The sequence below is a fragment of the Acidiplasma sp. MBA-1 genome (assembly GCF_000949015.1).
In the GTDB taxonomy this organism is placed as follows: Archaea; Thermoplasmatota; Thermoplasmata; order Thermoplasmatales; family Thermoplasmataceae; genus Acidiplasma; species Acidiplasma aeolicum.
This window is the reverse complement of sequence record NZ_JYHS01000003.1, coordinates 1-57,671: the sequence shown is the minus strand read 5'-3', so window position 1 is coordinate 57,671 and position 57,671 is coordinate 1. Positions and strand designations below refer to the sequence as shown.

Sequence of the window (57,671 nt, the reverse complement as noted above, 5' to 3'; positions counted from 1 at the left end):
AGATTGAATTTCTGTAGATTACTGTTGAAATTGCCCTTATAATTTTATTATTTGAGGATTTTGCCTCAAGTTCCTTCAGATTTTTTTCTATTATCTCCTTTTTATTTCCGATATTTTTTGTAAAAATATCCAGCACATTATCTATATAATCCGAATTTTCACCGGACAGGAAGATTGGAAATATTAAACCATTTTTAGTCTTCCTTGCTATCATCAATTCCGACGGGAACACCCTTTCTCCTCCTTCTTGATGTGCCATATTCTGCAGTTCCTGCAGATATAAGCTCATATAAATAGCTTGATTTACCCTCGGAGGGCCTTAAAATTCTTCCAAGCCTCTGCCTGAACTGTCTGGTACTGCCTGATCCGCTCATTATAATGGCTATGGATGCATCCGGAACGTCAACACCCTCATCCAGGATTCTGGATGTTGCCAGCACGGTAATCTCACCATTTTTAAACATTTCCAGATATTTTTTTCTCTCCCTTCCAGGTGTCATGTATGTCATTGCAGGTACCAGAAATTCCTTTGAAATGGTATATGCCGTTGCAGTGTCCTCTGAAAAAATAATAATTTTTTCTCCGGCATGCTTACTTAATAAATACCTTAAATATTCGATTTTCTTCTCAGCATTAAATGCTATCTCCCTGGCCCTTCTCCATGCAAGCAGGGCCTCGCGTCCCTCCTGGTTCCAGGATGTCATTATAAAGTGTTCAAAGTCCATATTGCCATTTAACTTAATATCCCTTTTTCTTAGATATGAAATAAAGATATCATGATTTTTCTGATATTCTATTTCATCCTCCTCGCTTAATTCAATGGGAATTCGAACAATTTTATAATTTGATATAAAATCATTTAATTCCTCATATCCAAGCTCGAAAACCTTACCACCCATATAAGTTTCAAGGCTCTCATGCATTTTATCCGGCCTTTCATACGTTGCGGTTAATCCAAGCCTGTAGGGTGCGGCATACATCTTTGCTATCTGTATGTAGCTTTCAGATGCCATATGATGCACCTCATCAGCTATAATGAACTTAAATCTATTCCCAAGGGAGTCCGCCATTAAATATGCAGAATCGTATGTTGATACGCTAATATCCTTTACATCCCTCTCGCCACCGCCGACCTGGCCTATGTCAGTTTTTAAAAAATTTTTAAGCTTCTCCCTCCACTGCTGTATAAGCTCAATCGTTGGTGCTATAACAATTGTTGGTACCTTTAGCATTGTTATTGCATATATTCCAACTATGGTTTTCCCTGCAGCTGTGGGAAGCACTATTGTTCCAGAATAATTATTTTTCCCCCAGAGTTCAAGAGATTTTTTTTGGTATGGCCTTAATGATATTTCTGATGATATATCAAGCTTTATGTCCTTAAAAACATTATCATTAATATCTGGATATTTTCTTTTAATTTCAGCATATTTGTATGCAGGCGCCCTGTACATATTTATTCTTTTATCAAATACAAATATCTCAGGGTCGTTAAAATCTGAAATTATTGTACCTGCCTTATAATTAATTTCCATTGCCTATTTATATTAAAATAGATTATAAATTTTATTAAATTTATTCCTTTGATTCTCCAAATATTTTATGCCTTGGCATGGATTCCAAAATAGTTTTTCCATAATCCACAGTTTGATTATATTCCTTCATTTTCAGAAAGTTTTTGAATGAATCTATGTCCTTCCATTCAGTGTATATCATGTATTCCCTTGGGCAGTCAACTTCCTTGTATAATTTTCCATCCAGAAAACCAACATCAGAGCTTTTTAATAATTTAACAACATTGCCAAATGCGTTTTCAAAATCCTTTTCATGGCCCTGCTTAACCTTGTAATAAAGACCGACATTAATCATGTTTCATAATTTTACCTTTATATTTAAATTTTTTAAATATTTGAATAAATAAATATTATATTAAATTGGAATAAAAAAAATATTTTATAAATGGGCGCATTATTAAAAATTATGAATCTTCTAAAGGATAAAATAGTTTTAATAACTGGTGCATCAAAGGGTCTTGGACGTGCCATTGCGGAAAAATTCAGTGCAGAGGGTGCAAGAATAGCCATTAACTATAATCATGATGCCAGATCTGCAGAACTTTTAAGGGAAAAATTACCGGGTTCAGAAATATTTCAGGCGGACGTTTCTAGCCATGACAGCGTAAAAAATATGATAGAGGAAATACATAAAAAAATGGGCACAATAGATATTCTGGTAAACAACGCCGGCATGTGGCATTTACTCTCATGGGATGATTTTGACGACGCAAAGGTTAATGAAATGATTTCTGTTAATCTTATGGGCCAAATATACGCTGCAAAGGAATGCCTTGAGGATATCAAAAAGAATAAGGGCATAATAATAAATATGGCATCAAATGCAGGTGTTGGAACAGCAGCGAGCAATACCACATTTTATTCCATATCAAAGGCGGGCGTCATTATGTTAACAAAGAGGCTTGCATTTGACCTTTCAGGTACCGGTGTCAGGGTAAATGCCATAGCACCAGGATGGATAGAAACAGATATGACGATAGGTGGTAAAACCAGTGAAGAGATAAAAAATCTTGAACATTCTTTCATTTCAAGAACATCATTGAAAATGTTTGGAAAACCCGAATACATAGCAGATGCTGCCTTATTCCTTGCAACCGATGCCTCAAAATATATGAACGGTCAGGTGCTTGTTGTTGATGGTGGCAGAATAGATAATCTTACACACAGCCTATAATTTTAATCGTAAATATTTTTTAATATTAAAAATAATATACTTATATATTAGTTATTTAATTAAAATATTACCATACAATTATTCATTTAATATGACAAAAAAGTCATATTGAAGGATAAAATATGATAAGCGTAACAGCATGGGAATGGATAGGCCTTTTTATAGGGATGTTAATAGGTGGCCTTGCAGAGGCATGGGGCATATCAAACCCTGAGGTCCTCATAAGATTGGGTAAATGGGAAGACCGTCTTTTTGTTGGGTGTATAGCAATTGCAATAGGTGCAGGCGCTCTGGCATTATATGGCCTGGCAGCACTTGGTGTTGGATTCCACTGGGGAATTAAACCGGATTACGTCTGGGGTGTTGCACTGGGCGGCGCAATATTTGGTACAGGTATAGCAATATCCGGATACGTGCCTGGCACAGTATGGATGGCACTTGGCGAGGGAAGAAGGGATGCAATTTTCGCCGTGCTTGGTGGCTTATTGGGTGCTGCAGCATGGACATTAATATACCAGACGTCATTCGGTCACTGGCTTGTAACATATGATAACTTTGGTTTGATATACTTTGGTGGTAAGGTCGATACAAATCTAACAGTGGGCTTTGGCATAGCAGTGGCCTGGGCCATAATAATGTTCTCAATTGCATATTTCCTACCAAGGTACAAGCATGGAAAGAGCTGTGCATACAACTCATTGCACAAAAATACAAAATTAAGCCCGGAGGAGGAGGCACAGTATGTGGAAACTGCCGGCATGCTTCTTGAAGGATCATCAATGCCTCTAGGCAAGAACAATTTACCTGAGAAGGTGAATTATCACTGGACTGTTTCATCAAAATTATTTGGCGTTGTTATGATGTCTGTTGGTATAATCATAGGTTTAACCGTTGTATTGGAAATGTTCCTTCACCAGATATTTGGTGAATCAACCACATATTCATGGATAGTTGCAAAGCTATGGCTACCAGCAGGAACATGGAAGTACAGCACATTGGTTGTTCATACAATAGGCTGGGAACCCTTCAGTGATATAGGCACATTATTTGGTGCATTCCTTGCATCAGTATTCTTCACAAGGAGATTTCAGTCATTTAATAATGTAATTCCACCATCATGGAAGGCCAGATTTGGGAACAGCCAGATTAAAAGGGCAGCAGGTGCATTTTCAGGTGCATTCTTAATGCTTCTTGGTGCAAGAATGGCAGATGGATGTGCATCAGGTCATATATTAAGCGGAGACCTTCAGATGGCAGTAAGCAGTCTGGAATTCTTCATATTTGTCATAATATTCCTTCTGGTTGTTGCACATATAATATACAGGAAGGTGGAGTAAATGGTTGAAAAAGATGAAATAGAGCAAACTGAAATTAAAAGGGAGGGTTCAGAACCTAAATGCAAAAGTGAGTCTGGCATTAAGGCATTCATAATAACAATGGTTGGCATAGTAATAATAACCGCAGCGCTGACATCGGGCACATACAATGGGTATGATCCAAGCTCATACTCTGTTGCAATCACTGGCTTCTTTGTCATAGTCACCATTGTAATGACTGCCATATGGTACAGGACGAAATATAATAATTACAGTTATGAACCCAACAATGAAACAAATAAAAAGGAAAGGAAACAATAATTTTTTATTATTTTTTTAATGTATATTAACAATATTTTTTAATACCAAATAAATATACATTTTATGAGTGAAAAATCAAAGGGCTCGGTTATAGCCCTTATAAAACTTCACCGAACAGACTGCGAGGTTACAAATTTTATAACCAAAAACTTTCATGATGTTGATATAAAAAGGTTGAAAATAGGAGAAAATTATACGCTTCACTGTATATCATTCAATAAGGATGATGATTATTATGATAAAATATCCGAATTAAAAAAAGTTTCAAGGAACTTTATTAATGTGGGAAAAAATAAGATATGGGCAGAGGGTCCTAGCTGCACTGCATGCCATTTTATGGCAACTGCAGATGTTGAAATACTCAGCAATAAATCCCTTGGTTCTGATTATGTTCTTTACAGGATACTTGTATCCAACAGGGCAAAACTTAGGGAGCTTGAGGAAAAAATGGATGAGGCAGGCCTTGACCCTGAAATAATTGATGTTACCTATTCAAACGACCTTGAGCTTACATCCAGGGAAAAGGATATAATTAAAAAGTTATTTGATTATGGTTATTTTGAACTCGACCGGAAAAAATCATTGACAGAGATAGCAGCATCCCTTGGAATATCCACAACAACATTATCAGAAATCATGCGTGTTGCACTTAAAAAGATTGTTAAAACATATATTAATGATAATATTTCATAGGCCCATAAATGCCTTTGATATTATTAAATTCATAATGTTTAATGCACCCTCTGCACCCACAAGGTAGCTGAATATCCCCCTTGCACTTTTCTCAAGGCCAGCCTCTGTGCTGTATGAATATGCACCAAACCACATCATGACATTCTTTACTATATCAAGTGCAATCTGAGGTGCCTTAAACTTGGACATTGCACTGTATATATATAGATCATTTGAATCAGTGTCTGCAAGGTACGCAGCCTTGTATGTTAAAAGCTTTGACATTTCAAGTTCTGTTTTTAATTCAGAAAATTTGAAAGATACACCCTGAAATTCTTCAAGTTTTTTCCCGAATGCACTCCTCTGTTTAATGTAATTCAGCCCCTTCTCAAGGATGGAATCGGATAATCCATTGCAGGCTGCAGCAACAAGAATCCTTGCATGGTTAAAGCCATCCATGGCATAATAGAACCCTTTGTTTACCTTTCCAATAATGTTTTCTTCCGGGATTTCAACATTGTTATACCTTATTATGCATGTTGATATGCCCATCCTGCCCATGTTGTTAATTTTATACATTTCGATGCCCGGGCTGTCAGCAGGCACATAAACCATGGTAATTCCCTTATGCCCACCGTTTTTATCGGTTTTTACCAGTGTTAAATGTCCGCCACCATTATTTTTTGCCTCAATTCCACCGCTTATATAGGCCTTTTCTCCATTTATAATAATTTTTCCATCTTTTATTTCTCCTGATGTTTTAATGGCAGCAACATCACTTCCACCAGATGCCTCTGTTGATGCAATGCCTATAAATTTTTTTCCTATTGCAATATCTGGTAATATTTTTGATTTTATAAAGTTATTTCCATATTTTTGCAATATATAAGCCCATGATGTGTTTAGTAAATAATATACAGAGGTTGCCATGCTTGTATCAACCTTTGCTATTTCCTCCGATATTATTGCAGCATCCATAAATGATAGCTTTGATCCACCATAAAGTGTATCAATAAGCGGTGATATAATGCCATGAGAACCTGCGGCCATTAAAAAACTTTCAGGTATTTTTTCATTGGTATCAATGGAATCTGCAACAGGTTCAAGATATCTTTTCAAAAATTCCGCTGTTGTTTCCCTTATAAGCTGTTCCTCCTCTGAAAATGAAAAATCCATGAGGTTTTATTTTAATATTAATATTAAATATTTCCATGGATTCATAAAAGAACCTTAAAATAATTAAAATCACTAAACTATGGATAATAATGGAATTTAAGGCAGTTTATGTAACATGGCAGGACATTGAAGACTGGTGCTCAGGCATACTCGACATGGTTCTTGAGGACAGATATAACCCAGATGTTATTGTTGGCATAGCAAGGGGTGGCCTTGTTCCGGCAAGAATGATTTCGGATTATCTGATTAAAAAGGAATTAATATCAATAAAAACAGAACACTGGGGATTAACAGCAAATATGGATGGAAAGGCAGTGCTTGCAGGTAAAACAAATTATGACATGTCTGGCAAAAAGGTGCTCCTTGTTGACGACATCACCGATACCGGAGAAAGCATGAAGGTGGCCCTTGATTACATTAAATCATTAAATCCTTCCGTGGTAAAATCAGCATCAATGCTTTATGTCAATGAGGCATCCTTCCGGCCCGATTATTTTGGCATTGGAATTAAAAAAAATGACTGGGCATGGTTCATATTTCCATGGAATGTTTATGAGGATACATACAATCTGCTTAAGAAGTTTTTAAGTGAACCACTGGATCTTGATGCCGCAGAAAAAATATTAAGAGATAATTACGGGCTTGATACATCACGGGTAAATCTTTCAAACATACTGAAAAATCTTTCCAGGTCAGGAATGATAAAAGAAAATAAAGATAAATTTTATATTTAAAATTATTTTTTATCCGTATGTGTAGCTTATACCCTTTTCAGGGAAGGTAAATTCAATTGCTCCAAACGGGCAGGCCACAAGTGCTGCGCCACATTCAAGGCATCTCTCATAGTGTACTGTAAGTATCTCCTTTTCATTTGCCTCGTAGGTACCCGCAGGGCAAACCTTTGTACAGGGCTTATATTTGCACGTTCTGCAAATATCTGTATTCACCTTAATATGCGACTCGTTTCCAGTTTCGTATTTATTTAATGCCAGCCTTTTTAATATATCCATTTTACATCACCCTCATTGCATCACGCAGAATGGATGCAACACTGAGTCCATTCTGATGTGCCTGATCAAAAACAACATTTACAGGCTTTCTCCTATTTTTACCATCCACGTTCATTAACTCAGAAAGAACACCGGTAAAAAAGTCCGGATACTTTGTAAATAGATCCTTATTACCCAGAAGATTAAACATGGGCCATGCAACCTTCATGTCATTCATAATAAATGATTCATCAAGCATTTTCTTATATATTTCTGTGTTTGAATAATCACCAGAATCCAATATAATTTTGGCAGCATTTCCAGCTATCATGCCCGATTCTATGGCAAGGTCCATGCCCCTTATGGTGAAGCCATCATTTATTAAGAAACCTGCAGAATCACCAGCAACAAGTATGTTGTCATAGTTTACAGGTGGCAGATTGCCATATCCATAATAGGGTATCATATGTGCAGAGTATTCAAGCATTTTTCCATCTATGCCCAATTTTTCCCTGACCTGCTCTATTAAATCTGAGGATTTTAGGTTATTTGCATCATCCTGCAATGATTCTATCTTAACGGTGAATCCAACAGATAATGTATCCCTGTTCTCGTAAACAAAGGCACCGCCCTTAAGGTCCCCTGTTAATCCCAGAATTGTCCTTGTTTCTCCATAATCCCTGTCTGTCTTATTTTCAATAACCTCCTTAACGCCCAGCATATTGTATTTTGGCTGCAGCCTCCTACCCTGAAGCCTTGATATAAGTGCGGCTGACCCATCAGCCTCTATTACCAGTGGTGTTTTAATATCCCCCCTGTCTGTTATTACATTGATAAGATTATTTTCCCTTGAAATTCCCTTTACAAGTGTGGAATATGATACTGTACAGCCATTTTCCTCGGCGATCCCTGATAAATACCTGTCAAATTTCGACCTGAGCACTGTGTAGCTGTTTTTCTTATTTTTTTCCTCAAAGGAAAATGATATTTTTCCATCCTTAGCATATATTTCATATGTATCCTTATACACCGGCAGTTCCAGATATTCATCAGAAAACTGGTCTCCCAAAAGTTTCCTTAGTGAATGAACATACATCCTGCCGCCGGTAACATTTTTAGACCCGGAGTAATCGCCGCGTTCAAGAACTATTGCGGATAAATTGTTTTTTGTGGCTGTTATTCCAGCTGAAAGACCTGAAAGGCCGCCACCAACTATGACAACATCAACATCATAATCCATGGCTTGAAATCCCGTTATAATATATGAACATTTATAATGTCATATAAAAATATTTTGTCTGTGGATAGTTTTAAATATTAAAGTATACTTACTAAAAAGTAAATATACTTTAGCAAGGTGATCTATTGCATAAGGACGGTGCTTATTCAAAGAAATACGATTTCTCTGTGGGTCAGCTAAGGAATAATGTACATAAATTTATGGATCTGGCATCCCTTTCAACATCAAGTGTTGCACCTGCGTTCAGCATAGCAGCATCATATGGTGTTATTGCCTTTTACCTTGGCATCTATTCTATTATGGGCGTTATAATTGTATTTCCCGTTTACCTTTTTGCATCCATTATATTCAGAAAGTTTAATAGATTATATCCAAATGCTGGTGCATCATATTTCTGGGGCAGCAAAATAGTGTCAAAATCCTATGGGTCCTTTCAGGCATGGATTATTACACTTGCATACTTTTTTTCAATTCCACCAATAGTTATACCTGCAGGGGAGTACACTGCACAGTTTTTATACTCTCTGGGCATAATAAGTTCCAGCCTTTTAAATAATGCATTTACCATATTCATACTGGGGTCCTTCTGGATTTTAATTACGTTAATTGCAGGTATTTTGGGGGCAAGGCCCACTGCCAAGATAACAGAGCTGTTCCTTGGAGTAGAGCTTTTTGTTATTATAATGTTTTCTTTAATTGCAATATATTACCTTCCGGATCATATGGTAAACCACATATCATTTTCATGGTTCTTTTCATTTAATGAAATAGTAAAAAAACCATACGCATTTGTACTGGCATTTCCTGTTATTGCAACCATTATGGATGGCTGGGAAATAGATTCATATGCCTCTGAAGAATCCTTTAACAGGGAAAAATGGCCTGGTACAACCGGGATTATGGGATTTTTAATAGTCTTTTCAATATACATGATAACCATGACGCTTATGGATGCTGAAACACCCTTAAACCTTCTTTCTGGAAGTATAGACCCGCTTGCTGAATGGGCATCATACATAATACCAAAATATGCGGTTATCATGTATATAGCAGTAATAGCGTCCACAGCCAGTTCATTATGGCTTACAACATATATACTGAGCAGGGCATGGTATGCCATGTCAAGGGATCATTTATTTCCACAAATTTTTGGTTACACTCATAAAAAATATAAAAGCCCATGGTCAAATCTTGTTATAATCGCTGTTACCGCCGAGGCAATAAACGCATTTATGCTGTTTATACCATCCATAGAATCATTTTTCGCCCAGCTTCTTTCAATTTCAGGAATTTTCCTGATGATGGAATTTGCATTTGATGCTTTTTCAGGAATTTATCTATTTAAGGGAAGTAAAAATATATTATACCTGTTAATCTCAATAATAACATTTATAGCATTTATATTCATGATAATTATGGGAATAGCCACAAGCACATTTTATATTGCACTTGCTGTAATCCTTCTAATTCCCGGGATACTAATGTTTTTTATTCAAAGAAATGGAATAAAATTAAGGAAAATATTAAATTGAAAAATAAAGCAAATACAATAAATCTTATAATATTATTAAATTACCTGTACTTGCTGTAAGCATATATTAAATCCAGTAGATTTTTTTCCATATCCTCTGTGATTACACCGTCATTCTTCTTTTTAACTATAAAATCCCTGGCCTCCCTGGTGCCCTGCTTGGACATAATTGAATATATGCCACCACGAAGTGCGCCCCTAACACTCTCCGGGAGATCCCTGACTATGGTGCCAAGCATATAATTAAACTCCTCATTCTTCCTCATATCAAGCTTTTTTACCGATCTTTTCTGATCATTTCTATAATTTCTATAGTTTTTATTTTTATAACTATTCCTATCCATGTCATATTAAATAATGTATATAAATATATAACATTTCTTATCTTAATTAGGGTCATTATTGCATTAATAAATATTTCAGTTAAGAATAAATAATGTGTTGTAATACTTTACAAATGAATAATGCCAATAGTAAATTAATTTTTATCAATCTAATTATACTTCTTTCAGTTACATTCACAATGAGGGCATCCACAAACATGCTTATGACCGTTGTTCCGGTCTTCTCAAAATATGTTCTCCTTGCAAACCTTATTTTTGTTGGATTAACCGCAACACTATACGGCATTGGGGCCCTTATTTCAAATATTTTAATTAATGGGCGTGTAAACATATCAAAAACGCCGAAAATGATAACATTATTTCTATTTATCATGACAGCATCCATTTTTGCATTTATATTTACCAAAAATATCTATGAGGTTCTTGTGCTTTCATTTATAACAGGGTCCTCAATGGGTGTTGTTCAGCCTCTGCTCATGACAGTAACCAATATAATATCACCGCCTGATAAGAGGGACAGATATATAGCTGCCTACACTGCATCATTATCCCTGAGCCTTATATTTGGAGTGCTTTTACAGGGCTATGTAATATCATTTTTAACAATCAGGTATGCTTTTGTTATCTTCTTCTTTATCTCACTGGCATCATCAATATTAATGCTGATTCTATCAGGTAAAATAAAAATAAGCTCAGACAATAAAAAAATAGGCTTCAGGGAAATACTTTCAAAGGCGTCATACTCACTTAAACAGGGGAAGGTACTTTTTGCCATGTTTGGAAACATTTCATATGCATTTCCATTCATTTTGTTATTAACATATGGCAGCATAATGGGCAGGGAATACTATGGAATAAATCCGGATATATTTTTCTATTTCCTGGCAGTCTTCTTTTCAATATCATTTGCATCCAGAATGTTTCTTTCACTGAAAACTGTAAAAAATAGGGACATAATAATGTATGCATCATTTATTTTAAGCATTGCAGGATATGCCATGCTTGGTCTCACCGATTATATTTACGTATTTATAATTGGCCTAATATTTCTGGGAATTCCCCACGGAACCATATACCCTATATCAAGCTATTATATTGCCACAAGCATAGATATAAAATATCTGAACATTGTTTATTCTGTTTTTACATTTATAATGGATGTAATATTCTTCTTTATACCATTTGTATTTGGCCTGATTTCTGATCTGTATTCAGTAAGGATGGCAATTTATGCAACAATATTCCCAATGGCTGCACTTATTATAGCGTCAATAATCTTTAATGTAAAATCCGGAACGCACTCAAAAGGCACTGCAACTAAATTATAATATAAAAAATAATATATACATTTTATTACTAAACTGTTAAAATGACAGGAAAAATATATGAGGATATAGATATCAATAAGCCAGTTACTGAAATTGATAAGGAAATTCTTGATTACTGGAAAAATAATAATATTATAAATGAGGCATTAAATACCAAAAGGGATTTAAAAAAATTCGTGTTTTTGGAGGGTCCACCAACCGCAAATGGAAGACCACATGTCGGTCATTTAATGACCAGAACCATGAAGGATACCGTAATGAGGTATAAATTCATGGATGGCTATGATATATTAAGAAGAACCGGTGGCTGGGATTGCCACGGTTTGCCTGTGGAACTTGAGGCTGAAAAGCATTTTGGATTTAACAGCAAGAAGGAAATAGAGGATTTTGGAATACAGAAATTCAATGAATACTGCCGTGAGAGCGTATTCAGATATATAGACGAATGGCATGAGGTGGACGATCTCATAGGCTTCTGGATAGATCAGAATAAGTCATACATAACCCTTAAAAATGATTATATTGAAAGTGAGTGGTGGGCATTAAAAACATTATATGAATCAAAAATGCTTGTCAAGGACTATAAAATAGTCCCATACTGCCCAAGATGCGGTACATCATTAAGCTCACATGAGGTTGCACAGGGTTATAAAAATGTGGACGACCCATCAGTTTATGTTAAATTCAGGGAAAGGGGATATGAAAATAGATTTTTTATTGCATGGACAACAACACCATGGACGCTTCCATCAAATGAATTTCTTGTTGTAAACCCTGACTTTGATTATTCATTAATATCCAGTCAGGGCGAGGAATATTATCTTCTCTCATCAATGGTCGACACGCTTTTTAAGGATTATAAAATAATTAAAACATTCAAAGGCCGTGATCTTGATGGAATAAGGTATGAGCAGCTCATGCCATTTTTACATGTTCCGGATAATGCACTTCGTGTTGTTACCGGAGATTTTGTGACGGCCGAGGATGGTACCGGTATTGTGCATGCAGCCCCCGCCTTCGGTGCAGATGATTTTGAAATAGCCAAAAGGGAAAATGTTTCCATGGTAAATCCCGTATCACTGGATGGAAAGTTTGTTGATGACCTCCCATGGAAGGATATGTTCTTTGAAAATGCCAATATACCAATAATAGATTACCTTAAAAAGAATAAAATACTTTTTAAAAGCCAGAAGATAAAGCATACATATCCATTCTGCTACCGCTGTGGTACAAGACTGATGTACTATCCCTTAGATGCATGGTTTATAAAAGTTTCTGAAATAAGGAACCTTTTAATGGAAAATAATGAAAAGATAAACTGGTTTCCGGATTATTTAAAGGATGGCCGTTTTGGAAACTTTCTTGCAGAGGCAAAGGATTGGGCACTTAGCAGGGATAGATACTGGGGTACACCACTGCCGGTATGGAAATGTAAAAATGGGCATTATGTAGCTGTTGGAAGCAGGGAGGAACTAAAGGCTCTTGGCGGCAATGTTCCAGAAGATCTTCACAGGCCATTTATAGACGATGTTGTTTTAAAATGCCCGCAATGTTCGGAACCCATGCACAGGGAACCACACGTAATAGATACATGGTTCGATTCTGGCAGTGCACCATATGCAGCACTGCATTATCCGTTCAATAAGGAATTTAATTCTGAAACCAGCATACCTGTGGATTTTATTACAGAGGCAATTGATCAGACAAGGGGCTGGTTCTATACCCAGCATGTAATATCATCGTTATTATTTAAAAAGAATGCATATAAAAATGTTCTATCAATAGCATTCATACTTGACGAGCATGGCCAAAAAATGAGCAAGAGCAAGGGCAATTTCGTTACAGCAAGGCAGTTCATTGATGATTTTGGTGCGGATCCCGCAAGGTTGTTCTTTTTCTCAGGTGCACCATGGAACTCAAAATCAATTGACAGAAAATTAATAGGCGATTTAACAAGAAAATCACTTGGCACCCTTGGCAATATTTATTCTTTCTTTGCATCAAACGCCAATCTTGATAATTTTGTATTTGAAAGGCTTGAAAAATCTGAAAATATACTTGATATGTGGTTGCTTTCCAGACTCAATTCAACAATAAAATCTGTAAGGATTAATATGGACTCATTTAACATGCATATAGCCCTAAAAAATATAATGGATTTAATTGACGATTTTTCAAATTTTTACTTAAGACTGTCAAGGAAAAACTTCTGGGAGGGCGAGCTCTCAGAGGATAAGAAAAGATCCTATGAAACCCTATATTTCACATTATTAAGCATAATAAAAATGCTTGCACCAATGGCCCCATTCTATTCAGAATACCTGTATCAGAAGCTATCTGGAGAAAAAAAGAGCGTTCATTTTGAGGATTATCCTGTCGCAGATACTTCCTATATAAATGAGGATTTGGAAAAGACCTTTAAATATGCAGAGACCGTACTTGAGCTATCAAGAAGGGCCAGACAGGATGCCGGAATAAAGGGAAGGCAAACTGTTAAAGAAATATTAATTTACAGCGATGTTAATCTTCCAGAAGATGTCTTAAATATAATTTCCCCAGAATTAAATGCAGAATCAATAAGATTAATAAATCAGAAGGATAGGCCAGTAAAAGTTGTCATGAAACCTGTATATGCAAGGGTTGCACCAGTTATGAGATCAAAAACATCGGAATTTTCAGATTTTGTGTTAAAGAATTCTGAAAAAATATACAAGGAAATAATGGATAAGGGTTACACTGAATATAACGATTTACAGTTTAAGAAGGAGGATTTTGAAATAAATGAAATCCCGGATGAAAATTATTCATTTGCATCTGCTGATAAACTTGGGCTTAATGTATTTATTAACAGGCATATAGATGAGAAACTTAAACTTATTGGCTATGCAAGGGAGATAATAAGAAGAATCCAGATAATGAGAAAGGATATGAATCTTGAATATTCTGAATTTATAAATACAAGCATTGACTGCACAGGAGACATAAAAGAAGCAGTTGAAGAATATTCAGATTATATTAAAAAGGAAACATTAAGCAGGGATATCAAGTTTGGATCCGGTGATGATTACCGTGTATGGGATATAGACGGCGGGCACATAGGAATTAAAATAGAAACAATTAACTAATTTTTTCAATTATTACAAAATATCTTATAAGTGATCTGTGCTGGTAAACCGGCACACTGTTTATTATCTTAAAAAATTTCTTTGAATATTCCAAAAGCTCCAGATTATTAACTATAATTGAACATTTACCATGACTCTTAAGAAGCTCATTAAATTTTTCAAAGGAGGTCTTGTACAAATTTTGTATGTCATAATCATTTACGGATGAACTCCTGCCATATGGCATATCAGTAACAATGGCGTCCACAGCTTTATTAATATTTAAATCCTTTATATCCAAATTGTATATTTCAATGTATTTTAAATCGAAATATTTTAAATTTAATTTTGTACCCATTACCATGTTCAAAAGGGCATCATTTCCTATTATTCTTCTTCCCATAAGTGCTGCCTCTATAAGTATACCACCTGTTCCACAAAATGGGTCAAGAACGGTATCCCCGGGCCTTGTGTATGAGGTATTTATTAGATATCTCGCATATTTTGGATGAAGCGATACCGGTGAAAAAAACGGTCTTAATGGTGCCCTTCTTGATTCAAAATCTTTTTTATTTCTTGAGTATACAAGTATTCCAAGATACCATATATCAGCCTTAACAGCACGTACAATAAAATCTGGGTTATTAAATGAAATCCTGCCCCTACCACCCAAAATCTTCCCAACAGTGGATTCTACCATTTCAGTATTATACCCGGGAGGCACAGAGGCCCTGACATAAAACTTTCCCTCTGGAATTTTACAATTAAACTCATTATAATCCGGTTTTTCATCTATTATCTGCGATATATAATTGATAAATCCTGAATTCTCTATATCCCTGTAATTCCCCTCTATTATGTATATAAAGTCTGATTTATAAATTATGTCAAAATCCCTAAAAGTTTCTTTTATTGCGTTTATTTCTGATGATACAATATCACGATTTTCCCTTGTATACTCAAGAACATATCTCATTTTTTATTTTTATTGTTTTTTTGATAATTTTTCTTTTTCCTTTAACAGGTCATTGTACATGCTTTCATATATTTTATTCATTTTTCTTATAGTACGCTTTATTGCGGCCTGTGGTTTACCCGTACTAACCTTGATATAAATTTGCGGGTTGTCTATTTCAGGATGCTTTATGTAGTAATGGGCTATTTCTACCTTATCGTCCTTGGTAACCTCTTCCATTAAAGGTCTTAAAAGCGTATTATCATAATTAATTACCTCTAATGTAATAGAATCTTTATTCCTTGAAACAACATTAAATTTTGAATCCATAAAACATCATTATATCTGAATATATATTTATTACTAATTTAATAGCATTAGGCACTGAAAATGTCATTTTAAAAATAGAACATAAAAGTTATTAATATAAAAGTCTCTATGAATCAATATGAACTATTATGCAAAATTCTTCCATGTTAAAATGTATTTTAGAATAAATTATTTATATTCGAATAAGCATAAAAAAAAGATATTTAAATATTAAAGTATTATATGGTAAAAGGAAATAATCCTATTAAAGGTGAAAAAATATGGCACAGGAATTACCACACATAAATTTAGTAGTAATAGGGCATGTAGATCACGGGAAATCTACCCTTGTAGGGAGGTTGTTATACGAGCACGGAGAAATCCCACAGCACATTATAGATGAATACAAAAAGGAATCAGAGGAAAAGGGAAAGGCAACATTTGAATTTGCCTGGGTTATGGATAGATTCAAGGAAGAGAGGGAGAGAGGAGTTACAATTGATCTTACACATAGGAAATTTGAAACAGACAAGTATTACTTTACAATTATAGATGCCCCGGGCCACAGGGATTTTGTCAAAAACATGATTACAGGTACAAGCCAGGCAGATGCAGCCGTCCTTGTTGTTTCAGCAAGGGAAGGAGAGGGCGTCATGGCACAGACAAAGGAGCACGCATTCCTTGCCAGAACACTTGGAGTGCCACAGCTTATATGTGTTGTTAATAAGATGGATGCCACACAGCCGCCGTACAGTGAGGCAAGATTCAACGAGGTTAAGGACCAGATCACAAAGCTTCTCACACCAATTGGATACAGGGACGTTCCAATTATACCTATAAGTGGATACAAGGGTGATAACATACTAAAGGCCAGTCCAAACCTTTCATGGTGGAAGGGCCCAACATTAATGGATGCACTTAATGCATTAAAGGTTCCTCAGAAGCCAACAGACAAACCATTAAGAATACCTGTTGAGGATGTATATTCAATTACCGGTATAGGAACAGTTCCAGTTGGAAGGGTTGAAACAGGTATTATAAAGGTAAACGACAAGGTTATATTCATGCCTGCAAACAAGGCTGGAGAGGTAAAGTCAATAGAGATGCATCACACACCAATGCAGCAGGCTGAGCCAGGAGATAATATAGGTTTCAACGTAAGGGGTATTGCAAAGAACGACCTTAAGAGGGGTGACGTCTGCGGTCCACAGTCAAACCCACCAACAGTTGTCAAATCATTTACAGCCCAGATAGTTGTATTGCAGCACCCAAGCGTTATAGCCGCAGGATACAAGCCTGTATTCCATGTCCATACAGCACAGGTTGCATGCAGAATTGATGAAATCATCAGGACAATAAATCCAAAGGATGGTACAACATTAAAGGACAAGCCAGATTTCATCAAGGCCGGAGATATAGCAGTTGTTAAAGTCGTTCCAGACCGCCCACTTGTACTTGAGAAGGTATCCGAGTTCCCACAGCTCGGAAGGTTCGCAATCAGGGATATGGGCATGACAGTTGCAGCAGGTCAGTGCATAGATCTTGAAAAAGCATCAGCGTGATCATAAATGGCATATAAAGCACGTATTTCACTTAGTGGCACTGAAAATAAAATAGTTGACGTTGTCTGCGACGAAATTAAAACAATTGCCAAAAGAACCGGCGTTGAAATACATGGACCAATACCATTACCAACGAAACGGCTCATGGTACCTGTGAGAAAGAGTCCTGATGGTGAGGGCTCACCCACATGGGACCGCTGGGAGATGAGGGTTCATAAAAGGCTTATAGATGTTGACGCAGACGAAAGAACATTAAGGCAATTAATGAGAATATCTATACCTGATGGTGTTAGAATAGAAATACAGATAAAGAGTTAATTTTTTTAATTTTTATTGTTTGAAAATAGTATTAAATAATAATTTACAATATGGTTTTTTATAAGGTGTTATTATGGGTCGAAAAGAGGATAATATTGCAAAGGCAATGAAATTAATTGAAAATCCTGAAAGAATTAGGAATATAGATATAGCAGCTCATATAGATCATGGTAAAACCACGCTTAGTGATAACCTTATAGCCGGCGCGGGAATGATGAGTGAGGAACTTGCAGGTAAACAGCTTCTTCTGGATTATGATGAGCAGGAACAGGCAAGGGGAATAACAATTAATGCCGCAAATGCATCAATGGTGCATGAGGTTGATGGGAAAGAATATTTAATTAATCTTATAGACACACCAGGTCATGTGGACTTTGGTGGGGACGTTACAAGGGCCATGAGGGCTGTCGATGGCACGGTAATAGTTGTTGATTCAGTTGAGGGTGTCATGCCCCAGACAGAAACAGTTGTGAGGCAGGCATTAAAGGAAAAGGTTAAACCTGTTTTGTTTATTAATAAGGTTGACAGGTTAATAAATGAGTTGAAGTTAAATGCAGAGGAAATGCAGAAGAGATTTATTAAGGTCATTTCCGATGTAAATAGGCTTATATCTAAATATGCACCAGAAGAGTTTAAAAATTCATGGCTTGTAAATGTACAGGCCGGAACCGTAGCCTTTGGTTCTGCATATAATAACTGGGCACTGTCTGTGCCGGCCATGGGCATATTTAAGATAACATTTAAGGAAATTACAGATCTCGTCAGCAGTGGCAGGCAGAGAGAGCTTGCAAAAAAGGCACCGCTGCATAAGGTTGTTCTTGATATGGTAATCAAAAATCTGCCAAATCCGGCAGAGGCACAAAAATACAGAATACCCCAGATATGGCATGGAGACCTTGACTCCGAGGTTGGAAAGGCCATGCTTAAGTGCGATGATAATGGGCCGGTAAGCATGATGATTACAAAGATCCTAATAGACCCGCATGCTGGAGAAATTGCCGTGGGAAGGGTTTTTAGCGGCATAATTAGGAAGGGCAGTGAGCTTTATGTTACCGGTGCCGGCAAATCAAAGGTTCAGCTGCTATCAATGATGGTTGGTCCAGACAGAATAGCAGTAGATGAGATCGCTGCAGGAAACATAGCTGCGGTAATAGGTCTAAAGGGAGCGATTGCCGGTTCCACAGTATCCTCAATACCGGACATGGAGGATTTTGAGCCAATGTCCCATTATTCAGATCCGGTTGTAACACTGGCCATAGAGGCAAAGCATACGGCAGACCTTCCCAAACTTATAGATGTTTTGAGGTCGGTTTCAAAGGCAGACCCATCAATACAGGTTGATATAAATCAGGAAACAGGTGAGCATTTAATATCAGGTATGGGTGAACTTCATCTGGAAATTACACTTTACAGGATAAAGAATGATTATAAGATCGATGTGGTAACATCAGAACCGCTTGTTGTTTACAGGGAGACCGTTGATAAGACTGGCGGGCCATTCGAGGGAAAATCACCAAACAAACATAACAGATTCTATTTCAAGGTTGAGCCACTGCCATCTGGCGTTGTTCAGGCAATACTTGATGGAAAGGTGCCAGAGGGATCAAAGTTTAAGGACAGAAAGGCTGTTATGGCAACACTTGAGGAGGCCGGATTAACGCATGATGAGGCCAGGGGTCTTGTTTCAATACACGGCACAAATGTTATGCTTGATATGACCAAGGGAATACAGTACCTTGATGAGACCATGGAGCTTCTCATAGAGTCATTTAATGAATCTCTTGATAAGGGTCCTCTTGCAAATGAGAAGGTTTATGGTGTTAAGGTAAGCCTTATGGATGCCAAGCTTCATGAGGATAGTATTCATAGGGGCCCGGCACAGGTTATACCTGCTGGAAGGAACTCCATTTATGGTGCAATGTGCCAGGCAGGCAGGGTTTTACTTGAACCAATACAGAAGGTTTACATAAGCGTACCCCAGGAATTGATGGGTCCCGTAACCAGTGAAATGCAGCAGAGGCGTGGTGTCGTTGAGGATATGCAGCAGAATGGGGATGAAATAACCGTTGTTGCAAAGGTTCCGGTGGCAGGTATGATCGGTTTTGCATCTGCCATTAGGAGCGCTACAGGTGGAAAGGCCATCTGGAACTCAGAAAATGCAGGGTATCAGAGGGTACCATATGAACTTCAGGCCGGCATAGTTGCAAAAATTAGGGAGAGAAAGGGACTTAAACCAGAACCCTATGATGAGTCCTATTATGCCTCCCTGTAATTTTAATCAAAACATTTTTTAGATATAAATTAATCATTTTTTATGAAATATTTATGTTTTAATGGTCATGATCGTAAAAATAATGAGTTATTCTGCAATGTTTGTGGATCCCCATTTGAAATAATTGTGGATGAAAAATATCATGACAAAATACTCGATAACTATCCATATATAAAAAAATGGATAAACCTGGGTGAGGTTACCACACCAGTAATCGGTAACGGAGACCTTTATTTTAAACTTGATTATTATTCTCCAACATTCTCATACAAGGACCGTGGTTCAAGGACATTAATATCCTATTTGGCATCCAAATACGATAATCATAATTTAAGCATAAATGAGGATTCATCAGGCAATGCCGGTGCATCCATAGCTGCCTATGGCCATATGGCGGGTTTTAATGTAAATATATTTGTTCCTGAAACAGCAAATGCAATGAAGCTTGGTCAAATAAAGCTTTACGGTGCAAATATAATAAAGGTTAAGGGCAGCAGGGATGAGGTTCAGAATGTGGCAATGAAATACGATGGAATATATGCATCCCATGTGTTAAACCCTGAGTTCAGGGATGGCATACGAACCTTGGCATATGAGATATTTAACCAGTTTGAGCATATGCCTGATAGGGTTTTTATACCGGTTTCAGCCGGAACATTACTTTCAGGGTTATTCTCAGGTTTTAAGCACCTTCTTGATTCTGGGGAGATAAATAAAATACCGGAAATAATTGGTGTCCAGCCTGAGATTATATCACCATTATGCTCTCAAATCAACGGTACATTATTTGATGAGAACAATGATAAGTCATCTGTGGCCGATGCACTTGTATCCAAAAAGCCCGTGTTAATTAAAAAAATGTATGATATTATTAAAAATTATGGAAGATGTGTTACTGTATCTGAAAATGAAATAATTACGGCAAGAGGTGATCTGGCATTATCAGGCATACTTACCGAGTACAGTTCTGCCACGGTATATGCCGCATATAAAAAATTAAGAAAGCATGGTAAAAATCTTTTAATACTTACAGGAAATGGCTTAAAAACAAATTATTAATTTACCTCGTAATCCTTACCATTTATGGTAAAATAATATGATACATTGATACCTGCATTTTTAACAGTTAATGAGACTGAACAGTACTTTGTCATTGATAATTTAATGGCCTTTGCTGCACTTTCCGGATCAACATCTCCCTCAAATATATAATGTATTTTCGCATATTTGAGAAATCTTGGGTGCTCATCCCTTTTTTCTCCCTCAATCTCACATCTATATGATTTTATATCCATCTTCATTTTGTTTAAAATTACAAGAACATCATCACTGGTGCATGCACCCATGGCCATTAATAATAATTCTGTTGGTGAATGATAAATATCCTTTCCAACAATCGAATTCTTAATTTTTACATCATCCTTCCCATCATCTGATATAAACCCTATATCATTATCGAATTTTATCGACACCTTCATGGAAATTGATTTTTATACATTATATAAAGTTTATTCACTGGTAAATTTTGTAATTATTTCATTCACAACGTATTCCGGAACACCTGTTTCCTTTGATGTCCTGGATATATCAAGATTCTCAAGAAATGATCTTATTACCTTTCTGCAGAAATCATCGTATTTATCCGCCGCAGTTTTTAATTTCTCAATAATTTTATCTTTTATTGCCAGTAATTCGGTACGTTTTTTCTCAATATCATTTATGGCATTATTTATATCGTTTAATTTTTTTATAAGAGAGATGTTTAAATCAGGCAGGTCAACTTTATTTTCATATTCTATATCCAGTTTTTTGATTCCCATAAAATTTTTTGAATAATCTATAATTATCGTTGAAAATCCCTGAGATTTATATATTTTTCTAGGTGCACCAAGGGAGGATGGTATAATTCCGCTGGCAGACACAAGCCCTATTTTTTCCAGTATATCAAGCTGCTTGTTAATTGCCTGCTGTGATATTCCCATGGCCTTGCTAAGCTCAAGTGCATATGAATCATAATTTGCCAGCATTTTAAGCAATTCCCTTCTGGTATTATTTTCCAGTATGTTAAGTAACGTCCATAGATCATCCTCCATTGAAATCACCCTAAAATTAAAAAGAATAATTTAATGGTTTTAATCTATTTTCACTGTCTTTCCAGAATTCCTTCCGCCAGTTTTTGATATTGTGACATCGAGGACACCATTTGTGAACTTTGCAGAAACGCTGTTTACATCCACTGGTGTGTTGAACTCTATGTTTTTGTAATATTTTCTTTTGTCAGTGTCAACAGTTAATTCCACATTATACTCATTTACAGTTAATTTTATATCTGATTTATCAACGCCGGGCAGTTCATATGTTATGTATATATTTTTATTATCCTCATTGATATCTGTTAATGGCTCCCTGAAACCCTCTTTTATGTTCTCATTGAATCCAAGCCTCCTTGGTACGTTCCCAAATTCCTGGAATGTTGGCTTGCCGTCAGGGCCTATCTTATATGTAAAGCCATATACATATGGACCCATAACCTTGGCATTACTGTTACCCTTCATTACAGATTCCCAGAATTTGGCTATTTCGTTATTTATCCTCCTCATGTCAAAGCCAAATTCATCGTACAGCTCATCAAATATATCATCCCAGTCATCATATTTTTTATCCACCATATATCTCACCTCAGTTGACAACCTTTAGTTGTCAACTTATATATTAAAAAATAGTATATAAAGTTTTCTACTAAAATGTTATTATATTGCACCATGATTTTTTTAGTCATTATAAAGCAATACATTTTTCATTGCAAACAAATTCCATATTTATATGCAATTAACAGAGCGACACCATATCGGCTTATTATCTTTTTAGTGCTTATTATAAAAAATAATCTTAAAAATTAATCCTCCCCATCCTTATGTATGTAGAAGGTTCCTATGATATTCTCTATATCAGAATCAGGAAGCCTGAACTCCCTTATCTTAATATTGCTTTCAAGAAGCATTAATTTTGCAAGGTCATCAGGGTAACCTTCAGCATATATAATCTCTGTTAATCCTGCATTCATTATCATCTTGGAGCAAACAACGCATGGATGTGTGGTAACATATATTTTGGCTCCCTTAATGCTTACTCCATTTACAGCAGCCTCTATAATTGCATTCTGTTCAGCATGCAATCCCCTGCACAGTTCATGCCTTTCGCCTGATGGTATACCCATCTCATCACGTATGCATCCAACAACGTCACAGTTAACGGTGTGTGTTGGTGGTCCATTATAGCCTGTGGCCAGAACCTGGTTATCCCTAACGATAACAGCACCCACCTTTCTTCTGGTGCAGTTAGATCTGGATGCGGCAAGATAGGCCATCCTCATAAAGTATTCATCCCAGGTTGGCCTCCTATATTCATACTCCATGCTTATTAATTAATAATAATGATATAAATATTATTTAAAATTTATCTTAACATTCACTATATATAAAAATAAAATTTATCCTAAAGTATTAATTATAATGTATTTAATAAGATTATATTTATGTATGTCCATGCATTATGGACTATATGCCGGAAGAATTTGATATAGATTTTTTTAGGGATACAGGTTTTATGAGGAAACAGTGTATATCATGTTCATCATATTTCTGGACCCTTGATTCTGAGAAAAAGACATGCGGTGACCCTGCATGTGAAAGCTATTCCTTTATAGGCAACTCACCAGTATACAGGAAATATACAATAGATGAGATGCGTGAAGAGTTTATAAAATTCTTTCAGAATGACAGTGAATTCAGGCATAAATTTATTCCAGCATATCCCGTGGTTCCCAGATGGCGCGATGATGTGCTTCTTGTAAACGCATCAATTTATGATTTTCAGCCACAGGTTACGTCCGGGCTTGTACCACCTCCGGGTAATCCAATTGTAATGTCACAGCCAAGTATAAGGATGCTTGACCTCGATCTGGTTGGCAAAACCGGGCGGCATTTGACAACATTTGAGATGCTGTGCCATGATGCATTTAACTATGAGGATAAATTTGTATACTGGAAGAATGAAACAATACGATACTCATTTAGATTTTTAACTGAAAGGCTTAAGGTTGATAAAAATTTAATTACGTATAAGGAAAAACCATGGTTTGGTGGGGGGAATGCTGGCAATGCTGTTGAGGTTTTTGTTAGGGGACTGGAGGTTGCAACCCTCGTATTCATGGACTTAAAGGAGGACCCAAACGGCGATGTTGAAATAGAGGGTACAAAATATTCGCACATGCCATTGAGGGTTGTTGATACGGGATATGGGCTGGAACGTCTGGTATGGCTATCCGCGGCAACATCAACAATCTATGATGCAATATATGATAAAACAATTAATTTTTTAATAGAAAATTCTAAGGCTAAAAAAATTAATGATAAAATTATGGCAAAGATCTCAGAAATCTCAGCTGTTATAGACCCATACAGTGAAGAAAAGGTTATGAATGAAGTTAAAAAATTTATGGAATCCAAAAAAATGGAATATAATGAAGATTTCATTAAACAGCTAAAGTTTCTAAGAGAGGTTTATTCACTTGCAGATCACACCAAAACGCTGTTACTTATGTTTTCAGATTATGTTATCCCCTCCAATGTGAAGGTTGGCTATCTGGCCAGAACGTTAATAAGGAGGTCATTTAGATTTATTGATGATATTGGATTTAAATATGATCTTGAAAAACTCCTTGAATTTCAGTATGGTGAGTTTAAAAATATAATTCCAAGGTTCGATGAAAAATTTATTTCCGATATAATAAAGATAGAGAGGGAAAAATATAATGCTGTTAATCAATCATCATTCAACATTGTTAAAAAATTTATAAAGGATGACGATTTACCTCTGGACAGCATTATCCGACTTTATGAGTCCTATGGAATAAATGAGGATCTAATTTCAGATATTTACCACCAAATTACTGGTAAAACATTAATCATTCCGGATAATTTCCATGAACTGATAATTAAAAACAAGGAGATTGGCCGTAAAGAAACAAAAAAGCAGCTTACCTTTCCAGATATAAAAACAAGGCCATTGTACTACGACAACACAAAAATTCTTGAGTTTACCGCAAATGTATTGTATTCATGTGATAAAAAAATTATACTTAACCAAACGGCGTTTTATCCAGAGGGCGGTGGGCAGCCTTATGATCTTGGTTATTTCATATACAACGGAAAACGTATAAACGTCTTAAATGTGCAAAAATATGGTGATTCAATAGTTCATTTTCTTGATTCGGATATACCCGAACATTCTAGGATTAAGGGTGTTGTTGATTATAATAGAAGACATCAGCTTATGATACATCATTCAGCAACACATCTGCTCCTTGGGGTAATGAGGTCATATTTTGGAGACCATGTATGGCAGAGTGGGGTAAAAAAGGATGTTAATGAATCAAGGCTGGATATAACACATTATAAAAAAATCACCGAGGAGGATATAAAAAATATAGAGGATTTATGTTTTAGGGCCATAGAGGATGGTAAAACAATAAGGGTTACAAACGAGAAATGGAATACGGCATTGGATAAATACGGTTTCAGGCTCTTCGAGGGAGGGGTACCTGTATCAAAAACAATAAGGGTTGTAACCATCCAGGATATAGATTCGGAGGGTTGTGGGGGCACGCATTTAGATAACACATCAGAAATACATTTTATTAAAATAATAAAAACTGAAACACTTCAGGAGGGCATTCAAAGGGTTACATTTGCAGCAGGTCCGGCTGCATTAAGATACGTACAGAAATTATACAACATAATAAAGGCGGAACAGGAATATATGCGTGTTGATGAGGATAAAATAGCCGATCAATCAAAGAAATACATTGAGGAATTAATAAGTTTAAGGAAAACTTACGATGATCAGTCCAGGGAGATAACAAAAAATATTATAAATAACCCTGAAAAAATAAATAACATTAATGTGTATAACATTGAAAATTATACGAATATAAAACTGCTTATATCGGCACTTCAAAAGTTTAATCAGGAATCCATAGTAATCAACAGGCTCCAGAATGAGGTTATTATTTATATAATATCCGGGCAGGCATCATCAATTACAGACAGCCTTATAAGCTTAATAAAGAATAATGGTATCGAGCCGGACAGGGTAACAAAATCACATGGTATATGTATAATGAATGTAAACAACATTAAAAATACAGATATACTATTGGATTCTATTAAAAAAGTGAAAAGTTAATTAAGGTGATTTTGGTAAGTATAAAAGTATGGACAATCCAGATAAAATTATAAATTTAACAAAATTTTATTTTGATTTTAAGAAATATGAGATATCAGAAGATTCAATAACATTCGATATAAACTGTAATGGCGATGAAAGGAATTTTTCAGAGTATATAGATCAGCTTAATTTAATTGGATACACAGCATTTACTGATTATTATGATGGCTGCAAATTAATAGTTATAAAATATAGCAAACATGGTGGGCATTCCATTATTAAGATCATTATGGGTATAATAACAATTTCCACAATAATTTACAGTGGATTTATATATGATTTATCATACTCTGGTGGAACTCCTGTTAAAAGCCTGCTGGGAGGTATATTTTTTTTGCAGTCCCATTAATGATTATTATTTTGTTCCGGGAGTTTGGCAGATATATTGCATTTAAAAGAAGCGGCATGCATTATTCCTTTCCAATTATGGTCCCATCCCTTGGTATAGGCACACTGGGTTTTATTAATACATCAAGGGATCAGTATAAAACCGGAAAATCCATGCTTTTTTCAGGATTTTTATCAATACTCTTTGGTTTTATCTCATCAATAATAATTATAATTCTGGGCTTTTTTTATGAGCCTTCAGTATTAATATATCATAACATTGATTACATGCCCGTAAATAGATTGGATTTACCATTAATGTCAACATTTTTTTTAAACAAAATAATCCCTGCTGCAAGCTTAAAGCCTCCAATGGAATTTGCAGGCTATTCAGGATTAATAAGCACTGCCCTAAATGCACTTCCATTAGGATTTCTTGATGGTGGTCTTGTATCCTCGGCAATTTCAGGAAAAAACCAGATATATTTATCCATTGTTTCAATTATTATACTTCTAACTTTAAGTTTTATATTTCCGTTTATACTTATACTTTTAATTATCTCCGTTATAATAGGAATTAGAGGGCCGGCACCGTTAAATAATTTGATAAAAATTCCAAAAAAGGCAATGATTACCGCAGCCACCATTGTTACTTCCATACTCATATTTACCATGGTTCCTGCAGGGATTCAGGTCAATCATAATGGCGGAATAACTGTAAATATGCCATCATATGTAATTGTCAATAAAAACTGGCATGAAAATGCAACGCTTAAGGTGAGCATTGTAAACCACGGTGCTGGGAGAATAACCCCACAGTTCTATATAGATAACCTGAGCATGGTGGTTAACAATGGTCCCATGTATATAAATCCTGGTGGTTCAGGAACTTATAATATAAGCATTATGACGTATAATACAAACCTGAGCGGTTATAAAGACTATAAAATGTTGATATATACCGGTATGCAGACTTACAATGGCACGCTTAAGGTATATTATATTAAATCCACGCCAACAATGGTATCAGGAAATTACAGTAATACAAGTTCCGGAACAGTAGTGATTGGTGCAATGGTTGGAAGCAATATAACACTTAAAATATCAAACAATCTAAATTATACAATGAATTTACAGGCGGTATCGATATCCAACGGTATGGATATATTCAAGCTGACAAACTCTCATATATGGGAAAATATAACAGCGTCATCAAACATATTTGGCAACGGTATTATGCTTCCGCCGGACCACTCAATAAATATTACATTTAGGGCCCTAACACCAGGAACATGGATAATATTATTCTATTCTAATAATACATCCACACTTGTTATAATAAATGTGCATGCAGTTCATAAAAGATTTACATTTTCATTCTTTTTATTATTTCATCAGCAAATTCAGAACATTTTACAGGCTCAATATGCTCACGATCTGCAAGGTCCTTGGGGAGCTTATTCTCAATAAAGGTCTGGTGAACCGCATTTTCAATTATCTCAGATGATTTTTCCCATCCAAGGTACTTAAGCATCATTGATCCAGACATTATAAATGAGATTGGGTCAGCCACATCATACCCCGCATCCTGTGGTGCAGATCCCTGTATTGCCTCGAAAAAAGCAATACCATCACCAAAACTTCCACCATATTCTATATTAACCGAATTAACCAAAAATGATAATATAATCCTGTTTGAATAATTATCAAGTAAAACCATATCAAAATTTTCCGGATGATCAATTATCTGGCCGATAAATTCAGTTAATTCCATAATTTCAACATCCGGACTTGGGTTTAATTTTAATATTTCCTCCCGGCACCACTCAGGAAACTCTGGGTTTATCCTGCTATATACAATTGTTATTCTGTTCTTTCTATTATAATTATAATACTCGGCTGCAAGTTTTGCCATTTTTTTTGCCCTGAATCTGCTCTGGCTGATTATCATCAGGGCTGAATCCTGGCTTATATTTATATCATAATTTTCTGACATAAAATTAATTAAGTCCCTTGTTTTTTCAGAGGAATAATTAAAAGTGATTTCATTGTTCACCGAATCCCTGATTACTGTAATATACAGCCTTTCAAAATTTTTTATCATAACCGATATGCCCGGTAAATATCTTATTACCCTGACATTGGCATATAATCCAAGTTTTTGCCTTAAAAGTACATTTATGTTGCTTCTGTCCGGAAGGAAATTAAGTGTGGACTTCATTATTACCCTTATCTTTTTAATTTCCTCAAGTGAAATATCAGGTATGTATCTACCATACCTCTCATATGCCTCCCTGCCAATTATTATCTTATGCCATTCTATTGATTTTTCTCCTGAATAGGCTAGTTCAACAGCACTGTTCACGACCTTAATCATTGATGCTGTAATTTCAGGCCCGATGCCATCACCCTCAATGTATCCAACTGTGGTATGATTTGGTACATTCAGTTTATTATCATCGGAAACTGTTATGTTCATACACCACTTTATGCTTTATTTTATTTAATTTTATTGTTTGTTTTTTATTTCAATTAAAAGTTTTTTATACAAATTAATAATAATTGATTATGAGAACAGAACATGATGTTATCGGCGATGTATCCATAGAGGATAATGTTTATTATGGTGTAAATACATACAGGGCCAAAAATAATTTTCAAATCTCAGGAATAACTGCTGATTCTGATCATATAAAATCCATGGCACTTGTTAAAAAGGCTGCGGCATATGCCAATTATAAATCAGGCAAATTGGGGGAGGACCTGTACAGGGAAATATCCAGGGCATGTGATAGATTAATCAACGGAGAATTTAGGGACCAGTTTGTTGTTGATGTGTTTCAGGCCGGTGCTGGCACATCATTTAACATGAACACAAATGAGGTAATAGCAAATATCGTGCTGGAATCAATGGGCCATAAAAAAGGCGAATACAAATACGTGCATCCAAACGACATTATAAATATGAGCCAGTCAACAAATGATGTGTATCCAACAATGATGCGTGTTAATATAATGATTAAATCACAGAAATTCATCGAAAATGCTGAGCATCTTTTGGAATCATTAAAATCCAAGGCCATTGAATTTAAGGATATATATAAAACCGGGAGGACACATCTTCAGGATGCGGTCAGGGTAACCCTGGGTGATGAATTCAATGCATATTACTATGGATTATCAAAGAGCCTTGGTGAATATAAAAACGCACTTGAGTACATCCTTGAATTAAATATAGGTGGTACTGCAGTGGGCAATGGTGCAAATACACCGGAAAATTATAAAAAATATGCTGTTGAGGCGCTTTCCACGGAAACTGGCTTTAATTTCAGGGAAAGCCCTAATACCATGGGCATAATGCAATTTATGACCGATTTTTCAAGGGTTATGAATGCACTCGCTAACATATCCCTTGATATAAGCAAAATAGCCGATGATCTGAGGCTCCTTTATTCCGGCCCAGGATCGGGCATACATGAAATAGTTCTGCCGGCTGTTCAGCAGGGATCATCCATAATGCCCGGGAAAATTAATCCATCAATAGCCGAGGCCATGAATATGATATGCAATTCCATACTTGGATCACAGATGGCGGTTAATTATTCCGTTAAGGCGGGACAGCTTGAATTAAATGTAATGATGCCACATATGGATTACGAAATATCAAAGTCCATAGACAGGCTCTCAAATGGAATTAAAATGCTTGATGAAAAGGCAATATCAGGAATTAAACCCGATTTAAATAAAATCAGGGAAAACATGGAAAGAAGCTTTGGTTCAGCGGCACTTTTAAACCCCTATCTTGGCTATGATACAGTGGCAAAAATAGTTGAGGAGGCCCTTGAAACAGGAAAAAGCATTAAAGAACTTGCACTTAAAACAGGAAAAATAGACGAAAAAAAATACAATGAAATATTTAGCTTTCTGAAATAATTTTTATATACCAACCCATGGGTCTTTTTTAAATGCCTTTGAAACTATCATTGTATCGTATTTTATAACTCCCGGTTTTGTTGCAAGCTTATCCTCAAACTCCTGTATTGCCTCAAGATTCAAAAATAATCCCTGAAGAAGCAGCTGATTCTGCCCCCTCCTTCTGTAAAGGGAAAGCACATCAGGTTCATTTGCTATATCCTCTGCAATTTCATCAAGTTTTTCTGCCTCTGTATCTATTCTTATACATACCTTTATGCTATTTTCTATGGAATGCAGGTCAACAAGTGCAGAGAAACCGGTAATAATTTTTTTTCTTACAAGCTCATTAATCCTGCGTCTTACAGTAGCCTCACTGGTATTAAGCATTTTGGCTATTTCAGCATTTGACATTCTTGCATTATATCTCAAAAAACACATAATTTCCTTATCCAGCTCGTCAAAAGGCAGTATTGATGCGTCAATTTTGCTCCATCTTATGGATAAATCACACTCATAATTTTTACCGTCATTTTTATCTATATTTTTTTCTTCTGTCATATTTTTGTATTTTAATTCGATATATAACTTTTTTTATTTTTTTATGAACTAATTTTACTTTTTATTATCGAAAAATAATGTTAAACTATACTAATATATCACCATATTGCTTTATATAGTAGAAAAAAATTTTTATTTGTTAATGTAAATTCATAAAAATCATTATTAATTAATTTGCCATATATGACCATTATGAAAATATATTTTGAATCATATGGATGCACTCTTGAAAAATCCGAATCATCATTATATTTAAATAAGCTGCTTATGGATAAAAATAACACACTGGTTTCTGATCCGAATAAGGCTGATCTTAGCATAATAGGCACCTGTGTTGTAATAAAGCACACAGAGGATAAGATGATCAGGAGAATAGCCGATCTATCCTCAAAATCCAAAAGAGTGAAGGTTCTTGGATGCCTTAGCACAGTTAACGGAAACACTCTTGAGGGAGAGAATATTGAGGTCATTAAACCCCATGAGTTCAGGGATTTCTACCGTGGGTCTCTGGATGATATTGTAATAAATTCCGGGGTTTATGATGGTATACCAATAAACCAGGGGTGTACAGGAAGCTGTAATTTCTGTATTTCTCATATAGCCCGTGGAAAATTGCTATCAAGACCTCCAGAAAAGATTGTACGCCAAATAGAAATGGAACTGGATCGCGGTATACAGGAAATAAGAATATCATCTCTTGATACCGCGGCATATGGGAAGGATCTTGGCATTGATCTTGCCGACCTTATAAACAGTATAGTTTCCATAAACCGTAAATTTAAACTGCGTGTGGGAATGATGGAGCCAAGAAACACACATGACATACTTGAAAAATTAATAAAATCATATCAAAATGATAAGGTATTTAAATTCCTTCACCTGCCAGTTCAGAGTGCTGACAATAATGTTCTTTCAGCCATGAACCGTGAGTATACCATTGAGGAGGCCTCCAGGGTTTTCAACGAATTTAAAAAATCTTTTCCGGATATGGTGTTATCAACAGATATAATACTTGGATATTATAAGGATTCTGAAGAAAGCTTTGAAAGAACATATAAATTCATACAGGATCTTAAACCTGATATAATAAACGTTACAAGGTTCTCCCCAAGACCATACACAAAAGATTTTGATAAGCAGCCATTAAATTCAAATACACTTAAATCATGGTCAAACCAGTTAATAAAGCTCCATGAGGACATAATATCAAAAAAATTTGAAAGATTCATTGGCCGTGAGGAGAATGTCCTTATAACCGAGACAGGGAAAAATGGCACATCCATAGGCAGGGATCTAAACTACCGTCCTGTGGTGCTAAGTGGAAGCTACAGAAAGTATGAAAACGTAAAATGCAAAATAGTTTCATTTGGAAATAACTATCTTATTGGAGATGCAGAATAGATTATTATGCATTAATGCCTTTAGTTTCAGTATTTTTATTTTCCTCCTGTTTATCCACAGAGACTATTTCGTCCATCACATACCTTTTACTTTTTTTAAATCCAAAAATTAAATCAAATTCAGTGGGCGTAAGCACAGGCATTTTAAACTTTTCCTCATCGTCTATTGGCACCCTTGGGCATCCTGTGAAAATAATGGCATCACACATGAAATTTTCAAAATCGGCAGGATTAATATTATCTGCGCTTGTCATTATAACATTTTTATTAAGCGCCTTTAATTTTTCATAAATTTCATTTGCAATTTTCATTCTGTACTGTCCAATCTTGGTATCGACAACAACACAGAATCTCTTGGCATTCAATGCCCTTTCCATTCTTGCATAACGTTTTTTAAGAAAAATATCAGTATCATGCCTTATATTATGTATCTTTTTATCATTTAAATCAAGGATATAAACATCCCTGTCATCTGAAGATAACTGCACACCTATGCCATGGAAAAGTCCGGTGCTTATTAGGAGAAATGCATCAACATATAGAGATACAGAATGTGCAGTGCTAAAATTGCATCCAAGAACCTGCCCAGGATATTTTAGCCTCCCATCGTTTTTCCCAACGTAAACACTGAATCCGTTTCTTTCCAATCTATCCTTTATATAAAGCATTTCATTGTAGTACTGAACAGATGATAAAAGACCAATTTTATTTATGCCATCAGATTTAAGAACATCAAAGGTGGAATCATCTATTTCAATGGTATTGTAATAATATTCTATGAAAATAACAGGCAGTGGATAATTTATATTTGGTATCTCTGTGTGGCCTAGCTGAACAATGCAGTCAACACCTTCATAAATCTCCCTATTCCCAATATCACATGCACCGTAAAATGATGATGAGCTTACTATTACATTAAAATCTGAAGCAAAATAATTAAAAATGTCAAATGCCTGTGGTTTAAGGCCGTCTGGAATCTGTAATAAAATTTTTTTCGCATTCATCCGCTTTAACTGTTTAAATGCCTCCTCCTTATCCATAAAAACACCAATCATGGTATATGCCTTATTTATAAATCAAGTTATCTGTATAACTTTGAAACAAATAAAATATAATAAATAATGCATTGAATTAAATTTTTATAAGTTAAGGCTTGAGCTGTGCCCACCAAAGATTGATGCCTCAGGGTTAAGATACTTCTTTATTATATTAATGGCCATGTATGCATCCCCGCCCTCAACTGCAATCAATGGGTGTATTGGCTCCCCGGCTATGGAGGCAACGTCACCAACAGCATATATTCCTGGAATATTTGTTTCAAATCTATTATTCACCATAATGTTTCTTTTATTTGGGCTTGTCTCAAGATTTATTGATTTAAATAGGTTTGCCTTGCCCACATGGCCTATCGCTATGACCAGCCTGTCCAGTTTTAATATTTTGTCTGTATTATCATTTACATTATGCAGTGTAACATTTTCAAGCACGGAATTCCCCGAAATCTTTGAAACGCTGGTATTCATTATGAATTCAATTTTCTGGTTTTTTCTTGCATTTTCAAGGGTCTTCTCTGCAGCCCTGAATTTTTCACTATGATGTATTACATAAACCCTGGAAGCCACCTCCGCAAGTTCGTTTGCATAATCAATGGCAGCATCACCACCTCCCACCACTCCAACAACGGTATCCTTAAATTTTTCTATGTCCTTAACAGTATAACTTAAGCCTTTGTTAAGATAATCATCCTCTCCCGGGCACCCTATTTTCCTTGGTGTGAAATCTCCCATGCCGGTACATATTAATACAGCACGTGATGAATACAATTTTTCACCATTAACCTCCACATTGAACCCATTATCAGTTTTTATTATATCTGTAACCTTGGAATTAAATAAAATCTCATTGCCAAACATTCTTGCCTGTTCCTCCATCTTATCCCTTAATTCCATTGCGTTTATTCTTGGTATTCCCTGAACATCATAAACTGTTTTCTCTGGGTAAAGCTCTGGTATCTGTCCGCCACTGTAATCAAGCGCTTCAAGTGTAAGGCTCTTTATATCCCTCAGGCCGGCCAGGAATGTTGAGTAAAGACCAATAGGACCGGCACCAATTATTATCAACTCATAGTTTTGCATATGACTACATTAGGTTTTACTACAAAAATTTTAGTATTAAAATGTATAAATAGAGCTACCATTTTCCTGAGATGCACACTCTATTGTTCTATATTTTTTTCCACGGTTGCCTAGATATGACTTGGCATATGATAGGGCTATATCTGGTGTATTATTATTCTCACTAAGATGTGTAAGTATTATATGTGTATTTTCTGAGGCTGATTCGAACAGGGCATCGGCACTCTGTTCATTGGATAAATGGCCGTACTCACTTAAAATTCTTCTTTTTAATGGCTCCGAATACTTACCGTTGATTAACATATTGTAATCATAATTTGATTCAAGGGCAAGTATATCAGAATTTTTTATGCAGTATAATAAATCATCTGAAACCCTGCCAAGGTCAGATACAACAGCCATTTTAATGTTTCTATTTTTAATTATATAAACCACAGGGTCAATGGCATCATGGCTTACACTTACAGGTATTACTGAAAAATTTCCAATTGCAGTTTCATCATTTATTTTAAAGCCGGATATATTCAATCTTTCAAGTGTTCCAGGCCTGGAATATATATCTGCACCTATATTTTTAGAAATGGTTTTGGCCCCTGAGGCATGGTCGGAATGCTCATGGCTGATAAATATAGATTTTTCCAGATCATCAAAATTAAATGATGCAGTTTTGGTCCTGAATTTTCTCAGGCTAATACCCGCATCAATTATTATTAAATCATCCTCATCCCATATTAATGTTGAATTGCCCCTGCTTCCTGAGGCAATCATAAGGAAATTTATCATGGTTCATAATATTATTATTGTATTATAGATTTTTTATTTAAAAATAAAATAATATTGCTTTATAATAATGTTTATATATTTACCTTAAATATATCCCCCTGATAATCATGGATGATCTATCACCTAATGCACAGAAAGTTTATGATGCCATGAAAAAAATTGGCGCGGTTTCAGAAAGCAAATTAAAGACAGCAGACGATATTATGAAGGCTGCAGGTCTGGGCAAATCAATGATAACTGCATCATTGCAGGAATTAATGGATAAAAAATATGTAAAAAGGGTTGCAAGGCAAAAAAGTGCCGGGTATTTTATAACAAAATAAATTTTTGTATTTTATTTTTATAAATAAATATTTAAATAGTTTTATCTCTTTATTAATATGCACCTATGAAGACATTAATTTTAAACATCGACCGGGATAACGATTACGGTATGAAGGCCGGTATTACCGGACCGATTATTGGATATAATAACTGTTACAGGGCAGCCACTGCCCTGATAACAAAGGACCCCGAAGATTCTGATTCAAACGCACTTTTTGGTGCACTAAAACATTACCAGGAATTAAAGGATAAGGGAGAAAATGTGGAAATAGCACTAATCACCGGTGATAGTGACGTTGGGGAAAAATCAGATGAGATTCTGAGCCTTCAGCTTGATGAGGTATTAAACATGGAACATTATGATGATTTAATCCTCATTTCTGACGGTGCCGAGGATGATTATATAACACCAATAATAGCATCACGAATTAAGATAAGGTATGTTAAGCATATTATAGTAAGGCATAATGAAAATATTGAATCCACATATTATTATATTGTTAAAGCCTTTAAGGATAAAAAAGTTTCAAGGAAGTTCACCGTGCCTGTTGGTCTGCTTTTACTCAGCTATGGTATTGCACTGCTAATATTTACTGTATATTCCATGATAATAAGCAGGTCATATGTTATTATACCATCAAGCGGTGCAATTATGCTTGTTACAATAGTTATAGGTTCCTATTTTATTTTAAAGGATGCGGATATAAGGCCAAAAATTGTAACAGTATTAAGCGCTTTAAAGGAATATTCAGAAGAAACAAAGATATCCATGCTATCATATGTGGTGTCCTTCTTTATAATAATTATAGGCATTGCATATACATATGAGCAGACACTTAAAACAGTACCATTGTTAAATAAAATTCTGGTTTTTCTGGCAATAATTTCATGGTGGGTTTACGGGTCTTACCTATCAAGATCATTATTTGAGGCCTTTGATATATCATTTATTAGCAAGGCTGGAAGGCTCTCAAAAATATGGTACGGCGTATCATTTTCAATAGCCCTAGAGTTAATTACCTACGGAATGATAAATTATATAAGATATGTTGTGGGCTTTATAAAATTTTCATCTTTTATGATCTACTTTGTCTATCTGATAGCCGGGATTATTATGGCCCTCGTCACAGCAGTAATACATAAGTACCGTTCAACAATAAAATCAAAGCAAAAATCATTATTTGGTGTAAAATGAATTTAATACAATGGTTAAAAATATATGAGGATATAACAGACTCATTGGGGATAAACCGCAATGAAGATTTAATATCATCATTTATTCTTTCAAATTATATTAACAGCAATGAAAATTTTTTAAAAAAATACCATGGTAAAAATTTCTTTATAGTAGGAAATGGAAAAAACATGCCTGATGGATTAAATTCAATATCTGGCGGTGTGGTTATTGTTGCCGATTCAGCAGTAACAAGATTCCATGAATATGCATCAATTAAGCCCGATATAATTGTTACAGACCTGGATGGTGACATTAATTTAATTCATAATTATTATAAAAATGGTACTGATTTAATAATACATGCTCATGGGGATAATATTAATAAAATACTCAAGTATTCATCGAAATTCCCAAGGGCAATGGGAACCACACAGAACATACCCATAAAAAACATAAAAAATTATTTTGGATTTACTGATGGGGACAGGTCAGCATTTCTTGCAAAGTATCTTAATGCTTCCAGTATAATATTGATTGGATTCTGTTTCAAAGAGGTTACCATAAAGCCATACTATGACGAAAATTCCATAGCATTTAAGAAAAAAAAGTTATTTTGGGCAAGGAAACTTCTTGAAATACTTGCCAGCGAAAGGCATAAAAAATTCATTGAATCAAGTGTGATTGAGATTTAGTTTTTTGTAATTATTTTGCCATCCCTGTATATAACAGGATAATTATACATATCAACCTTTATTGAATAGTCTATATCATGACCCGCACCCATAATCTTTAATCTTTTTGCTCCATGACTGTTTATAATTTTATTTATATAATCATCAATATTTACCTCATTTCCCTCAAGCCTGCTTTTAAGCATTTCTGCATAAATATAATCCTCATCAGATTTACCATCCGGTCTGTTAGATACCACAAGGGAAATATTTTCATTATCTTTAATGGCATTATAGGTTGCCGTTAAATTTATAAATGAAGAAATATATATATCTCCAGGATATTTGATAAGCTTGAATAGCACCTTAATACCGTTTGTTGATGTAAATAAGACTATTTTTCCAGAAAGGTCAGCATTCATAATGGAGTATGGTGAATTTTCAAAATTAAACCCGGGTATTTTTAATCCAAATCTTTCCCCACTGGTAATATAATCCTGATTCTTATTTTTTAATTTTCTTGTCTCTGTTATGGTTCTTACCGGAATTACATATTTTGCACCACGGTATAAAATTAATGGAATTGTCGTTGTAGATCTAAAAATATCTATCAGAACTTTTGTTGAACCGTCAAAAATTTTTTCTTTTCGCCCATCAACTATATTTACATTCATCTGTATTGTATAATATATAAATATAAGTTATTTTTTATAGGAGCATAAATTTTCAAAAACTATTATGTAATTTTTATAATTGTTAAACATTTTAAAAAAGAAAAATATTAAAAATATGTTTATAATATGGTATAATCAAAAGGTGTAACATATGGTTGCTGTTAAAACAATGGTTGAGGGAGGTAAAGCCACAACTGGCCCGCCTCTTGGTCCGGCCCTTGGACCTCTTGGGCTCAATCTCGGACAGGTTGTTAAGGATATAAACGAGAAGACAAAATCCTTCGCGGGGATGCAGGTGCCTGTAACCGTAAATGTTATAGACCCCACCACAAAAAAATATGAGATAATAGTGGGTGTGCCCCCAACATCCGCCCTCCTAAAGAAGGAGGTCGGAATAGAAAAGGGATCAGGAAATGTAAAGGAAAAAATAGCTGGCAATGCGACACTTGAACAGATAAAAAATGTTGCAAAGGCCAAGAAACCATCATTACTTTCATACAATATGAAAGGAGCTGTTCTGGAGGTTTTGGGAACTGCTGTTTCCCTTGGAATAACAGTGGAGGGGCAGAGCCCAAAAGAGATACAGAAAAAAATAAAGAACGGCGAAATAGAAATAGGTGAATAATAATGGCCGGTGGAGTAATTAAAAGCATACAGGAAGCAAAACAGGGAAAGGAAAGAAAATTTAAGGAAAGCCTTGAGCTTGCCTTTAATCTAAAGGATGTTGATATGTCGGACCCCAAAAACAGAATCAATGAGGAAATAATACTTCCCGGGGGTCGTGGCAAGGATATTAAGGTTGCGCTCATAGCCAGTGATGAAATGAGGCTAAAGGCACAAAATGCCGATTATAAATACAGTCTTGAGGATTTAAATAATTTTATAGACGATAAAAAGGCATTTAAAAAGCTTGTAAATAAAATAGACTTCTTTGTGGCTGAATCTACAATGATGGGGTCTATTGGTAAAAGTCTTGGTATAATACTGGGACCCAGGGGTAAGATGCCAAAACCCGTGCCTCCAGGCCAGGACCCAACACAGTTGATAGAAAATCTTAAAAAAAGTGTAAGGGCGCGCAGCAGGGACAAAAGGACTTTCCATGTTCCCATAGGCGTTAAGGATATGCCAGACGATGTGATTTCCCAGAATTTGAATGCAGTTGTTAAAAGGGTTATATCACATCTTGAGAAGGGAAAAAGCAATCTTGCGTCTGTGTACATAAAATCTACCATGGGCAAGGCTGTAAACATAGATTTGGGTGATATAGAATGAGCGAGCCAGCAAAATGGAAGGTTGAATTGGTAGATTCGATTACCAACGAAATAAACAACAGCCCGGTTGCAGCTGTTGTTAGCATAAAGGGCTTAAGAAACAAGGAATTCCAGAAGATCAGAAACGATCTGAGGTCAGATGCACATATTAAGGTCATGCGTGCAAGGCTCCTGCAGAGGGCCTTTAAAAATAGCAATAAAAAAAGCATAGGGAACATGGCAGAATTTGCCAACGGACAGGTTGCACTTTTAACAACAAAGGAAACACCAAAATCAATATATGACATACTAGAATCAAAAAGAACAAAGGCAGCAGCCAGAGGCGGTGAAATAGCAGAGGATGATATAATAATAGAGCCAAAGGAAACAAATTTTCCACCAGGCCCAATGATAACTGTATTTCAGAAGGCAGGTATACCAGCAGGTATTGAAAAGGGTAAGATTGTAATAAAAAGTGAGGTAAAACTCGTAAAGAAGGGAGAGGTCATAACAAAGGATAAGGCACAGATACTTGAAAAACTTGAAATACTCCCTGTTACAGTTGGACTTGACCTTCTCTCTGCATATGAGGATGGCATTATATTCACAAGGGATGTGCTATCAATTACCGTTGAGAGCATAATGGCAGATCTTTCAAAGGCATTCTTCGGTGCAAAAAATATTGCAATGGAAATTAAATATCTCGTACCGGAAACTGTTAAAGAATTTATTTCAAAGGCATATCTGGAGGCACAGGAACTTGCATTAACCACAAACTTTGTGGACGAAAAGAACATTGAAATCTTTATAAGGAAGGCTGCAATAAATGCTGGCGCAATTAATGCGTTAACAAATAAAGATTTAAATAATGAAAACATAGAGGATAAAAAGGAAGAAAAGAAAGAAGAAAGCAAGGAGGAAAAATCTGAAGATGATGCAGCTTCAGGACTCGGAGCTTTATTTGGATAAGGAGGTAGTTTGAATGGAATATATATATGGAGCATTGTTACTCCACACAGCTGGAAAAGAAATAGATGAGGAGAACTTGAAGAAGGTACTCGAAGGCGCAGGAGTTACTGCTGATGAGGCAAGATTAAAATCTCTTCTTGAAAGCATGAAAAATGTGAATATAGATGAGGTTCTTAAAAATGCAGCAGCAGCTCCAGTAGCCGCAGCAGCACCTGCACCGGCAGCATCTGAGAAGAAGGAAGAGAAGAAAGAGGAGAAAAAGAAGGAAGAAAAGAAAGAGGAAGCAGAATCAGATGCAATGGCTGGACTAAGCTCTCTGTTTGGATAAATATATAAATGAATTAATATGAATTTAAATAATTTTTTTTGGTTATTAATAAAATATATTATACCACTTGCAATTTTAATTTACTCTCTTATAAGGTTTAACTCATTTTTACTGCTTATATCAATAATATGGCTGATTTCCTCCATTGGGGTAACAATAATGGATGCTGATATAAAAAATAATTTTATTTCCGATTAAATATAACAAATATAAAAATTATATTAGATTCAATTCTTTGAGTTTATCATAAACCTCTTTTGCATGGTCCTTTGGTGTAACCTTTGGAAATACATATACTATTTTTCCCTTATTTATTATATAGGTCACACGCTTTGCGGTTGACAGCCCAAGAACTCCGTAATCCTTAACTATTTTCTTTTCCTTATCTGAAACAAGTGTAAAATTTAATCCTTGCTTTTCCTGAAACCTTTTATGCGATTCTGGTGAATCGACGCTGACACCAAGAACCGTCACGCCATTTTCATTAAAAAGGTCTATATTATCTCTGAAATTCTTTGCCTCCACGGTGCATCCTGGGGTGTTATCCTTTGGATAAAAATAAAGAACCACCGTCTTATCGGCAAAATCGCTCAATTTTACCCTGTTCCCATCCTGATCTGTGGCCTCAAAATCCGGTGCAGTATCGCCAACATTTAATAATTCCATGATTATATATAATTAATAAATTAATAATATTTTTGTATTTTTTTAAAATAATTTCATGATCTGATCATTCATATAATGTATTATTTTAACAGCCTCTCCCTTTTTATTCCTCATTATATTTTCACCATCATCCATTGCAATTCCCAGTGCAATATAATAACCCTTACTGCTTTTTATATAAACTGTATCCCCTTTTTTAATATTAATATCCATATCTATAATGCCGGGTGCGAATAGGTTTGAACCATTATTTATATGGGGTTCTGCCCCTGAATCTATAACCACCACCCTGTCCTTTGGCTTAATGTAATTAATAAGGTATATTGTTGGCATATCATTGACTATCACAGGTCTGCCCATATAATAATATATTTTATCCTTCTTTTTTTCCTCAACCTCAATATTTTCAAGTCCTGATATGTCCATGCCCTTTGCTGCCATCTTGTCCCTTAATTCTTTATAATCTTTTTTTGATATTACATGTTTAGACATAATTAATCAATTATGGCTTTTAATTTATTTAACTCTTTGTTAATCTCAGTGCCATTTATTATGTTCTTCATATATGGGTATATTAGCTCTCCAAGTTTTTCCTCACTGTCAGAGAAACGCCACCCCTCATTCTTTCCAAGAACAGAAAGAAATGCAGAGTATATCCCCTTTTTTATTGGGCTATCCACTGATCCCCTCTGGCCATACACTATCCCCGCCTCCTCACCGTGGCTAAAATATTCTGTAATCAGCCCTATTAAAAATCCAGAATTTTCAGACCAGGGCTTTACTATTTTATTTGCCACATTTTTCCTGTTTTTAATATCTGCAGCCATATTCATTATCTCAAGTGGACCACCTTTTAGTTTTTTTATTTCATCATCATTTAAACCATACATCAGTTTAATTATTTCATTTTTATATCGGGGAAATAGAAATTCAAATATTTTCCTCTGGTTAGCGTTTTCCAGATAAAATCCTGTTTTTGATTCCCTTAATTTATCCTTGATAAAATCTGAAATTTTTGGGTCAAAATTTAATATTTTTACAAAATCCTCAACACCATAATTTTTATTATCTATTACAAAGAGTGCATTATTTTTTACATAATTAATCTTGAATTTTTTTATTTTTGAAAAGAACGTTCTGCCATCTATGTTATTATTTATATACTCAAAAACTGTACCTTTATCATCATCGATGAATTCAAGAAAATCAGTTTTAATATCAAGATTGTAATCGTACATTGCAATGTGTTTAAATAATAAATATGGTATGTTCTGCTGAAAATCCTCATAAATAATAATTTTTATGTTAAACAAATTAAACTCCATTTTATTTCCGGAGGTCCCAAATATAACATCACCATTTTCTATTTTATATTGAAGTTTTTCATCATTTAATATATCCTTAAGGGTTTCTATATTAATCATGTTTTTACATGTTGCCTGAAAAAAATTGGAGGAGGAATAAATGTTTAATTTTTTGTTTTTTATAACATTTTTAAATGCAAGCAGCCTGTAAACAGTATTGTTGTAATTTTGAACCCCTGATAATATATACTCATCGGAATTTCCCCTTTTGCAGAATGATACAGACCCATAATTCGTTTTTATTATTCCGGTTAATGGAACCCTCTCATTTTCCAGTATTTTATAGGATTCTGATATGGCACTGAGCAGCTGGTCTGCGGAATTAAAATATTTTCCAAAATTTTTGTTCTGCATCATGGCCTCAATCTTTTTTTTATAAGATTTTACCGGGCAGAACATGCAGCTATCGGTGCATTCAGGAAGTATAACAAGTGGGTCTTCAAAAAATTTTTTTATATTATCAATAAATTTTCTTTCACTATCTGCTGAATTACTTTTAATTTTCATGCCTTATCAAGATTTCTAATGGCCTCAGCCTTTACCGTTACCGGTATTGGTACCATGGATTCTATTAACTGGACTGTTACCTCCTCCCTGGCGGCATCTATTGATGTTATCTTTGCCCTTTCGCCCTTGAATGGCCCCTCAACAATCTCCACAAGGGCCCCCATTTCAAGGCCCGTAACCGCTGGCTTTGGTGTAAGGTATTTTTCTATCTCTGATATATCTATTTCACCGGAAACCAGACCCTTAAATCCCCTTATCTGCCTTGCCAGAAGCTCAACGCGGTCCACATGCATGGTTTCGATAAAGAAGTATCCCTTTATTTCATATGGAGACATTATTGCCATTATTTCATTTTCAGCATTTGGGTTGCTCTTTTTTCTATCGTCCCTGTCCTTCTCCCCATGATTTGAAAGGTCTATGGCAATATCAAGTTCCTTGCCTATTGTACATTTTGCTATTATTATTACCGGTCTTAAAATTACCTTAAATATTTTATTATACTTATTTATGCCATCCTCTGAATTTATTGTTAGATTTACTGTGAGTGAGTCATTCATATACCCCCCTCTTGGGGTATCTATCTCTAAATTCAGGTCGCGGCTTTTATTTCCCTCTATATCAAAATCCTCATTTATTTCTTTATTATCCTTTGGGGACAAATTATAATCATTTTTTAATTTAATCTTCCATTCTATTAATGGATCTTTCTGATTGAAGCTGCATTTTATATTTACATTAAACTTTCTTTTTACATTCTGAATGTTTTTAACAGTTAAATTTAATGGTATTAAACTGCTATCAGTATCCTTTTCCTCCCTCTTCTTAATTTTCTTATTGCATCCCGCATTTATTTCATCACCAATATTTGATTCCAGCCATTCAAATTCCTGTTCCATTAAAACTCACCTAAAACACTATCTGCATTATATAATATATAATAAAACCTATTAATCCTAAAAGAATAATTCCAACACCTGCTATAAGGGATATTTTAGTGTATTCCTCACCTGTTGGTTTTTTGGCCATTTTTAAAATCCTTGAATATTTTCCCTTGCCTATTCCCTGAAATCTTCTCTCTATTTTCTCCTGCTGCTCGATTAGCCTGTCCTCAACGGTCTTTTTGTCCTGGGTAGTTTTATCCATCATATTGATAAGACAAACATAAAATAAAATCTTTTCTAAATTGTATTAAAATTCTTTATAAAAACATTAAAGCATAACAAAAATTAAAAAATAAAAAAAGTAGTGTAAGGCAAAGCTGCCTTTTCATGGAGGTGATCCATCCGCAGGTTCCCCTACGGATACCTTGTTACGACTTAACCCTCCTCACCGACATCAGATTTGACTTAACCCTCTCGAATTAAGCCTCATCCAACACCAACTCGGATGGTTTGACGGGCGGTGTGTGCAAGGAGCAGGGGCATGTTCACCGCGGGTTGTTGACCCGCGATTACTACGGAATCCAGATTCATGAGGGCGAGTTACAGCCCTCAATCCTAACTATGGACGGGTTTCGCGATTAGCTTCCCCTTTCGAGGTTGCAACGCATTGTCCCGTTCTTTGTAATGCGCGTGTAGCCCGGGAAATTCGGGGCGTACTGACCTGCCGTCGACCGCTCCTTCCTCCATCTTAGCGATGGCGGTCTCTCTAAAGTGCATGTATATTCGCATATACATTAGCAATTAGAGATGTGGGTCTCGCTCGTTATCACACTTAAGTGAACGCCCTACGGTACGAGCTGACGACGGCCATGCACCACCTCTCCTGCTATCGAGTAAACTCGTCAGGTTGACTCTCATCCACAGGTCGTTCCCGGTGAGTTTTCCGGCGTTGAATCCAATTAAACCGCACATTCCTCCCGTTGCGGTGCTCCCCCGCCAATTCCTTTAAGTTTCAGTCTTGCGACCATACTTCCCAAGCGGCCCACTTAACACCTTCGCTCCGACACTGCCTTCCCTCAACGGAAAAGCAACATCAAGTGGGCAGTGTTTACAGCTAGGACTACCCGGGTATCTAATCCGGTTTGCTACCCTAGCCTTCGTTCCTCACCGTCAGATTCGTTCTAGTTAAACGCCTTCGCCACCGGTCGTCCTTCCAGGATTACAGGATTTTACCCCTACCCTGAAAGTACGTTTAACCTCACCCGATCTCAAGTTTTGCAGTCTCTTCAGGCCTTCTGAAGTTAGGCTTCAGGATTTACCTGAAGATTTACAAAACCGGCTACGAACGCTTTAGGCTCAATAAAAGTGACCACCACTTGTGCTGCGGGTGTTACCGCGGCGGCTGGCACCCGTCTTACCCAGCACTTATTCCTTATACTTTTTAGGTATAAGAAAAGTCTTGGCTATGCCAAGACACTCAAGCTCCCCGTGTCGCGCTTTCGCGCATTGCACAGTTTTCGCGCCTGCTGCGCCCCGTAGGGCCTGGACTTATGTCTCAGAGTCCATCTCCGGGCTACCCCTCCCAGGGCCCGTACCCGTCTAAGGCTAGGTGGTCCGTTACACCACCTACTACCTGATAGGCCGCAGACTTATCCTTGGGCGTCGAAACTTTCATTGCCTAAACCTTCCAGTTTTAAGCAACTATAAGGTATTAGCCTCAGTTTTCCGAGGTTATCCCTTTCCCAAGGGTAAATTATCCACGTGTTACTGAGCAGTATGCCGGCATCTTACGATACCTTGACTCGCATGGCTTAGTCGGAACTTGATAGCAGTGGCCGCCGGCAGGATCAACCGGAGTTAATCCTACCTCCACTTTTATTGTTAAAGAAATTAGCGGCTTTGCCTTACATATCGGAACCCATTATTCAAATGGGAACTTCATCTCTGCCAACCCTGGAAAATAGATTTCATCCAAATGCATTTTCATGCATATTATCCATCTATCCGTTTGAGATTGGTTTTGTGCTACTATTAGTAATTACATATCTGTATATAATATTTTTCAATTTTAGAGATTTTATAAATTAATAAAAAATTTTAAAATAATTATATTAGCTACAATATAAATTATTACAATACTGTAATTTAAAACATTCTCAATTAAATTTATAAAAAATTTATTTTTAATTTTCCGGATATTAAACTTAATTAAGATTTTTTTATGACTATATTTCAGTATTAAATCGTATATCAGCGCCAAGTTTTTTCAGGTCATTTAGGAATGAGGGGTAACTCTTATTTATGGCCTCGATATCGCCATATCTTGTTTTTGACCCTGCAATTATTCCGGCTATTATGGCACTCATTACCATTCTATGGTCACTGTAAATTAATGTGTCAGGATTCTTAATACCACCGGGGTGAATGAACATAAAATCATCTTTAATTTCAGCAATCCCGCCAAATTTTTCAACCATGTCCAGAATATTAAGATAACGGTTAGATTCCTTAATTTCCAGCCTCTGATAATTTTTAATGATAACCCCATTTTTTGAAAATATGCCTATTACAGATGCAACTGGTGCAAAATCAGGAGTTGCTGATACATCAACAACAACTGTTTTTATTTCATATGCCTTATTTATTTTTATATAATCATCAAAAATTTCTATGCATCCGGCTGCATCATTGAGTATTTTAATTATTCCACTATCAGGCTGCAGGCTGTTTTTTTTGAGATTTTTTATTAATATATTTCCTGTAAAGATGCCAAGAACCATAAAATATGACGCTGATGAGTAATCACCCTCTATATGAATGTCATTTTTTGATTTCAGATATCCATCTATGATAAATTTGTTATTCTCACGCTTAATATTAATACCAAAATCTTCCAGTGTTTTTACTGTTATATCCATATATTTTTCTGAAACCATGGAATCTATGCCAAAACATGCACTTTTAAAAAATGAGTAATAAAAAAGCATGGCGCTTGCAAACTGTGAACTTTTTGATGCATTTAAAGTGCAGTAAACATTACCTGAATTTGTTGCATCTATTTTATAAAACCCCTCACTGTTTTTATAAAAAATTGATCCAGTATTTTCAAGGCATGAAATAAGGTCTTCAACTGGTCTTTTGGCAAGGGCAGGTTTTCCAGATATCTCCGTGGTGCACTTCCTTCCTGCCAGCAATCCCAGTGAAAGCCTGTACGATGTTCCAGATTCACCAACATAGATTTTTTTTGGGCATTTAAAATCAGGAGTTATTTTTACATCCCTCCTTTGATATTCAATATGGGCATTGCAGCTTTTTGCTATATCTATTGCAATAAGCTCATCATCACAGTATGATATATTCCTTAATGTTACTGGTTTTCCAGAAAATGCAGAGTAAAGGACATACCTCTGTGTAAAACTCTTTGATGATGGGGCCTCCACGATGCCACCAATTTCTCCAGGCTTCACTTCAATAATCATTGATATATTATATTAATTCCATCATTATTAATTCTGCTTTTGATTATATTATAATTCTTGTAACTAAATTTTGAGGCTGCATTATCACGATCCTCATTATCCTCATATATGGCAAATACAGCAGGACCCTTACCACTTATTCCGGAAAAAATTGCCCCAGATCCAAGAAAATAATTTATTATTTCAGGGTCATAGCCGAAAAGGGAGCCAAAAAGGTATCCATTAAGAACCATGGTTTCATAAACATATTTACTGTTTAAGAGCAATTCCAGTTTCTGTATATATTTTTTATATTTTTTAAAATCAATATCTTTCATATCATATGTACTTCTATGATAAAATTTGGGATATGCTATTATCACCGGTGTATTCTCTATTTTTATCCTTCTTATAAGTCTAAAATCAAAGTTATCTGTAACTGTTAATCCTCCATAATAACACATTGAAATATCATCAAGTGCACCGGTTATTGATGTTTTATTTTTAAGTGATATTTCGGCTGCCGATCTTAATAATTCATCCTCCTTTAAATATATACGATTTAGCCTTAATATTGCGTACAGTAATGATAATGTCATTGCACTGCTGCTTTTTAATCCCACTGACTGAGGTATCTGGCTCTTTATTTCAACAGAATATTTTTTATTTATACTGTATTTATTCCTGATTATCTCCAATGTTTCTAATATCTTTTGATCACCTATTTTATCTGAATCAGATTCTATTACAGTTGTGTACATTGGCAAATCCAGTGAAATTGCTGACCCAATACCATCCACAAATGCTGAAATTACAGAAAGCCCTCCATTGGTTTTAACAATCATTCAATAGAAATAATATTAAGTTACTTAATTATTTTTTCATTAAATAACAATTTAAATTCCTGATAGTCAATAGATAAATTATAAAGTTTTTTTAATGTTTCAAGACCTTGGCCAATGAATAAATCTACACCATTGACGGTGCTGCATCCCTTATTTTCAGCAAGGGCTAAGAATTTAGTTTTCTGTGGATTGTATATCATATCAATGGCTGTGGATTTATGCATAATCTTGGATCCATCAATTGGGGACTTAATGTCAGGAAATGTTCCAACAGGCGTGCAGTTTATTATAATATCATATTCTGGCATCAGCTCATCATATGCTATTAGGTTATCAAAAAAATTTTTATTCTTTTTATTTTCTAAATTTCTTGTGGCGTTAAAGACAGTGCATTTGTAATTACTTTTAAGCGCATAATAAACCATTCTGGCCGTTCCACCTGTGCCCAGTATTAATATTTTTTTGCCATTGGGGTCAACTTTATTATGCTTAAGAGAAAATAAAAAACCGTTATAATCGGCATTGTATCCATATAATTTTCCTGAACAGTTCTTAACGAGGTTTACAGCACCTATGCCTGATGCGGTATCATCTATAACATCAAGGTATTTTAAAATAACTTCCTTATACGGGGCTGTTACATTGAATCCTAACAGGTTCTCACGTGCAAATCTTATAAAAACTGGTATATTTTCCATATCAAGGTCTATACTAAGGTAAATAGAATTAATGTTATTTTTTTTGAATATTTTATTATATATGTACTGTCCGGCAGAATGTGTTACTGGTTTTCCTATAAGTGCGGATGCATTCATTTTTTTACCTCAAGAAATTCAGAAAAATACCTTTTGATTTCTGATACTTCAACAGCCTCTGTATGTGATTTTCCAATCCTGTCAAGAACAATAAGATTAATTTTGCCAGATTCCATTTTCTTATCATTTAAAATATATTTTATTATAATATCCGGATCAAAATTTTTAAAATTTAATAATGGGATTCTATAATTTTCCAGAATTGTAATTATTTCATCATAAAAATTTTCAGATAGGCCCATTTTATATGCTATATAATTCTCGGCAAGCATACCATTTGCAATTGCGGTTCCATGGGAAACATCATTACTGGTAAATGATTCTATTGCGTGTCCTACTGTATGGCCGAAATTTAAAAGATATCTGATCTTATTTTTATCAAAAAAGTCTCTTGAAACAATGTTAAGTTTTATCTTATTGCTTTTATATATTATATTCTCCAGATCATTCTGGTTAAAAATTGTGTCTATGTTATTATTTCTAAGATAATTATAGAAATTTTCATCATTGATGATCGCCATTTTAATAATCTCTGCCATGCCATCATTTAAAAGCGATTTATCGGAATTTAATAAAAAATCTGTATCATTGAATATATATTTTGGATTATAAAATGTTCCAATAACATTTTTAATGCCGCTAAAATTTATGGTGTTCTTGCCACCTATGGAAGAATCAACCTGTGCCAGAAGTGTTGTTGGAACCGCAACAAGATTTATTCCCCTTTTATATACCGATGATGCAAATCCGGTTAAATCACCAACAGTTCCACCACCAATATATGATACTGTATCTGATCTTTCAATATTTAAATCTATCAGTTTTTTAACTATAAATCTTAGATATCTTAAATCCTTTATTGATTCTCCATCATGCATGTAAATCTTTATAGATTTAATTTTTTTTAATTTGTTACGGTATCCGGACAGGGATTTTGAAACAAAGCTAACATTCCTTCCATATATGTTATTGTTTATATAATCTTCAAGACCTGAACCTATATAAATGTTAATTTTACCTCCATTTATGTCCGCGCTTATTTGTTTCATTTTAATACGACTATAATTTTTCTTTATTTAAATCTATTTTTATTTTAATAATTAATATCCGTATTAAAAATATAAATATACGCTTCAAATAGACATACACAATGGAAATTTATGGGCGTCTTAAAAAGATCGAAGATGTTTATTCTGAAAATTATATAAAAATAGAGAATCATGGAGTAATTTTTAATAATAAAACCGCTGCACTGGTTGGCATGGATGGTACCATTGACTGGGCATGCCTGCCAAATTTTGATTCAGAACCACTCTTCGATTCAATACTTGATGCAGACCGTGGTGGGTATTTTTCCATCAGACCGAATCGTTCTGGATTGATGGTGAATCAGTATTATGAGGAGCTCACAAATATATTGGTAACAGAATTTTATGATGAAAATGGAATAATAGTAAGAATAACTGATTTTCTTCCCGCATCAGAGTATGCAACAATAAACATGCCGGAAATACACAGATTTATTGAACCATTTGAGGATAATATTAAAATCACGATTAAAATTAAACCCAGTTTTAATTACGGTAAAATTAAACCATCGGTGGAGCATAATAAAAACGGATATATATTTAGATCATTAAATAAGACAGTTGGGGTGTCAAGCAATTTTAATTTTAGGCAGGATGGGGATATAATATACGGAACCTTCCAGATGAAAAGAACTGGCTATAACTGGATTGTTGTTTCCACAGGCATAACGCATATAAATAATATTTTAGAATACAAATCAATAGAACGGTTAAACGAAACAAGAAAGTACTGGAAAGCATGGTCAAATAAGTTAAATTATGAGGGAATATATGGCAAATATGTCTTAAGATCGGCACTCACACTAAAGGGTCTATTTTATGACCCAACAGGCATGATGGTGGCAGCACCAACAACAAGCCTGCCCGAATCAATTGGTGGTGACCGAAACTGGGATTACAGATTTACCTGGATTAGGGATACTGCCTATGTTATAGAGGCCCTATCCTTAATTGGTTTAAACGGTGAGGCCACAAAATTTATCTATGATATCATGTATAAAATAAATAAGCAGAAGGCAATTAAAACAATTTATGAAATTAATGACGAATCCATATTAAAGGAAAAAGTACTTGATTATTCTGGCTACAGAAACTCAAGGCCTGTAAGGATAGGCAATAAGGCATCTGGCCAGTTTCAGCTGGATCAGTATGGCTCAATAATAAATGCTATTTACCACTTTTCACTTGCAGACGGAGTAATAACCACACAGTTATGGGACTTTGTTCTTGGCATTCTTGAAAAGCTTGAGGTAATATGGAAGTACCCTGATTCAAGCATATGGGAATTTAGAACAGAACCCAAACATTATGTTTATTCCAAATTAATCTCATGGTCTGCATTTCACAGGGCAATTTTAATGGGCAAAAAACTCGGATACTCTGCACCATATGAAACATGGAGAAAGGTGGAGAAAGAAATAAAGGAGGATATATTAAAAAATGGTTATAACAATGAAATGGAGTGCTTTGTCCAGTCCTATGGCTCCAAAAATATTGATGCATCACTTCTAAGACTTCCTTTAATGGATTTCCTTAATATAAAGGATAAACGTGTTATAAATACAATAAGGTGCATAGAATCAAATTTAATGACCCCAAACTACCTGTTTTTAAGATATAATAAGGACGATGGTTTAAAATCAATGGATAATCCATTTTTATTGCTAAGCTTCTGGTATGTGGAAGATCTTATTTTAATGGGCAGGACCGAGCATGCAAAAAAAGTTCTTGAAACGCTTTTATCAAAATCAAACCATCTTTACTTATTTTCTGAAGAGATAAATCCCGAAACCGGCAGCCTGCTTGGCAATTTCCCACAGGCAATTACACACCTGGGTGTGATTAGGGCCATTGCACGCCTTAATTCAGCACTTAAAGACTGATAAATATAACCATGCTTCATTATTAAATATCACATTTTTTTAATAATTAAATTAGCATTAAATATAAAAAAAATATATACTAATCTATGACAGGAAATATAAAAATCAATGAGCCGCCCCCAAGACCACAGATAGGCCCACCGGGAAAATCCCTTAAGTATAACGTTAAGCATACCATACTTGTTATGAGCGGTAAGGGGGGTGTTGGCAAATCAACTTTTTCCACAAACCTTGCCGTGACCCTCGCATCTCAGGGTTTAAAGGTTGGATTGCTTGATGCCGACATAAGCGGACCTGATGATGCAAAAATACTTGGCATTGAAAATGAAAAGATCTATGGAGATGAAAACGGGAAAATACTTCCGGTTGAGACGAAATATGGTGTAAATGTGATATCAATGGCAATGACCCTTCCAACATTTGATACACCTGTTATATGGAGGGGCTCCATAAGGCACAAGGCACTGCAGCAGTTCCTTGAGGACGTTAAATGGGATGGAAGGGATCTCCTTGTAATAGACCTGCCTCCAGGAACAGGTGATGAACCTTTAAGCATATGCCAGATGATACCAAACGCAGATGGCATAATAATAGTGATTACACCACAGGATGTTGCGTTACTGGATGCAAAAAAGGCCATAAATTTCGCAAGGAAGGTTAACATACCAATACTTGGAATAGTTGAAAATATGAGTGGATTTATATGCCCACACTGTGGTTACGAAACTGACATATTTAAGAAGGGTGGGGCTGAAAAAATAGCACAGGAATATAATATCCCATATCTTGGAAATATACCATTGATGCCCGAAATAGTTGAGGATTCCGATGCAGGAATTCCCGCAGTATCAAAAAATGAAAAATTAATGGAGTTTTTTAAAAAGGTATCAGAAAATCTTCTGAAAAATCTAAAGAATGATTAAATGATAAAAAATTAAATTATTTTTTATAAAAAAATATAATTACGTTCATTATATTATGTGCTCATGCTAATATTTGATGATTATAAGGAAATAATACTAAAAAGGTTAAGGGAATTATATCCAGATATATCACAGAACGATGTTGAACTTGGCAGGGATTATGGTGATTTTACACTTAAAATATTCAAATTAAAGGAAGACCCGAAAATTATATTAAAAAAAATAAAGGAAAATCTTTCTGAGGATTTTATCGAAAGAATAGATTTACAGGGGAATTACATAAATTTTTTTATAAGGCCTGAAAATATGCTTGGTATAATATATAATTCCATTAAAGACTTTGGATATTTTCCAAATACATTTCAGGATACGTCCAAGGTTTTAATAGAGCATACAAGTGCCAATCCAACCGGTCCAATACATGTCGGTAGGATTAGAAACTCAATTATTGGTGACTCCATATATAAAATTCTTGAGAGGTACGGCTACAGGTCATGCACACAGTATTTTGTTAACGATTCTGGAAAGCAGGTAATATCTCTTTATCTTGGGCATGTAAAGTATCATAAAAATGAGAAACCGGATCTGCAGAACCTTCTTGATGGATACCAGAGAATTTACCGCGAAATGGAGACCAATAAATCTATAGAAAATGAAATAGAGGCACTTGCGGAAAGATACGAAAAGGGGGATAAGGAATTAATAGATAATATACAGCACGTCGCATCAATTGTTCTGGATTCTGTAAAATCATCACTTAAAAAGATAGGTATTGAAATATCAACATATGTATGGGAATCAAACTTTATATTATACGGTGACGTTAATAAAATGCTTGAATCAATATCTGAAAATCTAAAAAGTGAGGGGAGTGCAAAATACATTGAGATTGGTGATAAAAAAATATTCCTTACAAGGGCTGACGGTACATCATTATATTTTTCCCGCGATATTGTTTATCATCTATTTAAGCAGGAAAATTTTGACTGGCTTGTTGATGTTCTTGGCGAGGACCACAAGGATCATGCTAAAAATCTTGAATATGTTTTAAAAACATTTTTTGATTTTCAGTCTAAAATAGACTTTGTTTTTTATGGATTCGTATCACTTGAAAATGGGAAGATGTCAACAAGAAAGGGAAGAATAGTCACACTTGACGATCTTTATGAAAAAACCATTGAGGAATCTGTAAAAATTATAAAGGAAAAGAGGCCGGATTATGATGAAAATTTAATAAAAAATGTGAGTGAGGCCATAGCCGCATCATCAATAAGATTTAATATTGTACGTGTAAATGCCAACAAGCCAATAGTATTTAAATGGTCTGAGGCATTAAATTTTGAGGGGGATTCAGCACCTTATATAATGTATTCATATGCAAGGGCGTGCAGTGTTCTTAGAAAATCATCAAAATCAGGGGGAGAGCTGGGTAACGATTATAATAAATATGAGAAGGATTTAATCAGGGTAATGTATTCATATCCATATTCATTAAAAAGCGCTGTCGAATTCTTAAGGCCCGATATAATCGCCAATTATCTTTTGAATTTATCAAAGGCATTTAATGAATTTTACTTAAACTGTCCTGTTATAAACACCCCTGAAGAGTCAAAAAGAATTCTGCTTATAATGGTGTACAAAAACATTATGGAGGATGCCTCAAAGCTTATAGGCATAAAGCTTCTTGATGAAATTTAAAATTATAAATTAAATTATAAAGATCAAACCTTTTTAATTGTATAATCTGTTTCACCCAATTTTTTCCTGGTTATTAAATAATAAAATACTGGAATGGCAACAAAGAAGGTTAGGGGAATCTGCAACAAAAGTGTATAAATTTTTAAAAGTTTACAACTGTGCTGGAAGGCACCATAGAATGAAATTAAAACTCCCATAATTAATTCATAGGTTAAAATAATCAACATTATTAATGGAAAATGGAATTTAAAATAAAAATCAAAAAACCATAAAATAATACCGACAAATGGCACCCACATAAAATCATAAAGATATGAGAATAATATAACAGCGGTCGGATTCATATTAAATATACCTTTACGGCTTACAAAAAAATGGTGGATCCACCGTCCTCTCTGTGCATAAAAATCCTTTAAATTTAATGCAGGGGCTATATATATTTTACCGGGTATATATCCATATTTATATCCCTCAAAATGTATCCTTTGGCCCATTAAAAGGTCCTCAGCTGCTATTGGTCCAAAGTCCCACCCCAATTTTGCCTCTATATCGGCCCTTATTGTTAAACCTTCTCCTCCTACTGAAAGTGGTTTGAACTTTTTGTTTGCATAAATAAGCAATGCATCTGTAAACGTAACTCTCTGAAAATCTGCTATGGTCGAAATAATACAGTTTTTATATTCACGCAATCTTATTGTTCCTTGGCCAGCATCAAATGGCATTGCCATGACATTTTTAATATACAATTCATCAGGAATATTATCATCATCTATATGAAGTGTATATGTATTTGATCCTATATTATTTTTTAATAGCCATTCAGAATAATACTGTAATGCTCTTTGTTTGTTTTTACTACCATTCTTTGTTTTATAGTCGGCAGGTACCCTTAGAATCTCAGCATCGTATCTATATAAATCATAGTATTCAGTTAATACTATAATTCTCGTGTTTATTGAATATGATTTTAATGTTTTTATAATGTTAGCCACGACTTCCTGTGCCTCACCCTTTGTGGTTATTAATATAATTACATTCCTTCCATTCACAGGATTACCGAGGCTGTGATTCCAGGAATTGTAGTTTTTTATTAATAAGTATGGCAAAATAATTGCAGAAGGAAACATTAAAGCGCAAATAAAAGCATTTAATATAAACAAAATCAGAAAAATCATTTAAACCACCTTTTAAAATCATCTTTCCTGTTTACCATATATTAGTAATATATTACAAATCAATATACCAGAAAGAAAGCCACTGAGTTTATTATGAATTTCTGGAATTTAAATACAAATATTCAATAAATAATATTTTTTGAAACATTTTTAGAACTAAATATTATATTAGATACACATATACATAAATATGGGGTTTGTAAATATAATAATTCATGATGAAACAAGAGAAAAATTAAACAAATTAAAAAATAACCCGAGGGAAAGCTATAATGATGTTATAATGAAATTAATAAATAAATATGATGGAAGCAAAGAAGAATAAAATAAAAGATTCGTTGAATAAAACTAAAGAAAGAAGAAAATCTCAATCAGCAGTAATTATAAAAGCAAAGATCGACAGTGATAAGCTAAATACCAGCACATTAAGGATATTAAGGAGAATATTTTTGGAGGTTAAATGGTTATACAATTATATTATAAATAAGGAATTTAACAATGATATTTTTAATATGGATTACAAGGTAAATAAAGTACCAGTGTATGTAAAGGACCATTATGAAATAAGGGATTTAAAATATTTATCATCACAGATCAAGGAAGAAATTATTGATAGAACCATGGATAATATTAAAGGATTATCAAAATTAAAGGAAAATGGATATAAAACAGGGAAATTAAAATTTAAAAAATATATAACATCAATACCATTGAAACAGTATAACAATGCATATAAAATAATAAACAACAATTCTATTAAAATACAGGGAATAAAGCAGAAATTAAAGGTAAATGGATTATATAATTTAAATATATTGGAACCGGCAAATGCATTGTTAATAAATAAAAACAATGATTATTATATTTACATAACAGCATATAAAAATAAGTACATTTTAGACAAACCTATAAATAAACAAAAAATAGTATTAGTTGATTTGGGAATTAAAAATCAATTAACATTGTCCAATGGTTTAATAATAAATTATGGCATACCAAAATCCAAAAGAGAAAAAAGAATTCAGAAAAGATTATCTAAAAAGGTTAAAAACTCTAATAACTATTATAAGCTGAAGAATAGACTCAATATAGAGCAGACAAAAAACGCTAATAAAAGAAAGGATACAGTAAATAAAATAGTCCATTATCTATCATCAAACTATGATATAGTAATAACACAGGATGATAATATTAATTCATGGAAGCATCTCTTTGGCAAGAGAACAGAATCCACCAATATGGGTGGAATTAAGGAGGCACTTAAACATAAGGCCTCAACATTTATATTACTGGATAGGTTCCTGCCAACAACCAAGGAATGCTCCAAATGCCATAATAAATACAATATAAATTTAAATGATAGAATATATAAATGCCCTAATTG

General features: G+C 34.9%; 58 protein-coding genes and 1 rRNA gene (1 of these 59 running past the window's edge). 29 read left to right on the top strand and 30 right to left on the bottom strand.

Going from position 1 to position 57,671, the window contains the following annotated elements; translation table 11 throughout:
• The 3 genes in view from TZ01_RS06000 to TZ01_RS05990 are tightly spaced (at most 40 nt apart) and all read right to left on the bottom strand, a layout consistent with a single transcriptional unit that may run on beyond the window.
• Positions 1–259 carry the beginning of a DUF790 family protein gene (locus TZ01_RS06000; protein WP_162216762.1) on the bottom strand. 1,076 nt of this gene lie to the left of the window's left edge, so only the first 259 of its 1,335 coding nucleotides appear in the window; the start codon lies at positions 257–259; the stop codon falls past the left edge of the window.
• Complete coding sequence (locus tag TZ01_RS05995; RefSeq protein ID WP_052656805.1) at positions 195–1,535, bottom strand: DEAD/DEAH box helicase family protein; 1,341 nt, start codon at positions 1,533–1,535, stop codon at positions 195–197. The genes TZ01_RS06000 and TZ01_RS05995 overlap by 65 nt, the downstream gene beginning before the upstream one ends.
• 40 nt (positions 1,536–1,575) lie before the next feature.
• A complete protein-coding gene (locus TZ01_RS05990) occupies positions 1,576–1,869 on the bottom strand; it encodes an antibiotic biosynthesis monooxygenase (RefSeq protein WP_048101910.1) in 294 nt (97 codons plus the stop codon).
• A gap of 111 nt (positions 1,870–1,980) precedes the next feature.
• On the opposite strand from TZ01_RS05990, the gene TZ01_RS05985 reads away from it, so the two are divergent.
• The 4 genes from TZ01_RS05985 to TZ01_RS05970 all read left to right on the top strand — a co-directional run bounded on the left by TZ01_RS05985 (position 1,981) and on the right by TZ01_RS05970 (position 5,078).
• On the top strand, positions 1,981–2,748 hold the full coding sequence (locus tag TZ01_RS05985) for an SDR family oxidoreductase (protein ID WP_048102164.1): 768 nt from the start codon (positions 1,981–1,983) through the stop codon (positions 2,746–2,748).
• Between the two features lie 122 nt (positions 2,749–2,870).
• A complete protein-coding gene (locus TZ01_RS05980; RefSeq protein ID WP_048101909.1) occupies positions 2,871–4,085 on the top strand; it encodes a YeeE/YedE thiosulfate transporter family protein in 1,215 nt (404 codons plus the stop codon).
• Positions 4,086–4,385, top strand: coding sequence for a hypothetical protein (locus TZ01_RS05975; protein ID WP_048101908.1), 300 nt, complete (start codon positions 4,086–4,088; stop codon positions 4,383–4,385).
• Positions 4,386–4,448: 63 nt separating this feature from the next.
• Positions 4,449–5,078 carry a helix-turn-helix domain-containing protein gene (locus TZ01_RS05970; RefSeq protein WP_048101907.1) on the top strand — a complete coding sequence of 210 codons (630 nt, stop codon included), beginning with the start codon at positions 4,449–4,451 and terminating at the stop codon, positions 5,076–5,078.
• Here the strand turns inward: TZ01_RS05970 and TZ01_RS05965 are convergent.
• Positions 5,073–6,233 carry an acyl-CoA dehydrogenase family protein gene (locus TZ01_RS05965; protein WP_048101906.1) on the bottom strand — a complete coding sequence of 387 codons (1,161 nt, stop codon included), beginning with the start codon at positions 6,231–6,233 and terminating at the stop codon, positions 5,073–5,075. The two genes, TZ01_RS05970 and TZ01_RS05965, sit on opposite strands and share 6 nt — an antisense overlap.
• Before the next feature lie 89 nt (positions 6,234–6,322).
• Between TZ01_RS05965 and TZ01_RS05960 the strand changes: the two genes are divergently transcribed.
• The gene (locus TZ01_RS05960) at positions 6,323–6,967 is read left to right on the top strand and encodes a phosphoribosyltransferase (protein ID WP_048101905.1); all 645 of its coding nucleotides are present in this window, start codon (positions 6,323–6,325) and stop codon (positions 6,965–6,967) included.
• A 9-nt stretch (positions 6,968–6,976) separates the two neighbouring features.
• Here TZ01_RS05960 and TZ01_RS05955 read toward each other — a convergent pair whose 3' ends face one another.
• Together TZ01_RS05955 and TZ01_RS05950 are read right to left on the bottom strand one after the other, a co-directional pair.
• On the bottom strand, positions 6,977–7,243 hold the full coding sequence (locus TZ01_RS05955) for a ferredoxin family protein (protein WP_048101904.1): 267 nt from the start codon (positions 7,241–7,243) through the stop codon (positions 6,977–6,979).
• A 1-nt stretch (position 7,244) separates the two neighbouring features.
• Positions 7,245–8,462 carry an FAD-dependent oxidoreductase gene (locus TZ01_RS05950; RefSeq protein ID WP_048101903.1) on the bottom strand — a complete coding sequence of 406 codons (1,218 nt, stop codon included), beginning with the start codon at positions 8,460–8,462 and terminating at the stop codon, positions 7,245–7,247.
• A 125-nt stretch (positions 8,463–8,587) separates the two neighbouring features.
• Here TZ01_RS05950 and TZ01_RS05945 point away from each other — a divergent pair, with 125 nt between their 5' ends.
• A complete protein-coding gene (locus TZ01_RS05945; RefSeq protein WP_231563431.1) occupies positions 8,588–9,994 on the top strand; it encodes an APC family permease in 1,407 nt (468 codons plus the stop codon).
• A gap of 40 nt (positions 9,995–10,034) precedes the next feature.
• On the opposite strand, the gene TZ01_RS05940 is transcribed toward TZ01_RS05945, so the two are convergent.
• On the bottom strand, positions 10,035–10,337 hold the full coding sequence (locus TZ01_RS05940) for a hypothetical protein (protein ID WP_048101902.1): 303 nt from the start codon (positions 10,335–10,337) through the stop codon (positions 10,035–10,037).
• Between the two features lie 113 nt (positions 10,338–10,450).
• Here TZ01_RS05940 and TZ01_RS05935 point away from each other — a divergent pair, with 113 nt between their 5' ends.
• Together TZ01_RS05935 and ileS are read left to right on the top strand one after the other, a co-directional pair.
• On the top strand, positions 10,451–11,665 hold the full coding sequence (locus tag TZ01_RS05935) for an MFS transporter (protein ID WP_048101901.1): 1,215 nt from the start codon (positions 10,451–10,453) through the stop codon (positions 11,663–11,665).
• 41 nt (positions 11,666–11,706) lie between these two features.
• A complete protein-coding gene (ileS, locus tag TZ01_RS05930; protein ID WP_048101900.1) occupies positions 11,707–14,790 on the top strand; it encodes an isoleucine--tRNA ligase in 3,084 nt (1,027 codons plus the stop codon).
• Here the strand turns inward: ileS and TZ01_RS05925 are convergent.
• Complete coding sequence (locus tag TZ01_RS05925; protein WP_048101899.1) at positions 14,783–15,745, bottom strand: DNA methyltransferase; 963 nt, start codon at positions 15,743–15,745, stop codon at positions 14,783–14,785. The two genes, ileS and TZ01_RS05925, sit on opposite strands and share 8 nt — an antisense overlap.
• Positions 15,746–15,754: 9 nt before the next feature.
• Positions 15,755–16,054 (bottom strand): DNA-directed RNA polymerase subunit L, encoded by a 300-nt coding sequence (locus TZ01_RS05920; RefSeq protein ID WP_048101898.1) that lies wholly within the window; start codon positions 16,052–16,054, stop codon positions 15,755–15,757.
• A 260-nt stretch (positions 16,055–16,314) separates the two neighbouring features.
• On the opposite strand from TZ01_RS05920, the gene tuf reads away from it, so the two are divergent.
• The 4 genes from tuf (at position 16,315) to TZ01_RS05900 (ending at position 21,244) form a co-directional block, all read left to right on the top strand.
• Positions 16,315–17,595, top strand: coding sequence for a translation elongation factor EF-1 subunit alpha (gene tuf, locus TZ01_RS05915; RefSeq protein WP_048101897.1), 1,281 nt, complete (start codon positions 16,315–16,317; stop codon positions 17,593–17,595).
• A gap of 6 nt (positions 17,596–17,601) precedes the next feature.
• A complete protein-coding gene (gene rpsJ / locus TZ01_RS05910; RefSeq protein ID WP_048101896.1) occupies positions 17,602–17,913 on the top strand; it encodes a 30S ribosomal protein S10 in 312 nt (103 codons plus the stop codon).
• Between the two features lie 73 nt (positions 17,914–17,986).
• Positions 17,987–20,185 (top strand): elongation factor EF-2, encoded by a 2,199-nt coding sequence (locus TZ01_RS05905; RefSeq protein ID WP_048101895.1) that lies wholly within the window; start codon positions 17,987–17,989, stop codon positions 20,183–20,185.
• 42 nt (positions 20,186–20,227) lie between these two features.
• Positions 20,228–21,244: a pyridoxal-phosphate dependent enzyme gene (locus TZ01_RS05900; RefSeq protein ID WP_048101894.1), complete on the top strand. Its 1,017-nt coding sequence runs from the start codon at positions 20,228–20,230 to the stop codon at positions 21,242–21,244.
• Here TZ01_RS05900 and TZ01_RS05895 read toward each other — a convergent pair.
• From TZ01_RS05895 to TZ01_RS05880, 4 genes are all read right to left on the bottom strand, one after another.
• Positions 21,241–21,663 (bottom strand): OsmC family protein, encoded by a 423-nt coding sequence (locus tag TZ01_RS05895; RefSeq protein WP_048101893.1) that lies wholly within the window; start codon positions 21,661–21,663, stop codon positions 21,241–21,243. The two genes, TZ01_RS05900 and TZ01_RS05895, sit on opposite strands and share 4 nt — an antisense overlap.
• Before the next feature lie 30 nt (positions 21,664–21,693).
• Positions 21,694–22,278: an ArsR family transcriptional regulator gene (locus TZ01_RS05890; protein ID WP_048101892.1), complete on the bottom strand. Its 585-nt coding sequence runs from the start codon at positions 22,276–22,278 to the stop codon at positions 21,694–21,696.
• A gap of 39 nt (positions 22,279–22,317) precedes the next feature.
• On the bottom strand, positions 22,318–22,854 hold the full coding sequence (gene hsp20 / locus TZ01_RS05885; protein WP_048102162.1) for an archaeal heat shock protein Hsp20: 537 nt from the start codon (positions 22,852–22,854) through the stop codon (positions 22,318–22,320).
• Positions 22,855–23,081: 227 nt separating this feature from the next.
• Positions 23,082–23,600 (bottom strand): cytidine/deoxycytidylate deaminase family protein, encoded by a 519-nt coding sequence (locus TZ01_RS05880; RefSeq protein WP_048101891.1) that lies wholly within the window; start codon positions 23,598–23,600, stop codon positions 23,082–23,084.
• Positions 23,601–23,746: 146 nt separating this feature from the next.
• Here TZ01_RS05880 and alaS point away from each other — a divergent pair, with 146 nt between their 5' ends.
• Genes alaS through TZ01_RS05865 form a run of 3 tightly spaced genes read left to right on the top strand, consistent with a single transcriptional unit; the run spans position 23,747 to position 28,270 of the window.
• Positions 23,747–26,431: an alanine--tRNA ligase gene (alaS, locus tag TZ01_RS05875; protein ID WP_048102161.1), complete on the top strand. Its 2,685-nt coding sequence runs from the start codon at positions 23,747–23,749 to the stop codon at positions 26,429–26,431.
• A 28-nt stretch (positions 26,432–26,459) separates the two neighbouring features.
• Complete coding sequence (locus TZ01_RS05870) at positions 26,460–26,822, top strand: hypothetical protein (protein ID WP_048101890.1); 363 nt, start codon at positions 26,460–26,462, stop codon at positions 26,820–26,822.
• Positions 26,822–28,270 (top strand): hypothetical protein, encoded by a 1,449-nt coding sequence (locus TZ01_RS05865; RefSeq protein WP_048101889.1) that lies wholly within the window; start codon positions 26,822–26,824, stop codon positions 28,268–28,270. Before TZ01_RS05870 ends, TZ01_RS05865 begins: the two co-directional genes overlap by 1 nt.
• Here the strand turns inward: TZ01_RS05865 and TZ01_RS05860 are convergent.
• Positions 28,167–29,279: an isocitrate/isopropylmalate family dehydrogenase gene (locus tag TZ01_RS05860; RefSeq protein ID WP_048101888.1), complete on the bottom strand. Its 1,113-nt coding sequence runs from the start codon at positions 29,277–29,279 to the stop codon at positions 28,167–28,169. The two genes, TZ01_RS05865 and TZ01_RS05860, sit on opposite strands and share 104 nt — an antisense overlap.
• Before the next feature lie 89 nt (positions 29,280–29,368).
• On the opposite strand from TZ01_RS05860, the gene TZ01_RS05855 reads away from it, so the two are divergent.
• A complete protein-coding gene (locus TZ01_RS05855) occupies positions 29,369–30,733 on the top strand; it encodes an aspartate ammonia-lyase (protein WP_048101887.1) in 1,365 nt (454 codons plus the stop codon).
• Between the two features lie 3 nt (positions 30,734–30,736).
• On the opposite strand, the gene TZ01_RS05850 is transcribed toward TZ01_RS05855, so the two are convergent.
• Positions 30,737–31,273, bottom strand: coding sequence for an Lrp/AsnC family transcriptional regulator (locus TZ01_RS05850; RefSeq protein WP_048101886.1), 537 nt, complete (start codon positions 31,271–31,273; stop codon positions 30,737–30,739).
• Between the two features lie 192 nt (positions 31,274–31,465).
• Here TZ01_RS05850 and TZ01_RS05845 point away from each other — a divergent pair, with 192 nt between their 5' ends.
• Entirely contained in the window at positions 31,466–32,674 is a 1,209-nt protein-coding gene (locus TZ01_RS05845; RefSeq protein ID WP_048101885.1) for a tRNA (N(6)-L-threonylcarbamoyladenosine(37)-C(2))-methylthiotransferase, read from the top strand.
• A gap of 4 nt (positions 32,675–32,678) precedes the next feature.
• Here the strand turns inward: TZ01_RS05845 and dph2 are convergent, their stop codons facing one another.
• The 3 genes from dph2 to TZ01_RS05830 form a co-directional block, all read right to left on the bottom strand.
• Entirely contained in the window at positions 32,679–33,713 is a 1,035-nt protein-coding gene (dph2, locus tag TZ01_RS05840) for a diphthamide biosynthesis enzyme Dph2 (protein ID WP_048102160.1), read from the bottom strand.
• A gap of 99 nt (positions 33,714–33,812) precedes the next feature.
• Positions 33,813–34,808 (bottom strand): NAD(P)/FAD-dependent oxidoreductase, encoded by a 996-nt coding sequence (locus TZ01_RS05835; protein WP_048101884.1) that lies wholly within the window; start codon positions 34,806–34,808, stop codon positions 33,813–33,815.
• Positions 34,809–34,844: 36 nt separating this feature from the next.
• Entirely contained in the window at positions 34,845–35,591 is a 747-nt protein-coding gene (locus TZ01_RS05830) for an MBL fold metallo-hydrolase (protein ID WP_048101883.1), read from the bottom strand.
• A 107-nt stretch (positions 35,592–35,698) separates the two neighbouring features.
• Here TZ01_RS05830 and TZ01_RS05825 point away from each other — a divergent pair, with 107 nt between their 5' ends.
• The 3 genes from TZ01_RS05825 (at position 35,699) to TZ01_RS05815 (ending at position 37,784) form a co-directional block, all read left to right on the top strand.
• Positions 35,699–35,914 carry a helix-turn-helix domain-containing protein gene (locus TZ01_RS05825; RefSeq protein WP_231563430.1) on the top strand — a complete coding sequence of 72 codons (216 nt, stop codon included), beginning with the start codon at positions 35,699–35,701 and terminating at the stop codon, positions 35,912–35,914.
• 65 nt (positions 35,915–35,979) lie between these two features.
• Positions 35,980–37,110 (top strand): DUF373 family protein, encoded by a 1,131-nt coding sequence (locus TZ01_RS05820; protein WP_048101881.1) that lies wholly within the window; start codon positions 35,980–35,982, stop codon positions 37,108–37,110.
• Positions 37,107–37,784 (top strand): 6-hydroxymethylpterin diphosphokinase MptE-like protein, encoded by a 678-nt coding sequence (locus tag TZ01_RS05815; RefSeq protein ID WP_048101880.1) that lies wholly within the window; start codon positions 37,107–37,109, stop codon positions 37,782–37,784. Before TZ01_RS05820 ends, TZ01_RS05815 begins: the two co-directional genes overlap by 4 nt.
• Here TZ01_RS05815 and TZ01_RS05810 read toward each other — a convergent pair.
• On the bottom strand, positions 37,781–38,437 hold the full coding sequence (locus TZ01_RS05810) for a 2-phosphosulfolactate phosphatase (RefSeq protein WP_048101879.1): 657 nt from the start codon (positions 38,435–38,437) through the stop codon (positions 37,781–37,783). The genes TZ01_RS05815 and TZ01_RS05810 overlap by 4 nt on opposite strands.
• 151 nt (positions 38,438–38,588) lie before the next feature.
• Here TZ01_RS05810 and TZ01_RS05805 point away from each other — a divergent pair, with 151 nt between their 5' ends.
• The 4 genes from TZ01_RS05805 to rpl12p are packed head-to-tail and all read left to right on the top strand — an operon-like array spanning position 38,589 to position 40,984.
• Positions 38,589–39,062 (top strand): 50S ribosomal protein L11, encoded by a 474-nt coding sequence (locus tag TZ01_RS05805; RefSeq protein WP_048101878.1) that lies wholly within the window; start codon positions 38,589–38,591, stop codon positions 39,060–39,062.
• A 2-nt stretch (positions 39,063–39,064) separates the two neighbouring features.
• Positions 39,065–39,709: a 50S ribosomal protein L1 gene (locus TZ01_RS05800; protein ID WP_048101877.1), complete on the top strand. Its 645-nt coding sequence runs from the start codon at positions 39,065–39,067 to the stop codon at positions 39,707–39,709.
• The gene (locus tag TZ01_RS05795; RefSeq protein ID WP_048101876.1) at positions 39,706–40,656 is read left to right on the top strand and encodes a 50S ribosomal protein L10; all 951 of its coding nucleotides are present in this window, start codon (positions 39,706–39,708) and stop codon (positions 40,654–40,656) included. Before TZ01_RS05800 ends, TZ01_RS05795 begins: the two co-directional genes overlap by 4 nt.
• 13 nt (positions 40,657–40,669) lie before the next feature.
• Entirely contained in the window at positions 40,670–40,984 is a 315-nt protein-coding gene (gene rpl12p, locus TZ01_RS05790; protein ID WP_048101875.1) for a 50S ribosomal protein P1, read from the top strand.
• A gap of 216 nt (positions 40,985–41,200) precedes the next feature.
• On the opposite strand, the gene TZ01_RS05780 is transcribed toward rpl12p, so the two are convergent.
• From TZ01_RS05780 to aroB, 10 genes are all read right to left on the bottom strand, one after another.
• A complete protein-coding gene (locus TZ01_RS05780) occupies positions 41,201–41,650 on the bottom strand; it encodes a peroxiredoxin (RefSeq protein ID WP_048101873.1) in 450 nt (149 codons plus the stop codon).
• 42 nt (positions 41,651–41,692) lie between these two features.
• Complete coding sequence (locus TZ01_RS05775; RefSeq protein WP_052656804.1) at positions 41,693–42,142, bottom strand: DUF1947 domain-containing protein; 450 nt, start codon at positions 42,140–42,142, stop codon at positions 41,693–41,695.
• 2 nt (positions 42,143–42,144) lie between these two features.
• Complete coding sequence (locus TZ01_RS05770; protein WP_048101871.1) at positions 42,145–43,521, bottom strand: hypothetical protein; 1,377 nt, start codon at positions 43,519–43,521, stop codon at positions 42,145–42,147.
• Entirely contained in the window at positions 43,518–44,417 is a 900-nt protein-coding gene (locus TZ01_RS05765; RefSeq protein WP_052656802.1) for a transcription elongation factor Spt5, read from the bottom strand. Before TZ01_RS05765 ends, TZ01_RS05770 begins: the two co-directional genes overlap by 4 nt.
• 10 nt (positions 44,418–44,427) lie before the next feature.
• Positions 44,428–44,664, bottom strand: coding sequence for a protein translocase SEC61 complex subunit gamma (locus TZ01_RS05760; protein ID WP_052656800.1), 237 nt, complete (start codon positions 44,662–44,664; stop codon positions 44,428–44,430).
• A gap of 126 nt (positions 44,665–44,790) precedes the next feature.
• Positions 44,791–46,260: ribosomal RNA gene (locus tag TZ01_RS05755) — 16S ribosomal RNA — on the bottom strand.
• A 367-nt stretch (positions 46,261–46,627) separates the two neighbouring features.
• Positions 46,628–47,881: a 3-phosphoshikimate 1-carboxyvinyltransferase gene (locus tag TZ01_RS05750; RefSeq protein WP_048101869.1), complete on the bottom strand. Its 1,254-nt coding sequence runs from the start codon at positions 47,879–47,881 to the stop codon at positions 46,628–46,630.
• Positions 47,878–48,705 (bottom strand): shikimate kinase, encoded by an 828-nt coding sequence (locus tag TZ01_RS05745; RefSeq protein WP_048101868.1) that lies wholly within the window; start codon positions 48,703–48,705, stop codon positions 47,878–47,880. Before TZ01_RS05745 ends, TZ01_RS05750 begins: the two co-directional genes overlap by 4 nt.
• A gap of 20 nt (positions 48,706–48,725) precedes the next feature.
• The gene (locus TZ01_RS05740) at positions 48,726–49,520 is read right to left on the bottom strand and encodes a shikimate dehydrogenase (protein ID WP_052656798.1); all 795 of its coding nucleotides are present in this window, start codon (positions 49,518–49,520) and stop codon (positions 48,726–48,728) included.
• Positions 49,517–50,569, bottom strand: a complete 1,053-nt coding sequence (gene aroB, locus TZ01_RS05735) for a 3-dehydroquinate synthase (protein WP_052656795.1) — start codon at positions 50,567–50,569, stop codon at positions 49,517–49,519. Before aroB ends, TZ01_RS05740 begins: the two co-directional genes overlap by 4 nt.
• A 101-nt stretch (positions 50,570–50,670) precedes the next feature.
• Here aroB and TZ01_RS05730 point away from each other — a divergent pair, with 101 nt between their 5' ends.
• From TZ01_RS05730 to argS, 3 genes are all read left to right on the top strand, one after another.
• Complete coding sequence (locus tag TZ01_RS05730) at positions 50,671–52,491, top strand: glycoside hydrolase family 15 protein (protein WP_048101867.1); 1,821 nt, start codon at positions 50,671–50,673, stop codon at positions 52,489–52,491.
• An 86-nt stretch (positions 52,492–52,577) separates the two neighbouring features.
• Positions 52,578–53,414 carry an Mrp/NBP35 family ATP-binding protein gene (locus TZ01_RS05725; protein WP_048101866.1) on the top strand — a complete coding sequence of 279 codons (837 nt, stop codon included), beginning with the start codon at positions 52,578–52,580 and terminating at the stop codon, positions 53,412–53,414.
• A 63-nt stretch (positions 53,415–53,477) separates the two neighbouring features.
• Positions 53,478–55,112 carry an arginine--tRNA ligase gene (argS, locus tag TZ01_RS05720; protein ID WP_048101865.1) on the top strand — a complete coding sequence of 545 codons (1,635 nt, stop codon included), beginning with the start codon at positions 53,478–53,480 and terminating at the stop codon, positions 55,110–55,112.
• Positions 55,113–55,135: 23 nt separating this feature from the next.
• Here argS and TZ01_RS05715 read toward each other — a convergent pair whose 3' ends face one another.
• Entirely contained in the window at positions 55,136–56,161 is a 1,026-nt protein-coding gene (locus TZ01_RS05715) for a glycosyltransferase family 2 protein (RefSeq protein ID WP_169749841.1), read from the bottom strand.
• A gap of 316 nt (positions 56,162–56,477) precedes the next feature.
• On the opposite strand from TZ01_RS05715, the gene TZ01_RS09600 reads away from it, so the two are divergent.
• Both TZ01_RS09600 and TZ01_RS05710 read left to right on the top strand, forming a co-directional pair.
• A complete protein-coding gene (locus TZ01_RS09600) occupies positions 56,478–56,612 on the top strand; it encodes an antitoxin VapB family protein (protein WP_156150328.1) in 135 nt (44 codons plus the stop codon).
• The coding region (locus TZ01_RS05710) for a transposase (protein ID WP_231563429.1) at positions 56,593–57,671 on the top strand (1,079 nt) is incomplete at its 3' end. The genes TZ01_RS09600 and TZ01_RS05710, both read left to right, overlap by 20 nt.

What these genes read in the sequence shown, in the direction of transcription:
- argS (WP_048101865.1), top strand. Translation starts at nt 53,478, where the DNA reads ATGCTAATATTTGATGATTATAAGGAAATAATACTAAAAAGGTTAAGG.
- TZ01_RS05900 (WP_048101894.1), top strand. Translation starts at nt 20,228, where the DNA reads ATGAAATATTTATGTTTTAATGGTCATGATCGTAAAAATAATGAGTTA.
- TZ01_RS05855 (WP_048101887.1), top strand. Translation starts at nt 29,369, where the DNA reads ATGAGAACAGAACATGATGTTATCGGCGATGTATCCATAGAGGATAAT.
- TZ01_RS05775 (WP_052656804.1), bottom strand. Translation starts at nt 42,142, where the DNA reads ATGTCTAAACATGTAATATCAAAAAAAGATTATAAAGAATTAAGGGAC.
- TZ01_RS05740 (WP_052656798.1), bottom strand. Translation starts at nt 49,520, where the DNA reads ATGAATGCATCCGCACTTATAGGAAAACCAGTAACACATTCTGCCGGA.
- TZ01_RS05805 (WP_048101878.1), top strand. Translation starts at nt 38,589, where the DNA reads ATGGTTGCTGTTAAAACAATGGTTGAGGGAGGTAAAGCCACAACTGGC.
- TZ01_RS05975 (WP_048101908.1), top strand. Translation starts at nt 4,086, where the DNA reads ATGGTTGAAAAAGATGAAATAGAGCAAACTGAAATTAAAAGGGAGGGT.
- TZ01_RS05725 (WP_048101866.1), top strand. Translation starts at nt 52,578, where the DNA reads ATGACAGGAAATATAAAAATCAATGAGCCGCCCCCAAGACCACAGATA.
- hsp20 (WP_048102162.1), bottom strand. Translation starts at nt 22,854, where the DNA reads ATGGTGGATAAAAAATATGATGACTGGGATGATATATTTGATGAGCTG.
- TZ01_RS05865 (WP_048101889.1), top strand. Translation starts at nt 26,822, where the DNA reads ATGATTATTATTTTGTTCCGGGAGTTTGGCAGATATATTGCATTTAAA.
- TZ01_RS05830 (WP_048101883.1), bottom strand. Translation starts at nt 35,591, where the DNA reads ATGATAAATTTCCTTATGATTGCCTCAGGAAGCAGGGGCAATTCAACA.
- TZ01_RS05980 (WP_048101909.1), top strand. Translation starts at nt 2,871, where the DNA reads ATGATAAGCGTAACAGCATGGGAATGGATAGGCCTTTTTATAGGGATG.
- TZ01_RS05870 (WP_048101890.1), top strand. Translation starts at nt 26,460, where the DNA reads ATGGACAATCCAGATAAAATTATAAATTTAACAAAATTTTATTTTGAT.
- TZ01_RS05770 (WP_048101871.1), bottom strand. Translation starts at nt 43,521, where the DNA reads ATGAAAATTAAAAGTAATTCAGCAGATAGTGAAAGAAAATTTATTGAT.
- TZ01_RS05860 (WP_048101888.1), bottom strand. Translation starts at nt 29,279, where the DNA reads ATGAACATAACAGTTTCCGATGATAATAAACTGAATGTACCAAATCAT.
- TZ01_RS05970 (WP_048101907.1), top strand. Translation starts at nt 4,449, where the DNA reads ATGAGTGAAAAATCAAAGGGCTCGGTTATAGCCCTTATAAAACTTCAC.
- TZ01_RS05760 (WP_052656800.1), bottom strand. Translation starts at nt 44,664, where the DNA reads ATGGATAAAACTACCCAGGACAAAAAGACCGTTGAGGACAGGCTAATC.
- rpsJ (WP_048101896.1), top strand. Translation starts at nt 17,602, where the DNA reads ATGGCATATAAAGCACGTATTTCACTTAGTGGCACTGAAAATAAAATA.
- TZ01_RS05890 (WP_048101892.1), bottom strand. Translation starts at nt 22,278, where the DNA reads ATGGAGGATGATCTATGGACGTTACTTAACATACTGGAAAATAATACC.
- TZ01_RS05835 (WP_048101884.1), bottom strand. Translation starts at nt 34,808, where the DNA reads ATGCAAAACTATGAGTTGATAATAATTGGTGCCGGTCCTATTGGTCTT.
- TZ01_RS09600 (WP_156150328.1), top strand. Translation starts at nt 56,478, where the DNA reads ATGGGGTTTGTAAATATAATAATTCATGATGAAACAAGAGAAAAATTA.
- TZ01_RS05950 (WP_048101903.1), bottom strand. Translation starts at nt 8,462, where the DNA reads ATGGATTATGATGTTGATGTTGTCATAGTTGGTGGCGGCCTTTCAGGT.
- TZ01_RS05935 (WP_048101901.1), top strand. Translation starts at nt 10,451, where the DNA reads ATGAATAATGCCAATAGTAAATTAATTTTTATCAATCTAATTATACTT.
- TZ01_RS05825 (WP_231563430.1), top strand. Translation starts at nt 35,699, where the DNA reads ATGGATGATCTATCACCTAATGCACAGAAAGTTTATGATGCCATGAAA.
- alaS (WP_048102161.1), top strand. Translation starts at nt 23,747, where the DNA reads ATGCCGGAAGAATTTGATATAGATTTTTTTAGGGATACAGGTTTTATG.
- TZ01_RS05810 (WP_048101879.1), bottom strand. Translation starts at nt 38,437, where the DNA reads ATGAATGTAAATATAGTTGATGGGCGAAAAGAAAAAATTTTTGACGGT.
- TZ01_RS05820 (WP_048101881.1), top strand. Translation starts at nt 35,980, where the DNA reads ATGAAGACATTAATTTTAAACATCGACCGGGATAACGATTACGGTATG.
- TZ01_RS05730 (WP_048101867.1), top strand. Translation starts at nt 50,671, where the DNA reads ATGGAAATTTATGGGCGTCTTAAAAAGATCGAAGATGTTTATTCTGAA.
- tuf (WP_048101897.1), top strand. Translation starts at nt 16,315, where the DNA reads ATGGCACAGGAATTACCACACATAAATTTAGTAGTAATAGGGCATGTA.
- TZ01_RS05880 (WP_048101891.1), bottom strand. Translation starts at nt 23,600, where the DNA reads ATGGAGTATGAATATAGGAGGCCAACCTGGGATGAATACTTTATGAGG.
- TZ01_RS05985 (WP_048102164.1), top strand. Translation starts at nt 1,981, where the DNA reads ATGAATCTTCTAAAGGATAAAATAGTTTTAATAACTGGTGCATCAAAG.
- aroB (WP_052656795.1), bottom strand. Translation starts at nt 50,569, where the DNA reads ATGAAACAAATAAGCGCGGACATAAATGGAGGTAAAATTAACATTTAT.
- TZ01_RS05990 (WP_048101910.1), bottom strand. Translation starts at nt 1,869, where the DNA reads ATGATTAATGTCGGTCTTTATTACAAGGTTAAGCAGGGCCATGAAAAG.
- TZ01_RS05925 (WP_048101899.1), bottom strand. Translation starts at nt 15,745, where the DNA reads ATGAGATATGTTCTTGAGTATACAAGGGAAAATCGTGATATTGTATCA.
- TZ01_RS05795 (WP_048101876.1), top strand. Translation starts at nt 39,706, where the DNA reads ATGAGCGAGCCAGCAAAATGGAAGGTTGAATTGGTAGATTCGATTACC.
- TZ01_RS05780 (WP_048101873.1), bottom strand. Translation starts at nt 41,650, where the DNA reads ATGGAATTATTAAATGTTGGCGATACTGCACCGGATTTTGAGGCCACA.
- TZ01_RS05765 (WP_052656802.1), bottom strand. Translation starts at nt 44,417, where the DNA reads ATGGAACAGGAATTTGAATGGCTGGAATCAAATATTGGTGATGAAATA.
- TZ01_RS05920 (WP_048101898.1), bottom strand. Translation starts at nt 16,054, where the DNA reads ATGGATTCAAAATTTAATGTTGTTTCAAGGAATAAAGATTCTATTACA.
- rpl12p (WP_048101875.1), top strand. Translation starts at nt 40,670, where the DNA reads ATGGAATATATATATGGAGCATTGTTACTCCACACAGCTGGAAAAGAA.
- TZ01_RS05965 (WP_048101906.1), bottom strand. Translation starts at nt 6,233, where the DNA reads ATGGATTTTTCATTTTCAGAGGAGGAACAGCTTATAAGGGAAACAACA.
- TZ01_RS05745 (WP_048101868.1), bottom strand. Translation starts at nt 48,705, where the DNA reads ATGATTGTTAAAACCAATGGAGGGCTTTCTGTAATTTCAGCATTTGTG.
- ileS (WP_048101900.1), top strand. Translation starts at nt 11,707, where the DNA reads ATGACAGGAAAAATATATGAGGATATAGATATCAATAAGCCAGTTACT.
- TZ01_RS05750 (WP_048101869.1), bottom strand. Translation starts at nt 47,881, where the DNA reads ATGATTATTGAAGTGAAGCCTGGAGAAATTGGTGGCATCGTGGAGGCC.
- TZ01_RS05850 (WP_048101886.1), bottom strand. Translation starts at nt 31,273, where the DNA reads ATGACAGAAGAAAAAAATATAGATAAAAATGACGGTAAAAATTATGAG.
- TZ01_RS05995 (WP_052656805.1), bottom strand. Translation starts at nt 1,535, where the DNA reads ATGGAAATTAATTATAAGGCAGGTACAATAATTTCAGATTTTAACGAC.
- dph2 (WP_048102160.1), bottom strand. Translation starts at nt 33,713, where the DNA reads ATGGATAAGGAGGAGGCATTTAAACAGTTAAAGCGGATGAATGCGAAA.
- TZ01_RS05960 (WP_048101905.1), top strand. Translation starts at nt 6,323, where the DNA reads ATGGAATTTAAGGCAGTTTATGTAACATGGCAGGACATTGAAGACTGG.
- TZ01_RS05800 (WP_048101877.1), top strand. Translation starts at nt 39,065, where the DNA reads ATGGCCGGTGGAGTAATTAAAAGCATACAGGAAGCAAAACAGGGAAAG.
- TZ01_RS05940 (WP_048101902.1), bottom strand. Translation starts at nt 10,337, where the DNA reads ATGGATAGGAATAGTTATAAAAATAAAAACTATAGAAATTATAGAAAT.
- TZ01_RS05815 (WP_048101880.1), top strand. Translation starts at nt 37,107, where the DNA reads ATGAATTTAATACAATGGTTAAAAATATATGAGGATATAACAGACTCA.
- TZ01_RS05955 (WP_048101904.1), bottom strand. Translation starts at nt 7,243, where the DNA reads ATGGATATATTAAAAAGGCTGGCATTAAATAAATACGAAACTGGAAAC.
- TZ01_RS05905 (WP_048101895.1), top strand. Translation starts at nt 17,987, where the DNA reads ATGGGTCGAAAAGAGGATAATATTGCAAAGGCAATGAAATTAATTGAA.
- TZ01_RS05845 (WP_048101885.1), top strand. Translation starts at nt 31,466, where the DNA reads ATGAAAATATATTTTGAATCATATGGATGCACTCTTGAAAAATCCGAA.
- TZ01_RS05895 (WP_048101893.1), bottom strand. Translation starts at nt 21,663, where the DNA reads ATGAAGGTGTCGATAAAATTCGATAATGATATAGGGTTTATATCAGAT.